We start from the raw sequence: 57,671 nt of genomic DNA on the forward strand, positions 1-57,671 counted from the left end.
GGACATTTGCGAGCAAATGACACCGAATGACGAAGTCATGAGGTGACCGATTTCGAGCGAACGCATGGTCATGATCTGGTTGCAAATGTCAACATGTATGTGGTTTTGAAGATACGATAATAAAGCCGGAGCGGATAAAATCTGTTCCGGCTTTTATGTTTTATAAACACAGGCATATAAAGGGTGAACACATGGAATTTTATCAGTTAAAAATCACAAGAAAAGGAACAAAACCTCCGGTATGGAGACGCTGCCTGATACCGGCAGACACTAACTTTGGAAAAATGGCAGAAATGCTGCAGGACATTCTGGAATATCAGAGTACAGATCTGCATGAAATTGAATTTTTCCAGAAAAAAGTCAGAATTTCCAACCTGACTGCACAGGGAGCAGACACCGCAAAAGGAAACTATGAATATCTGGAAGCCAAAGATACAAAGACTTCAGAGTTTCTTGATACAGAAGCATGGTTTACTTTCCGCGTAAAAGAAGCGGATCTTCCGGAATACCGTGCAGATATTGAGAAAAAGGTTGAAGATGCAGAAATCAAAACAGCTGATGGTGTAAAGAAAGTTTCCACCCCGGTTATTTTGAAAGAGACAAAATCTTCGGACGATGATTTCTGGTCAAAAGAGTCAGAGGAAATCAATACACTTCTTAATAAAAAGTATGGTGTACTCGGACTTGCAGATGTGATCGCAAAGAAAATTACAGAGATGGAGCTGGAATCCGGAGCAGAGCAGCCGGAAGTTTCCTTTACAAGAAATCCGAAAGTAAAAGATTATCTGAATTCCTATAATAAAGAAGATCTGGTTGAAAGTGCAAAAGAACTGGAGATCCCGTATGAAGGACTTTCCAAAGAAGAGCTTGCAGAGCAGATTGCTGCGAAAGTGCTTGATCCGGAAGTGATGAAATCTATTTTTCTGCAGGCGGATGAATGGGAAATAGATGCTTTTGACCATGCATCTACAAGAAAATGTTTCCTTGCAACACATAAAGACTGGAAAGAACTGGAATGGTTCAGCAATAAGGGTTACATTGTAGCATACAGTGATAATCATGCAGAAGTTCCGCAGGAAGTTATTGCTGTTTATAATCAGATCAATACCCCGGAATTACAGGAAAAATGCCGTCAGCTCAGCTGGATGCGTTCCTGCCAGAGTATGATGGGACTGATTTATGCAATCGCACCACTCAAGATCGTATACCGCATGTACCGCAAACGCGATGGCTTCAGAGTGAACTATGAAAAGTTCATGGAAATTCTGAATGAGCTGTCTGAAAAAGATGATATATGCATCATAAAAGGTGATAAGATGATCTGGAAAGCGGTTCTTCAGGACAACCTTTATGAGAAGATCGAAGAGTTCCAGGGAGACAGAGACTTCTATATTCCGACAGTGGAAGAAACTCTGGACTATGCAAAACACGGATATCCTTCACAGGATGTTTCCTACAGAAAACTGGCTTCTTTCCTGAGAGATGAACTTCATATTTCAGAAGAAAAGATTGAAGAACTTCTTTACATTGTGTACAAAGAATTTTCCATGGATGGAATGCTTTCTGACATTATGGAAGAGTTCAAAAAACGTGATATTGTGCTTGATTCTGACCGCCAGATGGAGAGATTTGCTCCGATCATGATGGAAGTAAATAATAACACAAGAATGCTTGATTTCCGTGGATATACACCAAATGAGGTCAGCCGTGCCGAACAGGCTGCTGCCCCGGCACCGGTTGTTCCGGCGATGCCGTCTTTTGTACCGATGGCAAATACTCCGGCAGTAAATATGCAGCCGAAAAAGAAAGTATATCCGAATGATCCATGCCCGTGTGGAAGTGGAAAGAAATACAAGAAATGCTGCGGAAGAAACTGATATTTAACGACAGAATAGGGTTTATACAGAAAGGTTGAAACAAAAATGAAATTATTGATCGTGCGTCATGGTGATCCTGATTATTCTATAGATTCACTGACTGAGAAAGGCTGGAGAGAAGCAGAGCTTTTATCCAAAAAACTTTCAAAACTTGACATCAAAGATTTTTATGTTTCGACTATGGGACGTGCGAAGGATACAGCTTCGTGTACATTGAAAAAAATGAACCGCACAGCAACAGAATGCGACTGGCTTCGTGAGTTTGATGTACTGATCCATCGACCGGATGTGCCTGACCGCAAAATCTGTGCATGGGACTGGCTGCCGCAGGACTGGACACAGGATGAGCGTTTTTATCAGTATGATCACTGGTTTGAAAATGAAGCCATGCAGGAAGCCAACATGAAATATTATTATGATCAGGTAACCGGTGAATTTGATAAAGTTCTTGCAGAGCATGGTTATGTCCGTGACGGACACTATTATAGAGTAGAAAAAGCTAATAATGATACGCTTGTCTTCTTCTGTCATTTCGGGCTGGGCTGTGTGCTTATAAGTCACCTGCTCAGTATGTCGCCGATGGTACTCTGGCACAATCTGTGCGCAGCTCCGAGTTCTGTTACTACTTTGACAAGTGAAGAACGACGCAAAGGAATCGCAGGTTTCCGCATGAATTCCTATGGGGACATTTCCCATTTATATGCACATGATGAACCACCTGCATTTGCAGCACGTTTCTGCGAATGTTATGACAACGATGAACGACATGATTAAATAACAAAGACTATCCTTTTGGATAGTTCCATCTGTAATCCTCTTTTGATACAATTATTTTATGATAATTCGATTACATAAGATAAATTGTACGAATCAAAGGAGGATTATTTTTTATGAAGAGAAGGACACTGGCTTTAATACTGGCAGCGGCTCTGACAGTAACTAGCGTGGAAGGAACGGCGGTTATGGCAAGCGCAGCCGAGTTCACATCGGAGGCTGTGGAAGAAACAGAGGCAGAATTGGAGACTGCGCCGGAAGATAGTGCAGATGTAGCAGTTTTGTCGGATCAGGGGGATTCATCTGAGTTGAATGAGATTGAAATTTCTGACAGTGAATCACAGGATAGCGATAGCGCAGAAGAGCAGATTGATGTATTCGAAGAGACGCAGGACGGTGCGGATGAAGAGGGAATAGAGATCACCGATGAAGAAGCGTTGACAGATGCAGACGCAGAGAATGAGGAAACGAATATTGAAGTTTTTTCTGACGGAGATGAAAGCACACCGACACTGACTGGTATGGAAGTAAAGGGAATAAGTGAGAATACCATGCGTGACGGTGTGGCAGGGATAGACTATTATGTTGCAGTTCAGATTACGTTAAAATTTGCTGATGATACGTCTTCAGAGTTCATTTTTCCATTAGGTGAAACATCATATCGCGATGCTGAAAAGACAAAAGGATATACGATAAGGGCATCGCTGAGAAGAGGACCTGCAGGCGATGATTTGATGGGACAGAAATTGCCGAAGGGCAATTACTATCTGTATTTTAAATGTGATGAAGATGAAACTATAACCGCAGATATTCATGCATATATACATAATCTTGAAGAAGATGGAGTGTGCCAGAGTGAAATTATGATAGGAGAAACCCCCGTGATTTCGTTCAGAAATGCATACAGATATTATAAATTTGTGCCGCAAAGAGCCGGTATTTACCAGGGCAGCACGAGTTCAGCCTATTGCATTCCATGGATTGAAGATAAATCTGCGGGTGAAAGCACATCTTATAAAATCTATAAAAAACTTGAGGGCAGCAGGTGGGAGCTGAAAGCAAATGAACCGGTTTATTTTCAGATATATGGCGGAAATAAGGATAACCCTTCAAATACAACGGCAACTATTACTTTAAGCGAAGTGCCACAGCTTGAAAGTATCAGCACCACACAGTCAGAAGTTACTTTGCTTGAGAATTACGAAACTTGGTATGGTGAAGCAATTTCGCGCCTTCTGCGCTTTAACTATACGAATCAGGAACCTAAGGATTTTGACGTAAAATTTGGTTATGCAACGTACAGAGATCCTGATGGAAATACAGTAATGTCAGATCTTGTTTATGCAGATGGTGAAAATAAGGGAAAGTCGTTTGACTGGAACAATGCATATGTGCCGAAAGGTTCTTATACGTACATTTTTACATTAGAAAAAGATGGTCAGGAACTTATGAAAGTGAAGGTTCCAATAAAAGTAGAATCTCTGGCAGACCGTTATGCTCAGCTGAATAGCATCAAAGAAGGAACACAGGAAATAGATATAACCAACAGACAGTTTTATAAATTTGAACCGGAAGTAACCGGAGACTATATGATCAGCGCAGAAACAGGGCTGTCGTATTTAGTAATAGAAGTGAAGGAAGACGGAACAACTGAGCGTCTGAATGAAATTAACGGAAGGGTTTTGTACAAACTTGAACAGGGTCATAAATATATCATTGATATTTATAATCATACGACAGATACCACCAGTACGAACCTGACTCTGAAACGACTGACGAAAACGGAGTCTGTGGAAATTATATCTTATATGCCGCAGGAAATTAAGTGTATAGAGGGGCAGAAACCGGAATTCAATTTTATAAAAGTACGTATTAATACAGAAAAAGGTTCTGAGGTTAGAAAACTGAATTACGGTGGTATTCCCGGAGTGGAAACAGATTCATATGGAAAGACTCTGAAATATTCCTTATACAAAAAAGAAAATGATCAGTATACGGAAGTATACGATCCGGAAGCAGGAGAATATGTATACAGAGTATTTTATGATGGCATAGAAGCGACGACTTCTATTCCGGTACATATTGCTTCTTTTGAAGAAGTGGCTCCGCAGGATAGCTTAGAAGAAGGCGAGAGCAAGACACTTTCAGCGAAAGACAATCAGATTTCTGCAAGGTATCTGGCTAATTTCACAGGCAGACACCGGTTTGAATTTAATAAGAAGGTAAATGTGTATTGTGTTGGGGATACAGGTACATCAAAGACCTATTCAAACGTTTCGGAATTTTGCGAAAAACTTGTAAGAGGAAACGCGTACTATCTGTACATTACATCAGACACAGGACTTGAAGATCTTCAGGTCAAAGTTACGGAATTGCAGAAACCGGTGAAGCTGGAAATACTTGCAGATAAGAACGAATACATTGCGGGCATAGATGATCTGTCGAATATCAATCTTCGAACCAGAGTTACATACAGTGATGGGTCTGGGCAGATAATAGGAATGAATGATCCGGTATACGGAGGTATGCTGTCATACAGAGCCAGTACAGAAGGTGGAAAAACAGCGGAATACTACAGTCTACTGACAGAAGGAGAATGGAACTGTGTACCGTATATTTACGGACAGGGGAATGAAATCTCACTGAGTGGAACTGAGATAATCGGTACAACAATTAAGGTAACGATGCCGAATGCAGAGAATCTTGAGAAGCTTGAAGAGGGGGCTTCAAAGACTGTCGAACCTGTAAAACGTAAATTTTATAAATTTATACCGAAAACAAGTGCCGGTTATGAAGTGAAGGTTTCTGACGGAGCGACTGTAAATGTGTATTCAGTTTATAATGGCAGATTATCAAATCATGGAAGTAAGCCGACGCTGACTGAGAATGTAACATATTTTGTCATGGTTTCCACACCGTATTCTGTAGATTTGCAGATCAAGAAAAGAGAGGATGCAGAAGATGATGGATATGTGATGGATGAAAAGTATGATCAGACATTTGACCTCAATGACATGCATAGGGAGGAACCGCTTTATTTTACATTTAAACCGACTGAAACAGGGTATTATAAGTTCTGGACAGAAGGTAATGTATATCCATATGTTGCACTTTATGAAGAAGATGAGAAGATTGGAGAGGTTTATCCTTATGCGGCAGATAATGTTGTCCTGACAGCAAAACTGGAAAAAGGAAAAACTTATGGATATTTAGTGATCTGGGATCCATATAAGGGGTCAAATCTTACTGTACATTTTGCAAAGACAGAACATCAGAGCATCAAGAGTCTGGGATTGGTTCTGAAAAAAGGTGTGACAGAGGATGCAATGACAGTTATGAACGGAGTGCTGGATGTATATGATCTTCAGATTAATTATGCAGATCATTCCACTCTGGTTGAAGCTGCATCGGAATTCAGATCCTGGGGTTCATATGACTGTGAAGGAAGCGATGAATATGGCAATAAGTGGAAGATATTTGTAGATAACAGCGAAGCAGTGCTGGATGCAAAAGACACAAAGTACGAGATAAAACTGACATATTATGATCCTGAAGAGGAAAACAAATATCAGAATACGGTTTGGGTTCCGGTCAAAGGAATCGAGGGCATGAAGGCTATTGAAAATGGCACTTCTGTAAAACCATTCCAGAATAGTGGTGTAGATGCATATTTTACCTTTACACCATCTGAGTCAGGCGAATACATTATGCAGTTTGAGACAGAAGATGGAGAAGCGATACCATATGCTTATGCCTACAGTTATAATGTGCGATATAGTGACTTTCAGTCTATAGAAGTAAAGAGTGTACCTGCAGAGACACTTAACGAAAAAAGTGTAACTGCAATGCTTACCGGTGGTGAGACATATCTTGTCAGAGTCGGCAGAAGGAACATGGAATGTAACGGAAGCACCTCCTTCAAAATCGAAAAGGCAAAAACAGTAAAAAGTGTAGAAATCAAGAATAAACCGGATCAGAAGACGGTGTATAACACGGATGGTAATATAGAGGCTTCTCTGGAAGGACTGATTCTGACAGTTTACTACAAAGACGGAACTAAGGAAGATGTTGCTTATGGCGAAAACGATGCAGCAGGATATGGTATAACCGTAGAAGATAGGTATTGGAAAGATGCAGGTACCTACACAGTCACTGTATCACTTCGAAAGTATTATCTTCAGGTAGATTATAAGAGAGTAGATATTCCGGGTGAGATACAGACAGTGAATACAGGTATCAGTACAAAGATTCCTGCATCTGATCAGGTGGTTGTTCCGGTAATGTTTACCCCGGAAAAAACAGGTTATTATTTTGTTGATGTGGAAAATGGTTCTGTAAGCAGTGTACAAAAACTGGAAACACAGGAGTCAGCGCAGGCTCGGATGCGTGGAACAGGAACTTCTTCGGATGCCGGAGATACGCAGTATTTTGAAGCAGGTACTAGTTATAGGATCTACATTTATACAAATAAAAAAGAATCTACGGTGACCATCCGGGAAGGTGCATGCAAATGGGAAACAATTGCAGGAACCATTGTTAAAGCATCCTGTACAACCGGTGCATCCTGCAAACAGGAATGCAAAGTTCATAACCATACACGTGTGGTTGAAGGTGATAAAGCAGCCGGTCACGGTTACAGTTCATGGAAAGTAACGAGGGAAGCTGACTGTACGAGAGCCGGTGAGAAACAGAGAAGATGTGTTTATTGTGGTCATGTAGAGAAGGTACAGACGGAACCGGCTAAAGGACATAAATATAGTGACTGGAAAACGACAAAAGGAGCTACTGTCCTTGATATGGGACAGCAGGAACGTATCTGCAGCGTATGCAATGAAAAAGAGACAAAATCCATTGCGAAGCTGAAAGCAACGATCAGCTTGAATGTATCAGGCACGATCCCGCTTAAGACGAAACAGACCTTTACACCAAAAGTCACGATGGGAAAAGGCGACAAAGTTGTCTCCTGGAAATCCAGCAACAAAAAAGTTGTTTCTGTTGGCAGGAACGGTAAAGTAAAAGGTCTGAAAGCAGGCAAAACCGCAACGATCACGGTACAGCTTCAGAGCGGACTGAAAAAGAGCTTCAAGGTAAAAGTTCAGAAGAAAAATGTTGCAACAAAATCTCTGAAGGTGGTGAATGTATCCACCGGAAAGAAAGTTTCTTCGAAAGTAAGCCTGAAATGCAAACAGACACTGAAGCTTGCGACGACGGTTTCACCGATCACAAGCAAAGAGAAAGTGAAATACTCTTCCTCCAATAAGAAGGTTGCAAGTGTATCTTCCAAAGGTGTGATCAAAGCAAAGAAGAAAGGTAAAGCAACGATTACCGTGAAATCAGGCAAAAAGACTTACAAGATCAAAGTAACAGTCAAATAAAATATAAAATATTTCAGCAGAGAAAGCTATGCCGGGGGAAAACAATCCTCCGACATGGCTTTTTTTACTTTCAAAACAGGTCATTTCGCGATACAATGTACTAGGATGATAAAAATGAGTTTTATAAAATGTTCACTGATTTAAAAGAAGAGGTGGAAGACAATTAGTTATAAATTTTCGGATTAAATATAAAGGAGAAAATATTTGATTTCAAAGACAATGCGCACGATCTTACACGCACTATCTTATGGGAATATTGAGGTGGAAGCATCCAGGCGGCTGGCAGATATCAAGAAGCTGGATGCGATGCGGATTTTTTTTAAGACATTAGATACAAAGGTTTATAATGGGAATCACGAGGTGCCGGTGCGGCTTTATTTTCCATCGGAGGAAGCCATGAGCGGCGATGTAGTAGAGGGAGAAAAATATCCGGTACTGCTGTTTTTTCATGGCGGCGGCTGGGTGACTGAAAGCATCGAAAATTATGACCGGGTATGCAGCCGGATGGCGCAGTCCACCGGACATATTGTGATGTCGGTGGAGTACCGCCTGGCACCGGAATACCGTTTTCCGATTCCGTTTGAAGACTGTTATGAGGCGGCAAAAGCACTCTATACAGGGCGGTTGATATTACCTGCTGATCCGGATCGAATCACGATCATCGGAGACAGTGCGGGCGGAAATCTGGCAGCGGCGGTTTGCCTGAAGGCCCGTGACACAGGAGATTTCACACCAAAGAAACAGATCCTGATCTATCCGGCAGTAAATAACTGTTATACAGCAAAATCACCCTACAGATCCGTGCAGGAAAACGGAGGAGACTATCTCCTCACGGCAGCCAAAATGGAAGATTATCTGACCCTGTATGAGAGCTGTGCAGAGGACCGAAATAATCCGTATTTCTCTCCGCTGATGGAAAAAGACTATACAAATTTACCTGACACACTGATTCTTACAGCGGAATTTGACCCTCTCCGTGATGAGGGCGAAGAATATGGAAAACGATTAAAAGAAGCCGGAAATCATGTAGAAATACACAGGATTTCGGATGCACTTCATGGTTATTTTGCACTTGGAATCAGATTTTTGCATGTGCAGGAAAGTTTTGATATTATGAATCGTTTTTTAAGTAAAGGAAGCGAATAAACGTGGAAAAAGGATACTCAAAATGGAGAAAATTAGATAATGCGGCACTGGCTTTTCCACTTGTAACAGACAAAAATGATACCAGAGTTTTTCGGTTTTACTGTCAGTTAAAAGAGACTGTAGACAGTGAAATTCTGCAGCGGGCACTGGACCAGACAATGGAGAAATATCCGTTGTTCCGTGCAGTTCTGCGAAAGGGACTGTTCTGGTTCTATCTGGAGCGAAGGGATATAGATGCATTTGTAAAAGAGGAAAAGAGACCACCGTGCAGTAGCCTGTATATACCGGATAAAAAAAGCCTTTTATTTCAGGTGAGTTATTACAAAAACCGCATTAATTTTGAGGTGTATCATGCGTTGACAGACGGTACCGGAGCAATGAATTTCTTAAGTGAACTGGTACAGAATTATCTGATTCTGATGCATCCGGAGGCAGATTTACCACGTGTGGAACATCCGGAGGAACCAACACCCGGAGCGCAGGAAGAAGACAGCTTTTCACAGTATTATTCCTCGGATATTCCGAAAAACAAAGAGAAAAAACAGTCAGCTGTGAAGCTGAAAGGCGAAAAATTACTGCATGCAGATATGCAGATCACAGAGGTAGTTGTCCCGGTAAAGGAGACGCTGGCGAAAGCTCGCTCTTATGGTGTTTCGATTACGGTTCTGCTTACTGCAATGTTACTTTGTTCGATACATGAGGAGATTCCGAAGAATCGGCAGAAGAAGCCAGTTGCATTGATGATTCCGGTCAATCTGCGCAATTATTTTCCGTCTCAGTCGATGGGGAATTTTTTCGGATGGATTGAAGTTGGATATACTTTTTCTGATGAGACAACCTTTCAGGATGTATTATATGACGTAAAAAAACAGTTCAAAGAGAAGCTTGTAAAAGATAAAATAGCGATGGATATGAACGGATATGTGCGTCTGGAAAAGAATCCGGTAATACGTGCAGTGCCGCTTGAAATCAAGAGATACTTTATGATGGCGGGGGCGACTCTTGGCAGCAGGAGTATTACAGCGGTATATTCGAATATCGGGATTCTGCGTTTTCCAGAAGCGTATAAAACCTACATTGAACGGTTTGGTATCTTTGCAAGTACCAATTCATTGCAGCTTTGTTCCTGTTCATATGAAGATCAGATGGTGCTTGGATTTACATCCAAAATTTCAGATGACAGCATTCAGAAGAACTTTATGCGGATGCTCCGTGAGGAAGAAATTCCATATAAAGAAGAGAAAAATGACTTTCCCGGAGGTGGGGAGCAGCAGAAAAAAGAAGAGAAAAAGGTTTTACAGACATTCAGTTTTCTGTGTCTTGCCGTAGCTGTGATCTGTGGGATGATCAACTATCTGATGCTGGAGACACTGAACTGGTTCTGGTTTGCTGCGGCCGGCTGTTTGTGTGCATGGCTTGTTGTCGGAGTGGCATATTTTAAACGCAGAAACATCCTCAAAAACCTGGCATGGCAGTTGCTGCTCATTACGATTTTGTGCGTATTATGGGATCATTTCATCGGATGGAAAGGCTGGTCCGTAGATTTTGTATTTCCGTTTGGGGCGCTTGCGGTGCTTGGAAGTGTTCCTGTAATCGCAAAGGTCAGCCATCTGGAGAGGGAAGAATATTTGTATTATCTGCTTCAGGCGGCGATGATCGGATGCCTTCCGGTAGTTCTTATCTGGATCGGAATCATAAAATATACGATGCCTTCCGTACTTTGTACAGGCATCAGTTTTCTGGTTCTGGCGGGGATGTTTATCTTCCGAAAGAAAGATACATTAAGAGAATTTCGAAAAAAACTGAGAATGTAAAATGTGATTTACGAGAAAGGAAAATACCGATGTTAGAATGTGATTATGAAGTGAAACAGATTGATGGAGATTATGCACATCTGCAGAGAATCGACAGACCGGAGGAAGAACTGAAGCTGGTGGCGAGGGCACTGCTTCCGATGGAAATCTATGAAGGATGTATTCTACATTATGAAATGATGCAGTATTCCATGAAATAGAGGAGCAGGAAGCGGAGTTGTCTGCAATGCTCTGAGAAAAACCTCGGGAGAAAGTTATGGAACAGTATTACTACAACCATATGAATAAACAGGAACAGGCTGCCTATCATGGAATCCTTCAGGGACTTTCCGGACTGGCGGATGAGTTTCAGATTCCGGCACTGGACGGAGAGACTTTGTATAATGTCTTTTTCCAGCTGCGTCTGGATCATCCGGAGATTTTCTGGGCAACGGGATATAAATACCGATATTACAAAGAATCACCGAATATTATTTTTGTTCCGGAATATCTGTTTGATAAAGGCAAAATAAAAGAGCATCAGAAAGCAATGAAATCCAGAGTTGAAAAGCTTGTGCGTCCGGCGAAAAACATATCCGAATGGGAAAAAGAGAAATATGTACATGATTTTATATGTCAGAATGTACACTATGACAAGCTCAAAAAGGCATATTCTCATGAGATCATCGGACCGCTCGGACAGGGCGTGGGTGTCTGCGAGGGCATTGCAAAGGCAGTAAAAGTCCTTCTGGATGCGCTGGGCGTCTGGTGCGTGATCGCAATATGTGGAAACAATCCGGAAAAAGGTATCAAATATCGTCATACCTGGAACATTGTCCGGATCGGAGGGACGTATTATCATCTGGATGCGACTTTTGATAATACACTCGGAAACAGTGATAAAGTCGAAGATATTCGTTATGATTATTTCAATCTTGATGACAAAAGTATCTTCCGGGATCATGAGCCACTGATCGCAGCAGCACCTCATTGTACAGATCACGATCACTTTTATTACCGGGAAAAGAAGCTGTCTTTTACAAAGACAGAAGATGTGTATAAACGTTCACTTCAGGCAGCAAAAAAAGGAAAAACGCTGACATTTCACTGGAGAGGCGGTTACCTGACAAGAGAAGTTCTGAATGAACTGCTTGGACTTATCCGTAAGGCCGGTGAAGAAAAAAACAAGACAGCAGCAGTCAATATCAACTGGCCGCAGGCTGTGCTGCGTCTGCATTATACAGAAGCACAGCTGCAGGAATGCATCACAATGGAAGATGCAAATGAAGGGGAAAAGGAATAACAGATACACGGCAGTACAATGGTAATAAAAGGGGAGACAGACATGCTTGAGACATTTAATGTTTTACGTATTGATGAGCCGGACTTCGGATGTGAGGGACGTCCGGACGGGATGGCAGTGAAGGACAATGTCCTTCTGAAAAGTAATTATACAGGTGAAGAAATGACAGTCAGAGAGAAGGATGCCCGGCTGTATGAGCTGGATATCAATGAAGGAGATCAGGTATTTCTGATCGATGGTGAGATGCGTAAGATTCGCTGAGATGATGTGCCCTGACTGAACGTGGCTTACGGAGTGTTGATAAAAATAGACTAGAAAGTGCAGGAAGATAGATGGAATTAAATATTCTTGACTGGTTCCAGACGTTACATACACCGATTCTGGATAAAATTATGACATCAATCACAAAGCTGGGGGATGCGGGGATTTTCTGGATTGTCCTGACACTGCTTTTTCTTATCATACCAAAGATGAGAAAAACAGGAATCATTATGGCAGCAGCACTGATCATGGATTTGCTGATCTGCAATGTAGCAGTAAAAAATCTGGCAGCAAGAACAAGACCATACGATGTAAACACCAGCGTGCAGCTGCTGGTGGCAAAGCTTCATGATTATTCATTCCCATCGGGACATACGGCCGCATCTTTTGCTTCGGTTACCGCGTTATATCTCGCAGGTGAAAAGAAGCTCTGGAAACCGGCACTGGTACTTGCCTGTCTGATCGCAGTATCGAGATTATATCTGTATGTCCATTATCCGACGGATGTTCTGGGTGGTATGGTTTTTGGAATCCTGGCAGGATATGTGGGCTACCGGCTGGTGAAATTTCTGGAAGCAAAGCTTTCCGGAAGGAAGAATGCAGGGAATCAGATACGGGGGTAACGACATGCACAGGATAAGACAATCCATTCAGTTTTATGGAAGAGTTCAGGGTGTGGGCTTCCGCTACAAACTTGGTTATCTGGCAGACAAATACAGTGTGACCGGATGGGCGAGAAATGAATATGACGGATCGGTTTCGACAGAACTGCAGGGGCTGGAAGAAGATATTGACAAGATCGTACAGGCACTTTACAATGACCGGTATATAGAGATTGACGATATCCGAAGACGTGAGATTTCTGTGGATGAGGAAGAACGAAGATTCGGAGTTCGGTATTAAAGGAGGACGCACGAGTGGACGAATTATATCAGGCAATTGAGGAGAAGATCAAAGCAGCAGGATATCCGCGAGAGATTTCCGGCCAGGCTGTTTATGAAGATATCTGTGATCAGATCGAGGGAAAAGAAAACGGCAGTTATGTGTTACTGTCCAAATTTGAGGATGATGTGATTTTTGAGTATCACATTACGATTATGGATCATGAATTTAATCTCGGGATTCTCACGATGAGACTTCCGGAAGGCATATATGCGGCAAACTTTGATGAAGACTGATAAATCGGAGCAGGTGAAAACCTGCTCTTTTTGCAAATGAATGACGCAAGGGGGGAATCAACATGTGGATTTTATTTGCGGTGGGGGTTGTACTTATCACACTGGGAACTGTACTGATGACGATGGTGTAAAGATTAGGAGTTAGAGATTATGGGATATTTCTATTTTGTAAGACACGGACAGACTGTATGGAATGTAGCGAACAAAATTTGTGGTGCAACAGATATCGAACTGACAGAAAAAGGCCATCAGCAGGCAATTGAGACAGGACAGGAAATTCTGCGACAGGGAATTCAGGCAGATGAGATTCTTTATTCTCCGCTGATGCGTGCGGCAGACACAGCAAAACATATTTCAGAGATTACAGGCATTCCGGCACGTGTTGAGCCGAGATTGATTGAGCAGAATTTCGGAAAATATGAGTCAACTCCACGTAACGGGGAAGAGTTCCGGAAGGCAAAACAGCAGTTTGTGACCAGATATGAAGGAGGAGAATCCATGCTTCATCTGGCACAGAGGATTTATAATCTTCTCGATGAGATCCGGAAGGAGTCTGATCATAAAACATATATTCTTGTAGCACATAATGGAATTTCCAGAGTCATCCAGTCCTATTTCTATGAGATGACAAACGAAGAGTACGCAGCTTTCGGGGTTAAAAACTGCGAAGTCAGACGGTTTGATTTTGAATAATCGACAAAATATTACAAATTATCTGCATTATGTTTAAAGGATTTACAGGTTGTACGGTTTACTGCAATATGCTATAATACACACTTGAATACTAGGTTAAAAGGAGCGCTTTATAGTGACTATTCATGATAAATATAGAGTACTACAGGAGAATCTCAAAGCACTGGGAAGTGTAGCAGTTGCGTTTTCAAGTGGAGTGGATTCTACATTTCTTCTGAAGGCGGCGCAGGAAGCTCTTGGTGACAAGGTGATCGCGGTTACGGCGAGTTCCTGTTCTTTCCCGAAGAGAGAATTAGAAGAAGCAAAAGCATTCTGTGAAAAAAACGGAATCCGTCAGATCATCGTTGAATCCGAAGAGCTGGATATCGACGGTTTTCGCCAGAATCCGAAGAACCGTTGTTATCTGTGCAAACACGAATTGTTTGAGAAAATCTGGGAGATTGCGAAGGAGAACGGCATGAACGCTGTAGCCGAAGGCTCCAATATGGATGACAACGGAGACTACCGTCCGGGTCTGATCGCAGTTAAGGAGCTTGGCGTCAGCAGCCCACTTCGCCAGGCAGAGCTCTCGAAGGCTGAGATCCGCGAACTGTCCAAAGAAATGGGACTTCCGACCTGGGATAAACAGTCCTTTGCATGTCTTTCTTCACGGTTTGTATACGGGGAGACAATCAATGAGAAAAAGCTTGGCATGGTTGATAAAGCAGAGCAGCTTCTCCTTGACATGGGATTCCATCAGGTACGCGTCCGTATCCACGGAAATATCGCAAGAATCGAAGTCCTTCCGGGAGAAATCGCAAGGATCGTTGAAGAAGAAAACAGAACGCAGATTGCATCAAAACTGAAAGAATATGGGTTTGATTATGTGACACTGGATCTTCTGGGCTACCGCACCGGAAGTATGAACGAAACACTCGAAGATAAGGAGATTAAGAAATAAATGTTGAATCAGTTTTCCAGAACACAGCTTTTATTTGGCAAAGAGGCGATGGAGAAGCTGGCCGGCTCCCGTGTTGCCGTATTTGGAATCGGCGGAGTTGGCGGTTATACTGTCGAGGCACTTGTACGAAGCGGAGTCGGAGCAATCGACCTGATCGATGATGACAAAGTATGTCTGACAAATCTCAACAGACAGATCATTGCAACCAGAAGTACAGTTGGTAAATACAAGGTAGATGTCATGAAAGAACGTATTCTGGACATCAATCCGAAGGTCGAAGTGAATGTTCATAAATGTTTCTACCTGCCGGAAACAAAGGATGAATTTGATTTTTCGCAGTATTCTTATGTGGTAGATGCGGTAGATACGGTGACTGCGAAAATCCAGCTTGTCATGGAGGCAAAAGAAGCCGGAGTTCCGATCATCAGCAGCATGGGTGCGGGAAACAAGCTGGATCCGACTGCTTTTGAAGTGGCTGACATTTATAAAACATCTGTCTGCCCGCTGGCGAAGGTCATGCGGCGTGAATTAAAGAAACGTGGAGTGAAAAAACTCAAAGTAGTCTATTCAAAAGAACAGCCGACCAGACCGATTAAAGATATGTCAATCAGCTGTCGTACTAACTGCATCTGTCCTCCGGGAGCTGCACATAAGTGTACGGAGCGTCGTGATATTCCGGGATCCACTGCATTTGTACCGTCTGTAGTCGGTCTTATCATTGCTGGAGAAGTACTCAAAGATCTTGCGGCAAAGTAAATTTGACGCATATCAAAACTAAATAAGAAATCCCTGTTTCGGGCTGTTATCATGCGGTATATCGAATGAAATCGCGGATAATGGCCCGTTTTGGACTTGCTTTATATAGTTAAAACGAATTAATGATAAGATAAAGATATCATTTTGACTCGTAACTGTGAGGGGACTGAACGGTTACCGTATTTCTATACAAAGGAGAAAGTTCGTATGAGAAGAAATAGAAAGAGTAGAATTCTTGCAATTTTGCTTGTTGTGTCGATGATCGGAAGTTCTGCGATTTATGTTCAGGCGGCAGAGGTAAGTATTACTCCGGCAGCAGAAGCCGAAGATCCGGATAAGGATGTCGAGATATGTGGTGAAGAACATAAGATGAAGGAAGTGCAGGTAGTGGAGCCTACATGCACAGAAGCAGGATATGTACTCTGGAAATGTCCGAGCTGTGGCTACGAGGAAAAACGTGACCTCAAAAAGGCACTTGGTCATGATCTTGAGGTGGTTTCTACAGAAGAGGCCACAGAAGATACTCCGGGAAAAGTTGTTTATAGATGTAAAAGAGAAAACTGTGATTATACAGAGACCATACCGATTCCTGGCAAAGAACCGGGTACAGAGGGAAAAGAAGACGACAAGGATAACGACAAAGACAATAACCCGGGAAACGGTGAAAAGTCAGATGTGCCAGCTGATCCGAACGAAAATGATAAGACTGATAACAATGGTGAGACAAAGCCGGATACCGGAAATGAATCCGGCAAAGATTCTGATAAGACAGAGGAACCGGTGATTGATGAAGAAGAACTCCCGGATGTTGATGTTGATGAGGAATATGCAACTTATGCTTCCTCCACTTCTACAGAAGTTGTAGCAGAATATGATCCGACAACGGCTTCTCACACGATCAAAGTAGCGAAAGATGCAAAGCATCCGGAGGAAGTCGAGGAGATCGAGGGAAAAACTGTCGCAGATAATACAGCCAGAATCAGCAGAGATGAGCAGGGGAACATTACAGATTTTGCGATATCTACAGAGATTGAAAAGATCAAAAACGGATTTTCACTGACCAGTGAAGCGAAAACACTGAAATCCATTTCCATTATAAATGCGAAAGACCCATCAAATGACTGGTTTACTTTAAATGCAGGCAAACCGGCAGGTGAACTTGGCATTCACGTAGAGTATACAAAAGATGAAATAGTTTTGACTCTGACGGAAAACAAGAAGACAGTGAATATTGTAAAAGTTACAGAGGATGAAACTACGATTACAATGAAAACTTCGACCGGCGGAAGTTTTGTGATCAGAAAAAATCTTCAGAAGTTTTCAACAGATCTTGACGGTGCAGTTAAGGGAACAAAGAACCGGATCGTACTGAAAGGTACAGAAGGTGCGAAACCATCTGCGGGATTGTCTTATGTGAAAGAAACTGAAAATAAAGAAAACGCTGAAGACTCTGCAAATGCAGATGAAAATGCAAATGAAGAACATTACTGGATCAGAGCTTACAACGATGAGGTGGAGGATCCAATTGTGATCACTGTTTATAAGAAATAAAAATTAACGGGGCATATCAAAGCGATATGCCCCGTTGATATTAGTATTCGCCTACAACTGTAGCTTTAAGCAGGTTGGTGTTTCCGGAACGTCCAAGCGGAACTCCGACAGTCAGAACAACGACATCGCCTTTTTTTACATAGCCGTTTTCTTCGGCAGCTTCTGTGGCGTGAAGGAGAAGGATCTCCATGCTGTATTCTTCTTTTGTCAGGATCGGAGCAACACCCCATATCATGTTTAACTGACGCCATGTACGTTCATCCGGAGTACATGCGATGATCTGGCATCCCGGACGATATTTGGAAACCATTCGTGCAGTGTTGCCGGAACGGGTAACTGCGATGATGGCTTTTGCATTCAGGTCGATGGCTGTCATGCAGGTAGCATGAGAAATTGCAGTCGTTACGTTGGTAGTGTCACCTTTTATACGAACACTGAACTGTTGGTTGTATTCAACATCAGCTTCTGTACGGCGGGCAATCTTGACCATCGTCTTGAGTGCTTCGATCGGATATTTACCGGCAGCAGTTTCACCGGAAAGCATGATCGCACTCGTTCCCTGATAGATGGCATTGGCAACGTCTGTAGTCTCTGCACGTGTCGGACGCGGATTCTTGATCATGGAATCCAGCATCTGAGTTGCTGTGATAACCTGTTTGCCGGCACTGTATACTTTGGAAATGATATCTTTCTGAATAACCGGAACGTCTTCAAGCGGGATCTCAACACCCATATCACCACGGGCGATCATGATACCGTCTGCGGCTTCGATGATACTGTCGATGTTGTCAACACCCTGCTGGTTCTCGATCTTTGCGATGATCTTGATGTCGTGGCCGCCATTTTTTTCGAGGATATCGCGGATCTCTTTGACATCGGCTGCTGTTCTGGTAAAGGAAGCAGCGATGAAATCATATCCTTCTTTGATGCCGAAAAGGATATCGTCATGGTCTTTCGGGCTGATAAATGGCATATTTACCTCTACGCCCGGAAGGTTTACACCTTTTTTGTTGCCGAGGACACCACCATTTATAACGGTACAGACAATGTCATGACCTTTGATCTTTTTGACTTCAAGTCCGATCAGACCATCATCGATCAGAATGCTGTTGCCAGGTTTGACATCTTTATATAAATCCTTGTAGGTAACAGAAACGATTTTTTCATTTCCTTCGATCTCATCTGCAGTCAGAGTAAATTCCTGACCTTCCTTCAGAGTGATCTTTCCATCTGCAAATTCGCAGATACGAATTTCAGGACCTTTTGTATCGAGAAGCGCTGCAACTGGTTTGTTAAGACGTGTGCGGATTTCTTTTAATTTATCAATACGGCCTTTCTGTTCATCGTGTAAACCATGAGAGAAGTTAAAACGTGCTACATTCATTCCTTCTTTAATTAATTCTTCCAGAACACCGTCTTTGTCAGTAGACGGACCAAGGGTACAGATAATTTTTGTTTTGCGCATTCAAATTCCTCCTACTTTTCCTAAAAAATACACCTTTATTCTAACATATAATTTTCATTGTACAAGTTAAGTTTTTGATAAAATACATGTTAAATTTATAACATAATATCAAAGATTATGAGAGCAGTTTAATACAAAACAATCTTTGAGATCTAAAATGAAAGAAGCCGCCATACCAGTTTAAAATCTGGTATGACGGTTGATATATTTTGCCTTATATTTAGAATATACGATCGTCTGATCTTTATACAGTCCGTAATAACCGGAAACAGCATAGCTGATGGAAACTGCGATCAGATAATAGGAAACACCACGGAATCCGAAGAGTTCAAATGCGATCAGGATCGAGGTGATCGGGCAGTTGGTAACACCGCAGAAAAGTGCTGCCATTCCGGCGGCCGCGCAGATAGACGGGGAAAGTCCTATCAGATGCCCCATGAGACATCCGAAAGTTGCGCCGATGCAGAACGACGGAACAATCTCACCACCGCGGAATCCGGCACGCATGGTCAGCGCGGTCAGAAGAATTTTCCAGAAGAAATCCAGTGGACGCGTCTGTCCCTCTTCAATGGCAAGCTCGATCAGATTGTTGCCTGCGCCCATGTAATCAGTAGTTCGTAAAAGCAAAGTGATCGCAATGATGATCGCACTGGCGGCAGCAATACGAATATAGGGGTTCTTGAAATATTTCGTGTAAAGTTTGCTGATTCCCTGTAATGTCATGCAAAAAATGATACTGATCGCGGCACACGCGACAGCGACGAGAACCATTTTCAGACCGGTTTCCACAGTAAGATCCGGAATATCTACAACGTGAAAAGATTCTGGATGGATTCCGAAGTTGGCAGCAAATTCCGAAGCAATAATAGAAGATATCACGCATGGAACCAGTGCTGCATAGTACATGATACCGACGCTGACCACTTCCATGGAAAAAACAGCCGCAGCCATCGGAGTACCGAAAACAGCGGAGAAAGCAGCGCTCATTCCACACATGACCATGACGTGACGGTCTTCTTCGTCGAGACGGAACCAGCTTCCGAGCTGATTACCGATGCTTCCGCCAAGCTGGATCGCTGCACCTTCACGTCCGGCAGAACCACCGGCAAAGTGTGTCAGGATCGTAGAAATGAAAATCAGCGGAGCAGAATGGAAGGGAACGTCATCCTGTGAGCGGATGGTGGAAAGTACCTGATTGGTGCCGCCATCGTCCTGTCCGAGTTTCTGATAGAGAAAGACGATGACAAGGCCGGCAGCGGGCAGCAGAAAGAACACCCAGAAGTGTTCTATGCGGTAAGTTGTAACAAATTTCAGTGCACGTGCAAAAAGACTGCTGATGAAACCGACCGTCAGCCCGGTCAGGACTGCGAGAAGCAGCCACTTGATCAGATTTGTCATGTCATACTGGATGTGCCCGGCATAATAGTGCAGATCGTGAGTTCTTTCCGGATTTTTATTATCCTGTGTGTTGTTCATAAGCTTCCCCAAAAGTTAAATAGTGTTTTGCATATTCCAGAAGTATTACTCCTGAGTAATTCCTGTAACCTCATATCCTGCTTCTTTGATCGTAGCGCGGATCTTGTCTTCGTCAACTCTTTCCGGTGCTGTGAAAACAGTTGTGTTGCTTTCATGGGAAGATACGACATCTTCTGCGCCGAAAGCTTTTTTGATTGCTTCATTTACATGTGCTTCGCAGTGTCCGCACATCATTCCTTCTACATTAACTGTAACTTTTACCATAGTTTTTTGCTCCTTTTCTTTTATATTATAATCATTTTTTACTTCAATGGAAGTAGCTTGTTTTATTTTTTTGTCTTTTCCTGCATCGTGAATTTTAAACAGGTTCAGACGAAGGGCATTTGTAACGACGCAGAAGCTGGAAAGGCTCATTGCTGCAGCGCCAAACATCGGGTTGAGTGTCCAGCCGAAAATCGGGACCCAGACACCGGCAGCGAGCGGAATACCGATGACATTGTAGAAAAATGCCCAGAAAAGATTTTCGTGGATATTTTTCAGGGTAGCACGGCTGAGACGGATCGCAGCAGGAACATCACTCAGGCGGCTCTTCATCAGGACAACATCGGCAGCGTCGATTGCAATATCTGTTCCGGCACCGATCGCGATTCCGATATCAGCCCGTGTAAGAGCCGGAGCATCGTTGATACCGTCACCGACCATGGCAACTTTGCCCTGCTCCTTCAGGGAGCGGATCACGCTTTCTTTGCCATCAGGGAGAACTCCGGCAATGACATCGTCCACGCCTGCCTGAGCACCGATTGCTCTTGCGGTACGTTCGTTGTCACCGGTCAGCATAACTACGCGGATGCCCATGTTTTGAAGTTCTCTGATTGCCTGTGGGCTGTCTTCTTTGATAACATCAGCGACTGCAATAATTCCGATCAGTTTGCCGTTTCGTGCAAAAAGGAGGGGAGTTTTTCCCTGTTCGGCAAGTTTCTCTGCTTTCCGGGAGAGAGCGGCAGGAACACTCACCCGGTTGCTGATGAATTTCATACTTCCACCAATCAGGGTTTCATTATTCAGCACAGCGGAAAGGCCATTTCCGGGAAGTGCATGGAAATCGGAAACTTCCGGTGCGGTAAGGTGCAGGTTTTCGGCATGTTCTAAAATTGCTTTTGCAAGCGGATGCTCACTCTTTTTTTCAAGGGCAAAAGCCATTGTGAGAAGCTCTGTTTCAGAAATTCCGTCTGCCGGGAGAAGGTCAGTCACCTCAGGCTGCCCGCTTGTGATGGTACCTGTTTTGTCGAGTGCGACGATCTGTACTTTGCCAGCTTCTTCGAGAGAGACTGCTGTTTTGAAAAGGATGCCGTTCTTTGCGCCCATGCCGTTGCCGACCATGATCGCAACCGGAGTGGCAAGGCCGAGTGCGCACGGGCAGCTGATGACAAGAACGGAAATTCCGCGGGCAAGTGCGTAGCCGAATTCATGTCCGGTCAGAAGCCAGATAATAGTTGTAATGACCGCAATTGTGATGACTGCCGGTACAAAAATACCGGAAACACGGTCTGCGATCTTTGCAATCGGTGCTTTGGTGGCTGCGGCATCACTGACCATTTTGATGATCTGGGAGAGTGTTGTGTCTTCGCCTACACGGGTTGCTTCGCATTTGATAAATCCGGACTGGTTGACGGTGGCAGCGGAAACAAGATCACCGGCAGCTTTGTCAACAGGGATGCTTTCACCGGTCAGGGCAGATTCGTTGATGGCGCTGGTACCTTCGATGATTACACCGTCGACCGGAATGTTCTCACCAGGGCGTACGACGAAAACATCACCTTTTTTGACCTGTTCGATCGGAACGGTGGTTTCCTGACCGTTACGGAGAATGACAGCTGTTTTTGGTGCAAGTTTCATCAGACTCTTTAATGCATCGGTTGTTTTGCCTTTAGAGCGTGCTTCGAGCATTTTTCCGACGGTGATCAGAGTCAGGATCATAGCAGCGGATTCAAAATAAAATTCCATCATGTAGTTCATGACTGCGGCGGAATTACCGTCAACCTGTGCTCTCGTCATGGCGAAGAGTGCATAAACACTCCACACAAAAGATGCCATGGAACCGAGTGCGACAAGGGTGTCCATGTTCGGAGAGCGGTGCCACAGACTCTTAAAGCCGCTGATAAAGAATTTCTGGTTGATGACCATGATGATTCCGGCAAGCAGAAGCTGTACAAGCCCCATGGCAACATGGTTGTCGTTGAACCATGCCGGGAGCGGCCAGCCCCACATCATGTGTCCCATGGAGAAATACATGAGGACAATGAGAAAGCCTGTCGAGGCGATCAGTCGGCGTTTGAGAGCCGGTGTCTCGTGGTCTTCAAGCGCTTCTTCAGCCTCGGACATGGAAACCTGTTCTTTGTTGGATCCTTTGAGTGAGGCGCCGTAGCCAGCCTGCTGTACGGCAGTGATGATATCGTGGGATGAGGCAGTTCCTTCCACTCCCATAGAATTTGTCAGAAGGCTGACGGAACAGGATGTGACTCCCGGAACTTTTGATACAGCCTTTTCTACACGGGCTGAGCAGGCAGCACAGCTCATGCCGGTGACGTTATATTGTTCCATTATGGTACCTCCTTAAGAAATGTAAATTCTTCATTTTTATGTTTATCCGGTTGCTGCAGTTACTTCATCAGTTTCTGCAGAGTTGCCACAAGCTCGTCAATTGTCTCGTCTTTGCCCGCGCGGATATCGCGTGCGACGCAGGTTCGGATATGATTCGCGAGAAGTTCTTTATTGAATGAGTTGACTGCGGCATTGACAGCGGCAGACTGAATCAGGATGTCGTTGCAGTAAGCATCGTTTTCCAACATTCCTATGATTCCCCGTATCTGTCCCTCAATACGTTTCAGGCGGTTGACAAGTTTCCTGCGGTCAGCCTCTGAACGGTCTGTGTGCTTCATACTGCAGCAGGAACAGACCGGTGATTTATCGGATGTGGTATCACATGGCATTGTGTTTGCGGAAATATCGGTATTTGTCTGGTCTTTATTACAATTACAATCGGACATAGGTAAGACTCCTTTCTGAATGTGAGTGGATTATTCGGATAAATACCCCATATGGGTATGATGACTTTGATGAAAATATATACCCCGTGAGGGTATTTGTCAAGAGGAAATATAGAAAAAGTGAGAGGTGGGTGACTTGTGGGAGAGAAAGACTTGAGGAAGTCATCAAAAAGTGAGTGGTGTAATGACTTGTGGGAGAGAAAGACTTGAGGAAGTCATCGAAAAGTGAGCGGTGTAATGACTTGCAGAGGAGAAAATCATGAGAAAGTCATCGGAATGAGAAAAATCGGGTACCCAGCGGGAGAGAAAGTCATGAGGGGGTCCACGAAATGTAGGTAAACTGGGTACCCTGTGGGAGAGAAAGTCATGAGAAAGTCAATGAAACAGTGAAAAATGGTGGACTCTGATAGGGGAATGTTCAAATGGAATCAACAAGAACATGAAAAAAGGTAGACTTCAGAAAGAGAAAGTCCCGACAGGGTAAATAAATTCGAATTAAGATTTGAATAAAGAATAAGATTCGAATGAAAAATGAGGTGTTTGAATGAAGATGAACAGGAGGAAGATTTGCGGAGAACAATGAAATATCCAGATGAAAATAAGATATGGTAGTCGCTAATAAAAAGATAAGATTTCCATCCAATAGAATGTCAACATACAGAAAAGCCTTCTACATATGAAAACCAGGGATACAGTGTGTAAATCAATATATTACATACCTGATATATCAAGAAATCTTATATAACCCAGGGGTGCGCGAGGGGACTGGTAAGTCCCCTCGGTTGGGTCCCTGAGGGAAACTCCCTCAACAGGGGGCTTCGGGGCTACGCCCCGATCCCGATAACCTTCCGACTGATCATAAATGACACCCCGGCGGTCAAAGCTTCTGCAATCCAGAATGCATTCCAGACTCCGACAGCCCCGAAGAAGTGACTTAAGATAAACGCGGCCGGCAGAATGATGATCAGATATCTGCAGAGAGAGACAACCAGCGAAGCACTGCCTCGTCCAAGCCCCTCCAGTGCGCCACAGGATGTAACAGATACAGAAGAAACAAGAAAACCTGCGCAGATGATCCGAAGGGCAGTTTTGCCGGCGGCAATTGTCTCAGGATTGGTGGTGAACATTCTGATAAGCTGTTCCGGAACAGTCAGGCAGATGATCGTTCCGACAAGCATGATCACACTGCTCATGCCAAGTGTGACAAAGTAAATCTTTTTGACCCGCTTATGTTCTCCGGCACCGAAATTATATCCGATGACCGGACGCATGCCCTGAACGATTCCGCTTGCCGGAAGGTACAGGAAGGTCTGGAGTTTGTAGTAGATTCCGAGAATTACCACATAGCTCTGTGAATATGCCGCCAGAAGTCCGTTTAGTGCAGAGACTAACACAGACGGAAGTGCCAGATTTAAAGCACCTGGAATGCCGACAGAATACAACCGTGCTGCAAGGGCTTTATCTGGATGGAGATACCGGCGACTGATTTGTATCGGGATCGGACGCATCTTATAAACAATCAGATAAAAGACAAGATTCAGTACCTGACCAAGTCCTGTTGCAAGGGCAGCACCTTCGATTCCCATAGCAGGAAACGGACCAAGGCCAAAGATCATCAACGGATCGAGCAGAATATTGGAAACACAGCCGACCATCAGCCCGATCATAGTAACTTTCATATTGCCGACACCCTGAAAGATTTTTTCGTATGCAAGATTTATGGTGGTTATAATGGCAAAAAGAAATACGATCGTGGAATAGCGGACGCCAAGGCTACTGACATTTTCATCTGAAGTAAAAACAGAAAGAAATTTTGGCATGATTGAAATACAGATGACTGTCAGCAGGATTCCATGTAAGGCGGACAGCACCAGACCATGTGTAGCGGCTTTGCCTGCTGTTTCTTTATTGCCGGCACCCAGACAGATTGCAATCTGCGAGCTGATACCGATACCGAACCCAATTGCGATTGCATTTGAAAAATTTTGTACAGGAAAAACAAGCGACAGCGCAGTCATGGCATCTTCGCTGATCTGGGCAACAAAGAAACTGTCCACGATATTGTACAGAGAATTGACCAGCATGGAAATGACCATTGGCATTGCCATAGATAAAATCAGCGGAAAGACCGGACGCTCTTTCATAAATGTATCATTCATAATGAACCTCCATAATAACATCAAATTAGTATCTGTAAAAAATATCCATAAAAAAACGCCGCACAACTACCGCAAAGGGTAATTGTGTGGCGAAAAATAGTCAGACTTTAAAAGCATTGAACCAGAAAAGTCCACACGATGTTTTGGATAAAAACGCAGATGCCTGCGAATCTGGATAGATTCTAGCATAGAACATGAAAAGCCGTCAATAGCAGATTGGAAGTAATCAGACAAAATACCGATTAAGCAATTTAAAAAATCGGTCAGACATAATAGCTGCCGGAATAATTTTTCAAATTTCGAGATCGTCAGCATTCGCCATGTGAGTCTGTGTATAAAGGATAACTGTATCTCCTTCAAGAAGTGTCAGATTTCCGCCTGGGATGATCAGCTTTTGGTGGCGTCTGACAAGTACAATGATCGAATGTCTGGAAATATCAAGATCCCGGCTTTCAAAACCGTATCACCTTTTGGGACGAGGATGCGGTGATCACGCTGGATTACTGCAACAATGATTCTCTGTGGGAAATCAAGTTCTGCAATGCGGTGTCCGATCCATTTGTCGTTTTTGTCAAGGCAGATGCGGATAAAATGTACATCCTCCTCCTGCCCATATTTACCGATTCGCTTCAGGCGCGAGTACTGATCGACAAATCCGGCGGAAATAATACCGGTGGGGATGGCAACCATACCGACACCAAGAAATGCGATAAATATTCCGAAAATCTTGCCCATGGTGGTGACAGGATAAATATCACCATAGCCAACTGTAAGCAAAGTGGAGGCAGCCCACCAGATTCCGGAAAAAGAAATCAGGTATTTCCAGACGGCCCGCGGCTCCGAAACATCGGGATAAAGATATTTGGCAGTAAATACACGAAGCAGGAAATCAATAGCAAAGAAAGCTACTGTCAGGCGCTCCAGCGTCAAAAGGAGCGGCCCGTACTTCATTTCCATATTATCAAAAGTATACATGATACTGACTGCCAGATTCAGCAGAATCGTAAATGTATTAAAAAAGTCATAGCCCCAGCACCATGTATCGTAGTTGGAGCCGATTTCAATCAGTTCAAAGAGGCCTGTTCTTAAGATAACTTTGTATACAACTGCGTACAAACGGACTTCTTGCGACTCCTTCTGTGATGTGCTACACTAAAGTGGCTGTTTATGTTATTTTCAAAAGACGGTGAACAACTATCACAGAAACACAATTCAAGAGAAAGGAAATAGTGTCTTCGATAAAAACGCAGACACTATATAGTAAATTTATGATAACTCTGCTTACACTGCAGCTCACGATCTTTCTTCTGGTAGCTGTAGGATTTTTAATGAAAAAAATACATATTATCGGACCACAGGGGCAGAAAAATATCAATGATCTTGTCATTTATCTGATCCTGCCATGTAACATTCTTCATGCATTCACGCAGAGCGCAGCAGATGGAAGCCTTATGAATTATCTGGCGATTCTTTTTATATCCATCGGTATTCAGGTGTTCTGTGTGATCTACGGAAAAGTGATGTTCCGGAGAGAAGCGGAGGGGCGTTATAAATGCCTGCAATATGGTACGATCTGTTCAAATGCAGGCTTTCTCGGCAATCCGATCGCAGAAGGAATTTATGGGGCAGAGGGGCTGGTGCTTGCCAGCGTCTACCTGATTCCACAGAGAATCATGATGTGGTCCTCCGGTCTGGCTGTTTTTTCAGGAACCAGTGACAAAAAGCAGACTCTGAAAAAGGTGGTAACACATCCCTGTATTCTGGCGTGTGTTCTTGGAATTATTCTGATGGTTACAGGTCTGCCGCTTCCGATCGGTATTGATGGTGCCGTGACAGCTGTCGGAAACTGCAACACGGCAATGTCCATGATGGTGATTGGTATGATTCTGGCAGATATTAACCTCAGAGATTTCTGGGACTGGACAGTCGTGAAATATACCGTTCACAGACTGGTGATCATTCCGGCGGTTGTTTATCTTGTATGCAGAATGCTTCCACTCAGCAAAACAGTTCTTGGTTTATGTGTACTTCTTGCGGCGATGCCGGCAGGTGCGACAACGAGTATTCTGGCAGAAAAATATCAGGTAGATTCTCCGTTTGCAACAAAAATGGTTATTTTTTCCACATTACTGTCACTTCCGACCATTTGCCTGTGGAGCATCTTCCTGCAGTGAAATACACTTTCAGACAACAATGTGTCCATTTTTCTTTGTCAAAATTATAACAACACATCCCCCCTACAGGCTTGTGGAGGGGATGCTTTTTTTATATAATGAAAAAATATGAGGGTGGAAATTCAGAGAAAATTTTGCTTTTGTGCAATAAAAATTATGAATCGCCCCAATAAACATGACAAGCGTGAAAAGAGAACAGACTTATGAATAATTTGAAAAATGAAATTCATGACTACTGGACAAACCGTGCCAGAGGTTATTCAGAATATAATCAGCAGGAAATGGCAGATGCCCGCAGAACGATGTGGCGGGACAAGCTTCTTTCCCTGCTTGGAAATCAGTTTCCGGAAAAAGAGCCGAAGGAGATCAAAATTCTCGATGTCGGAACAGGCCCCGGATTTTTTGCAATTTTGCTTGCCGAAGCCGGTTATCAGGTGACGGCTGTTGACTATACTGAAGAAATGCTGAAAGAAGCTCAGAGCAATGCCGGTGGACTGGCAGAGTGTATTGTGTGGAAAACTGGCGATGCGCAGGCTCTTGATGTGGAAAGTAACAGTTTTGATGCAGTCGTGACCAGAAATGTCACATGGAATCTGCCACGGCCGGATTTTGCATATAAGGAATGGCTTCGCGTCCTGAAACCAGAGGGTGTTCTTTATAATTTTGACGCTGACTGGTACGGTCATCTTTATAATGAAGAAAAACGCAGCAGCTATGAAAAAGACCGCCGGCAGACAGAGGAACAGAACGTGGAGGATTATTACAGCGGAACGGATATCGAGAAGATGGAAGAAATTGCCCGACAGGTTCCGTTAAGTCGTCTGGAACGTCCGAAGTGGGATATTGAAACCATGAAAAAGTCTGGATTTCTTGACGTTGCCTGTGACGAGGAGGTCTGGAAAGAAGTCTGGACAGAAGAAGAGATCATCAACAACAGTACCTCTCCGATATTTTTGCTGACAGGAAGAAAAAGAGATGCTTTTCATCTGAAAAATATAACGGTGCAGCCGGGAAAGAAGTGGAGCGGTGAACTGGAACTTGCAAATGGCGATATCCGGCTTCCGGCAACTGTCCTGCATGGACACGGCACAGGAAAAACAATGCTGATCACGGCAGGTGTTCATGCCGGGGAGTATGTGGGGATTCAGGCTGCAATCGAGCTGTCCCAGAAGCTCAAGATTGAAAAAGTAAATGGTACGATCATTATCGTAAAGGTCATGAACCGTCCGGCATTTGAAGCACGCAATGGCAGTATGGGGCTTGACGATGGGAAAAATCTGAACCGCGAATTTCCGGGAAATCCGGATGGAACTGAAATGGAGCGCCTTGCCTGGGCAATATCACAGGAATTGCAGCCAGCGGCAGATTATTACATTGACCTGCACAGCGGAGATGATTATGAAAAGCTGATTCCATATGTTTATTATGCGGGAGCGGCAGCCGGGGAAGTTGTCAGCCTTTCGAGACAGATGGCAGAACAGGTGGACGTACCTTATATGGTAAAATCAAACGTGGCATCCGGCGGTTCTTATAATTATGCGGCTTCACAGGGAATCCCGAGTATTCTGATCGAGCGTGGCGGTATGGGTGACTGGACTTATGAGGAAGTCAGATCTACCCGCAGGGATGTCCGTAATATTCTCTGTCATCTTGGAATTTATCAGGGACTGAAGGATTTCCGCACTTATTATCCACTGGATGTAGCTGATGTACGCTATCAGGATGCTGAAGAAAATGGTCTCTGGTATCCGTTCAAAAAAGTTGGAGATATGATTCAGGAGGGTGATATCCTCGGAGAGGTTCGTGACTATGAGGGTAATGTGAAGGAAGTCAGTGTTGCCGAGTTTGACGGTGTACTTCTTTATCAGTGTGGCACCTTACAGGTACTTGGAAATGGCCCTATGGTTACATACGGAAGAATTGTCAGCCGATACGACGAGCGTAAAGAGCGAATCGTAAATTACTGGGAAAAACGCAGCGACAGTTTCCTTGTTCAGAAACGGCAGGAACTTCACAGCGCCATGGCAGAACGCTGGATGAGAGAGATCCATGTACAGCTTCCGGAAGGCAAAAAATTGCGTATTCTTGATGTGGGATGCGGTGCGGGATTTTTCTCTATTCTGCTTGCAAAAGAAGGCCATCAGGTGACGGGTATCGACCTGACACCGGATATGATCAAAAATGCCCGGCTTCTTGCAGAAGAGGAAAAGGTGAGCTGTGAATTTCAGGTCATGGACGCAGAAAATCCGGAATTTCAGGAGGAGACCTTTGATGTGGTAATATCCCGAAATCTTACATGGACACTGCCACACGTACAGCATGCGTATCAGGAATGGATCCGTGTACTCAAAAAAGGCGGCATACTCCTGAATTTTGATGCAAACTATGGAATTACAGATTTTTCCAATGTTGCAGACCTTCCGGAAAATCATGCACATAATATTCTTGGGGATGATATGATGCGCGAGTGCGAAGAAATCAAGCGCCAGCTTCCGATCAGCTCCTACAGCCGTCCGGCATGGGATCTGGAAACTCTGGGAGCTCTGGAACTAAAGGAATTTAAATTGGATCTGGGAATCAGCAGCAGAATATATCTGGAAAAGGATGCTTTCTACAATCCCACTCCGCTGTTCATGTTGCGGACAACAAAAAAATAAAGTAAAATTTATACAGAACAGGTAGACAACAGTATAAATTTTAAAGATATGCGGAGAGATTTATGGATTTAAAACAATTGCAATATTTTGTTGCATGCGCGCAGACAGGATCATTCAGTGATGCGGCAAAGATTCTCTATTCCACACAGCCAAGTGTCAGTAAGGTGATCAAGGCGTTGGAGGATACTCTCGGAATGCAGCTTTTTGAACGGCTTCCAAGAGGAATACGTCTGACCGTGCAGGGACAGAAAGTTTACAGCTATGCGTGCCGGATTACCAGTGAAATCGATGTTCTGGAAAATATGGCATCACGCGGTATGACAAAGTGGATACGGATTTCTATGAATCCAAGTTCATGGCTTGCCAATCAATTTGTGGATTTTTATAATGAGACATATGAAAAAAACTATCATTTCCAACTGACCACAGCAGGTGTGCGCAGCGTCATGGAAAGAGTTCGTGATTATATGGATGATATCGGATTTGTCTATATTCTGAGCCAGCACAGGGAAAATTTTCTGCATGAGCTGGCAAAAAATAAAATAGAGTTTGTTCCAATGTATGAAACGGACGTAATCCTGTACCCCGGCCGGAAAACGGAGTTTTACGGTTCAGGAAAAGACCGGATAGAGCTTGATGAATTGGAGGGGGCCCGGTTTATACAGAATTATCAGGATGAATTTTTTGATATCGGAGCTGTGGAAACAAACGCCTTTCGTTGGAAAGATCTTGATATTTCAGTATTGACAAACAGTGATTATATTATGGAAAGAATGCTCAGAAACAGCAGAGTTTTCAATGTGAGTGGAAGCTATCTTTCTGAAAATAAAGCCGGAACAACACCGGGTATTCCTCTGGATATGGGAAATAATAAGGTTATTTTTGGATATATGTTTCATAAAGGAGAGAAAATTGAGGAAAGTGTACAGGAATTTCTTGATTTTCTGAAGGGCAGGCTTCCTAAAAGTTAACACGGACTTATTCCAAAATACAAGAATGGTATGCTGATTAAGAATGGCACATAACCCTCCCATGGGGTTGTGTGCTTTTTTGACACTGTGCTAAACTTTATCCGATAAATTATTGTGCGGATATTTTGTCTGACAATCAACAGACAAAAAGGAGAATTCATGATTAAATATATTTTTAAAAGACTTCTTCAATTGATCCCGATTCTTATCGGGATCACTTTTTTATCGTTTGCCATGATGCGTCTGGCAGGAGGAGACGCTGTCACCTATATGTATGAAAATGCAGGTTCCGCAGTTTCGCAGGAGGTTATCGACCAGACAAGAAAGGAATATGGTTTGGATCAGCCGTTTCTTGTCCAGTATGCAAAGTGGTTTGCGGGAATGGCAACGGGCGATATGGGAACCAGCTATGTATCAAAGCGGGATGTTTATGACACTTTTGTAGAAAAGCTCCCTGCAACGATCCTGCTGACGGTATCTTCTATTGTTCTGACCATGTTGCTTGCAATTCCGCTGGGAATCCTTTCAGCGGTGAAACATAACCGTTGGAGTGATTATCTGATTCGTTTTTTAAGCTTTATAGGTAACTCTATGCCGAACTTTTTTGCGGCGCTGGTACTGATGTATTTCTTTTCCATAAAACTGGGCTGGTTTCCGGTAATCACTACAGATAATGTGGCACTGAGCCTTGTTCTGCCGACGCTGACACTTGCAGTCTCTATGGCATCCAAGTACACCAGACAGGTGAGAGCGACAGTGCTTGAAGAACTGAATAAGGATTACGTGGCCGGAGCGAGAGCCCGGGGTGTAAGGGGCAGCGTGATCATCTGGAAAAATGTAATGAAATCCTCTATGCTTACGATTATTACCCTGCTTGCTCTGTCAATAGGAAGCCTTCTCGGAGGAACCACGATCGTAGAGACAATTTTTATGTGGGATGGTGTAGGAAAAATGGCGGTAGATGCCATCACAATGAGAGACTATCCGATCATTCAGGCGTATGTAGCCTGGATGGCGATTATTTATGTGGTTGTAAACCTTATCACGGATATCATTTATCATTATCTGGATCCCCGTGTGAGACTGGGAGGTGACAGAGCATGAATAGTACAAAGAAAAATGTGACTGTCCGTAAACAAAAAATACGTAAAAATCATATTCGGGGAAAGCTTCTTTTCTTTAGTGCACTGGTGGTTATTTTGCTGATCGCAGCAGCACTGGCAAGACATTTGTGCCCGTATGATCCATATGCACAGGATCTCCTTCAGGCGCAGAAACCACCCAGTGCAGAACATCTTATGGGAACAGACCGTTATGGACGAGATCTGTTTTCGCGAGTACTGGTCGGAAGTACGACCAGTGTTTATGCAACGCTTATTCTGGTAGCGATCATCACAGTTGCAGGAACCGTGATCGGAATTATCTGTGGCTGGTGCGGCGGTGTCATTGATACTGTCCTGATGCGTATTTCCGATCTGTTTCTGGCATTTCCGAGCCTTGTTTTTGCTCTTGCAGTAGCAGGCGTGCTTGGCGGCGGTATTCAGAATGCGATCATTGCCCTTGCCGTGATCGGATGGCCTAAGTTTGCGCGGCTTGCCAGAGGACTGACACTTGCACAGAAGGATTCTGCCTATCTGATGGCGGTAAGACTGTCGGGAAGCGGTATACTTAAGATCATGTTCAAGCATATTCTGCCGAATATTGCCGGGCCGATTCTGGTAACATCGGTACTTGACATCGGAACCATGATGATGGAGCTGGCCGGACTTTCCTTCCTCGGACTTGGCGTACAGCCACCGATGGCAGAGTGGGGAAGTATGATCAACGATGGAAGAAGTATGCTTCAGATTTCACCCTGGATGGTACTTGCACCGGGGCTTGCAATTTTTATAACAGTTATGCTTTTTAACCTTCTCGGAGATACGCTCAGAGATTTCATGGATCCGAAAGAGAGAGCTAAAAGATAACAAAACAAACGAACATCAAGAAAGAGAGGAAAATTTATGAAAAAGAAACTGATCGCAGCAATTCTTACAGGAGCTATGCTGGCAGCCGGACTGACAACAAGTGTATGGGCTGACGGAGAAAAGACATTCGTATATGGAACAACAGGATACAGTGAAGAAATGGGTGATGCGGGACTGAATCCACATGATAACTATTCCGGATGGAGTGCACTCCGTTATGGTGTAGGGGAAACTCTTTTCAAATACAATGATAACATGGAAGTAGAGCCATGGCTGGCAACAGATTATGAATTTGTAGATGATACAACCGTTAAGATCACACTTCGTGACGGTGTCAAATTCTCCAGTGGACGCGATATGGATGCAGAAGCGGTTAAGGAATGTCTGGAGGATCTGATCGCTGTTCATGACCGTGCACCATACGATCTGAAAATTGACCATATTGATGCAGACGGACTGACACTTACCATTTATACGACAGAGCCATGCCCTGCGATCATCAACTATCTCGGTGATCCATATGGCGCGATCATTGACATGGATTATGGTATTCAGGGTGAAGGCGGTTCTGCAAATGTAGCCGGAACAGGTCCTTATATTGCAGAAAGCGTAACACCAACCCAGATCGACCTTGTTAAAAATGAAAATTACTGGGGTGGAGAAGTTAACGTAGATAAAATTACGGTGAAATCCTTTGCAGATGGAAGTGCACTGACAGCAGCGCTGCAGACAGGAGATATCCAGGGAACCTATGGACTTCAGTATGACAACTATTCTCTGTTTGACGGGAATCCGGATTATACGATCAATTCCTGTGCGACAAGCCGCTGTTTCTTCGGACAGTTCAATATGGATTCTGAAATTATGCAGGATCAGAATGTACGTAAAGCCGTTGAGATGGGAATCGACAAGGAAGGGTTTTGTTCTGTGATCATGGAAGACCGTGGAGTACCGGCAAAGGGAGCATTCCCAAGCAGTTTCTCTTATGGAAATGATGCAGTGGAAACTGTTTCCTATGACCCGGACGGAGCAAAGAAGCTTCTTGAAGAGTCCGGATGGACAGATACAGACGGTGATGGATACGCAGACAAGGACGGACAGAAGCTGACTATCAACTGGCTGACTTACCCGACACGTCTGGAACAGCCGAAGCTTGCGGAGTATGCACAGGCTACATTGAAGGATATCGGTATTGATGTGCAGGTAAACAATACTTCCGATCACAGAACTTTTGCTGAGAACGGAGATTTTGATGTTTATGTAAGCTCTACTACAACTGCACCGACCGGCGATCCGGAGTACTTCTTTACAAGTACAGTGGTAGGTGCAAAGAACTATGGAAACTATCAGAATGAAGAAGTAACGAAACTGACTGATCAGCTTCATCAGACATTTGACAAAGATGAAAGAGGTAAACTGGCTGTAGAACTGCAGCAGAAAATTCTTGATGATGATGCATTTTTCTTTGTATCTCATCTGAACATGGGAATCGTGACAAAATCTAACGTTACAGGTATGGCAGCACATCCATGTGATTACTATGAAATTACAGCTGAGCTGGATGTAGAGTAAAATTTGAGAGGTATACAAAAGTATGAATTCATTGCTTCGTGTAGAGCATGTGACAATTTCTTATAATGGAAAGTCGGTCGTTCAGGACGTCAGCTTTGAACTGAAACAGGGCGAGATTCTTGGAATCGTCGGAGAATCCGGCAGTGGTAAAAGCACGGTCATCAAAGCGATTATGGGCTTACTGGGCGAGGAAGGTCTGGTTGCGGAAGGTGACATCTGGTACAAAGGCGAAAATCTTACCAGTATGAGCGAGAAAAAACTCCGGGGATATTTGGGCAAAGAGATTGGAATGGTGTTTCAGGACTGCAAAGCGGCTTTGTGTCCTGTCCGGACGATCGGGGCACAGATACACGAAGCAGTATCAGAGCATGAGAAGATAAGCAGACAGGAGACATGGAAACGTGCAGGAGAGATTATGAAGAAGATTGGTCTGGACGACAGTGAACGTGTGCTGAACAGTTATCCTTTTGAACTTTCCGGAGGAATGAACCAGCGAGTAGGAATCTGTACAGCCATGATCATGCATCCGAATCTGCTTCTTGCAGATGAGCCGACCAGTGCACTGGATGTAACAGTTCAGAAACAGGTGGTGGAAGAGCTTCTGCTCATGCGAAAAGAATATCATACGGCAATGATTCTTGTAACACATAATATTGGTGTTGTAAAGATGATGGCAGACAGAATTCTGGTACTTCAGAACGGAGTGGTCAGAGATTACGGAGAAACGGATGCTGTGCTGAACCATTCTGAGGATCCATATACTAAGAAACTGATGAGCTCTGTGCTTCATTTGAAACGGGACTGAACTCAGGAGGCATGAAGAAATGACAGATATTATTTTAAAAGCAGAACACCTTAAGAAGGTTTTTGTCTCAGGAAAGAAGTCCATGACAGCAGTAGATGATGTCAGTTTCGAACTGAATCGGGGCGAATGTCTTGGAATTGTAGGAGAATCCGGATCCGGAAAAAGTACGATCGCCAAAATGATCACACATCTGGAATCTGTGACGGAAGGTCAGGTATTCCTCAAAGGAAAAGATATCACCCATGTGAAGGGGAAAGCCTTACGTGAAATTTATCAGGATATTCAGATGGTTTTTCAGATGCCGATGGAATCCTTTGACCCAAGATGTACTCTTGGAGATGGAATCGGGGAAAGTCTGCGGAATATGGGGATAAGCCGTTCGGAAACAGGCAGTCGTGTGGAAAAACTTCTGGAACGCTGCGGACTTGACAGAGAATTCGCAGATCGTTATCCGCATCAGGTCAGTGGTGGTCAGTGTCAGAGAGCAGCAATTGCCAGAGCCCTTGCAGTAAATCCTGAAATACTTATCTGTGATGAGGCGACAAGTGCATTGGATGTAACAGTTCAGAAACAGATTCTGGAACTTCTGATAGAGCTGAAACAGAAGGAACAGCTTTCGTTTCTTCTGATTTGCCATGACCTCGCACTGGTACAGGCATTCTGCGATAAGGTACTGGTACTTTATCATGGAAAAACAGTAGAATACGGAACTCCTGACGAGATCATCAATCATCCGAAGGAGGATTATACAAAGAAATTAATAGATTCAGTTTTATAAAATTAACAGCATAATAATCAGCGACAATAACCGGAGGGCAGGAATTATGGTTGTAAATGTTTTTCTGTCTGATGATTTTGAAGTGATGGATGCGTTTGACCCGATACAGATTTAAGAGCATGAACTGAAAATGATATAAAAAAAGTACTTCCCGCGGAGTTGGAAGTACTTTTTTAATGGGTTGAATGTGCATCATAATATGTGGAGGTCTGTGCACTTTTATTTGGTAGATAACACAATTCATGTGTTGATTGTATTTTAACAAAATGCAGTGTAAAAACAAGCCTCCCAGGGGGATGCAGAGCTATGAAAAAAGCGCAGGATCTATGCGATATATGAATAGGTCAATATCCCCCGGGGATGGTTATATATGGTCAAAAGTGATGGTATACTGATAAAACATGTTATGTATAATAAATAAAAATAAATCCTAAAAGTGTTGACAGACACAGCATTATGCATAAATGAGAACAAAAGGAGGAAATGAGATAATGAAGAGAAAATTACTGGCGGTTATGATGGCAGTTTGTATGACAGCATCATTTGCAGGGGGAACTGCAACTGTATTTGCGGCACAGGAAGAAAGTACAGCGAAGGACGAAGTGATCGTAACTATGCCGACGACATCTGAACCGGAATCCGGCTTTGACCCGGCGTATGGATGGGGAGCAGGAGAGCATGTACATGAACCTCTGATCCAGAGTACACTTACTATTACAAATACAGATCTTTCTATTGGTATGGATCTGGCAACTGACTATTCGGTAAGTGATGATGGACTTACCTGGACCGTTAAGATCCGTGATGATGTTAAATTTACAGACGGAGAACCGCTGACAGCATCGGACGTGGCATTTACATACAATAACTGCCGCGATAACAGTTCGGTCAATGATTTTTCCATGCTGAAAGAAGCAGTGGCGGTGGATGACACAACTGTTGAATTCCATATGAATACACCATTTGCGGTCTGGCCATATACCATGGCAATTGTAGGAATCGTTCCGGAGCATGCTTATGATGAAAATTACGGACAGAATCCAATTGGTTCCGGACGCTATATTATGAAACAGTGGGACAAAGGACAGCAGGTTATTTTTGAGGCAAATCCGGATTATTATGGAGAAGCGCCAAAAATGAAAAAAGTAACAGTCCTTTTCATGGAAGAAGATGCAGCACTGGCAGCAGCTCAGTCTGGCACGGTAGACGTGGCACATACAGCGGCATCCTATTCAGATATAACGGTTAACGGATATGATCTGTTCAGCGTGCAGACAGTGGACAACCGTGGATTCAATCTTCCGGCAACTGCGGCAGAAGAAATTGACGGAGTAATTTATGGAAATGACTTTACCAGTGATGTAGAAGTAAGACGTGCGATCAATATTGGCATTGACCGCGAAGAAATGATCGAAAATGTTCTGAACGGTTACGGAACTCCGGCATACAGCGTGTGCGACAAGATGCCATGGTACAATGAAGAGGCAGAAGTAGAATACGATCCTGATAAAGCAAAAGAAATTCTTGAAGCAGCAGGCTGGGCAGAAGGTGATGATGGAATCCGTGAGAAAGACGGTGCGCGTGCAGGGTTTACCATGCTGTATCCGGCATCTGATTCTGTTCGTCAGGCACTGGCAGAGGACAGTAAGAATCAGCTTGCCGAACTTGGAATTGAAGTGACAACAGAGGGTGTTGACTGGGATACTGCCTACACAAGAGCAGAGTCTGATCCGCTTGTATGGGGTTGGGGTGCACATACACCAATGGAACTGTACAATATCTATCACACAATGAGCAAGACCGGTCTTGCAGAATATTCTCCATATGCAAACGAAACCGTAGACAAATACATGGATGAAGCTCTGAAATCCAGTGATCTGGAAACGTCTTATGATCTCTGGAAAAAAGCCCAGTGGGATGACGAGAGCGGAATTATACAGGAAGGTGATATCCCGTGGATCTGGCTCTGTAATATCGATCATCTGTACTTTGTCAAAGACGGACTTAAGGTAGCTGACCAGAAGATCCATCCGCATGGACATGGCTGGTCTATCGTAAATAACGTAGATCAGTGGTCATGGGAGTAACAGATCTTGAATAATTTAAAAGCAAAATTTATCTTAAAAAATTTCATCAAAGTGCTGCTTCTGCTGTTTGCAGTCAGTGTTGCTGCTTTTGCACTTATGACAGCTTCTCCGATCGATCCTCTGAAAGCGAATGTCGGACAGGCTGCACTTGGAAGCATGAGTCAGGAACAGATTGCAAAACTTGAAGAATACTGGGGCGTGGGACAACCGCCCCTGCAGCGCTACATTGCCTGGTTCAGGGATTTTGTAAGGGGAGATATGGGAATATCTCTCCTTTATCGCCAGAAAGTTACGACAGTGATCGCGGTAAAACTTGGAAATTCTTTGTTCCTGATGATCATTGCGTGGGTTTTGTCCGGACTGATCGGATTTTTGCTGGGTTCACTTGCGGGTATGAATCGTGGAAAGCCGATTGATAAGATCATCAAAGGATACTGTCTGGTGATTTCCAGCACTCCGGCATTCTGGATTGCCATGCTATTGCTGATCATCTTTGGGGTATGGCTCAAAATACTTCCCATAGGATTAAGCGTACCGATTGGAGTGGAGGCAAGCGGAGTGACTTTTCTTGACCGCGTGCGTCATGCGATCCTTCCGGCAGTGACACTTTCCATCACAGGAATATCCAATATTGCCATGCACACCAGAGAAAAAATGATCGACATCTGCGACAGTGATTACGTACTTTTTGCAAAAGCAAGAGGAGAGAGCAGCTGGCAGATTTTCAAAAATCATGGTTTACGCAATGTCCTTGGTCCGGCCGTGACACTTCAGTTTGCTTCGATCAGCGAGATCTTCGGCGGCTCAGTACTTGTGGAGCAGGTCTTTTCCTATCCGGGACTTGGACAGGCAGCGGTCAGTGCAGGTCTTGGAAGTGATATGCCGCTTCTGATGGCGATTACGATCATAAGCGCATTGTTTGTGTTTGGAGGAAACTTTATAGCGAATATTTTGTACGGAGTCATTGACCCACGAATCCGAAGAGGGGGTGTGGGAAGATGAATAACAGATGGAATCGCAGAAAAACGCTGGTGCTCTGGCTTGTTATCGCAGTGGTGTTTCTTGCAGCAGTCTGTATCGGCGGTTTGTTCTGCGAAGATGCAGCAAGGGCAACAGATTTTTCCAGAAAGAACATTGCACCCTGCCTGAAATATCCGTTTGGTACAGACTGGCTTGGAAGAGATATGTTTGCGCGGACAGTCAGAGGACTTTCTATCAGTATCATCATAGGAGTATGTGCAGCTACGTTCAGTGCGGTCATGGCATTTATTCTGGGGGTTGTATCTGCAACAATGGGAAAAACAGCAGATACCATTGTGACATGGATCATAGATCTGGTTATGGGAATCCCACATATGCTTCTTCTGATCCTTGTCTGTGTTGCATGCGGAAGAGGAATTAAGGGAGTCATTCTTGGAGTTGCGCTGACGCACTGGACATCTCTGGCGAGACTGATCAGAGGTGAAGTGCTGCAGCTCAAAGAACAGATCTATATAAAAACAGCCAGAAAACTTGGAAAAAGCAACCTGTATATTGCGATGAAACATATGGCTCCACATCTGCTTCCGCAGTTTATAGTCGGACTTGTTCTTCTTTTTCCACATGCGATCCTTCATGAATCCGGTATTACTTTTCTTGGGTTCGGACTGTCAAACGAGCAGCCTGCAATTGGAATTATTTTGTCAGAAGCAATGAAATATCTGATCACAGGCAAATGGTGGCTTGCACTGTTTCCGGGAATCATGCTGGTGATTACCGTTGTATGTTTCTATACAACAGGAGAAAACCTTCGCAGACTGCTGGATCCGGCAAGTGCACACGAATAGGAGATTAAAATGGATAAGGAAAAAATTCTGGAAATCAACAATTTGAAAATATCCTTTACCCAGTACCAGAAAGGAATGCAACAGACAGAACTGCCTGTGATCAAAGACTTAAGTGTCACAATCCACGCAGGAGAAATGGTGGCAGTAGTCGGCTCTTCCGGCTCAGGCAAAAGTCTGCTGGCACATGGAATCCTGAGGATTCTGCCATATAATGCAGAAATGGGTGGAGAAATACGATACTGCGGAAAGCCTCTGACAGAAAAAAATATCCGAAAACTGCGGGGAAAAGAGATTGTTCTGGTTCCACAGAGTACAGCTTATCTGGATCCTCTGATGAAGGTAGGAAGGCAGATCTGCAAAGGACTGAAAGATAAAGAAAAGAAGCATCGTCTGGATACAATTTTTGAGGAATATTCGCTGGACAAAAAGGTTCAGGAGCAGTATCCGTTTGAGCTTTCCGGAGGAATGACCAGAAGAATTATGATCTCTACGGCGTTGGTCGAAAAGCCTAAGCTGGTTATTGCAGATGAGCCGACACCGGGACTGGATCCGAAACTTGCCAAACGTGCAATGGAACATTTCCGGCAGCTTGCAGATATGGGAGCTGCCGTTCTTGTCATTACACATGATCTGGAACTTGCATTGGAAACGGTGGACAGAGTACAGGTATTTTATGCCGGACATACGATAGAAGATGCGTCGGTGGATGATTTTGAGAGGGAAGAAACTCTGCGCCATCCATATACCAGAGCGCTTTGGCGTGCAATGCCGAAGCATGGTTTTCATTATATTGGTGGTGTACAGCCCTATGTAAAAGATAATCTGCAGGGATGTCCGTTTGCACCGCGATGTGACATGGCATCGCGGGAATGTCAGGGTGAAATTCCATGGAAAGTTTCCGGAAGTGGATACGTGAGGTGCATATTATGAAACTTGAGGTCAGAGATCTGTCCTTTTGGTATGAGGAAAAAGGCAGACAGATATTGAGTCAGTTCAGCCTGAGTGCAGACAGCAGTGAACGTGTGGGAATCATAGCTCCCAGCGGCTTTGGAAAAACAACTCTGTGTAAGATTCTGTCCGGATACGAAACACCGCAAAGCGGCGAGGTACTTCTTGACGGCAAACCGCTTAAAGAATATGGTACATACTGCCCGGTACAGATGATCTGGCAGCACCCGGAGCAGGCAGTAAATCCGAGACTTCGCATGAAAAATGTAATCGAAGAGGGAGACAGGACAGATCCGGAACTGATTGAAAAGCTGGGAATAGAACCCGACTGGATGAACAGATTTCCGACAGAGCTTTCGGGAGGAGAACTTCAGCGATTCTGCATTGCAAGGGCATTGGGACAGAGAACACGTTTTCTTCTCGCGGATGAGATTACAACTATGCTGGATCTTATTACCCAGAGCCAGATCTGGCATTTTCTCATAGAGGAGACAGAACGGCGGAATATAGGGATGCTGGTAGTCAGCCACAACCCGGAACTGATCGGGAAAGTATGTACAAGAATTGTTGAACTGAATAAATAATTGAGCACCGGTTTATCAGGCTGTAGTATGGAAAGTCAGGCTTGATAGACTGGTGCTTTTCTTTTTCTCTGTATGAAAAACCACCAAAATCTGTTGATTGAAATTGTGCATAAGAACTAAAAATACAATAATTTATTTAAGTATATTGATACAAGTAACAAATAATGTATAATGACATCATAAATTGGTTCAACCAATCAACCACAGTACCACAGAACCAAAGAAATGTGCAAAGAAAGGAAAGAAAGAAATGACAGACAATCAGGATTTACTGGCAATGACACATGTGGGTGAAGATCCGCACAAATACATGAAATCAGTTACACCACCGGTTTTCATGAACTCACTTCATGTATTCGACACAGTGAAAGACTATTTTGATGTAGATATTTTTAATGATGAATTTTACTATGGAAGAGCATCTAACCCGACTGTTGCAATTCTTGAGAAAAAGATCGCAGCACTGGAGCACGGTTCAAGAGCAGTTGTATTTTCCGCAGGAATGGCAGCATGCGCAGCGGCAATCTTAAGAGTCTGCACAGCAGGAAGCAATGTAATCTGCATTAAAGAAAGCTATGGTCCGGTACAGCATCTTCTTGATGAGTTCCTTGGACCGAAATACAATGTTTCTGTTACATATGTAGACGGAAGAACAGTCAAAGAATTTGAAGATGCGATCCGTCCGGAAACAAAGATGATCATTCTTGAGAGCCCTACCACACTTTTATTCAATGTTGTAGATCTGGAAGGTGTTGCAAAACTTGCAAAAGAACACGGCATTAAAACTTACATTGACAACACATATTCCACACCACTTTTCCAGAAGCCACTGGATATGGGAATCGACATTGTTATGCACACAATGACAAAATACATCGGTGGACACAGCGACCTGGTAGGTGGAGTACTTGTTTCCAAAGATGAACAGCTGATGCGTGACCTTATGGTTCAGAGAGACTGGTTCGGCGGTGTTATGGGACCTATGGAAGCATGGCTTGCAATCCGTGGACTCCGTACACTTGATGTACGTATGCAGAGACATTATGAGACAGCAATGGAAGTTGCAAAATTCCTTGAAAAACAGCCAAAAGTAAAACGTGTATTCTTTACAGGACTTCCGTCTCACCCACAGTATGAACTTGCGAGAAAACAGCAGAAGGGTGAATGTGGTCTGATGAGCCTTGAGATCGACGGAACACTTGAAGAGACAGAGACCTTTGTAAACAGTCTGAAACTCTTTGAAAAAGGATGCTCATGGGGCGGATTCGAGAGCCTTGCAATCGCTTATACATATAACTGGACAGACGAGCAGTGTGCATTCCTGAATGTATCACGTAATATTGTCAGAATCCACTGTGGACTTGAAGGAACAGAAAACCTGATTGCAGACCTGAAACAGGCACTGGACAAAATATCATAAAAGAGAACTTTCATGGAAGCAAAAAAGAAAGAAATTAAGAAACCAACGCTTTTTACGGCAGTACTGCCATTGATTTTTATGTTTGTTGTCCTCTTTACAGGACTGGTAATTTACAGCATTGATATCAAGATCCTTCAGATCATCAGCCCGAAATATATTATCATCACTTCCTTCCTTGTTACTGTAATCCTTTCTGTAAGTACAGGTACTTCCTGAGGTGCAGCAGGTACAGTAGGAGCCGCTCTTATCAGTGTGGCAGCAGGTATGGGAGCACCGCTTCCGGCAGTTGCAGGTGCGATCGTAGCAGGTGCATACTTCGGAGACAAAATATCACCACTTTCTGACAGTACAAATATGTTTGCCATTGCAACAGAGACAAACCTGTATCAGCATATCGGACATATGTTTTATACAACCGTTCCTGGATTTATCGTAAGCTGTATCGTTTATCTGGTCGCAGGAGCACATTTTGCAAGTGATTCACAGGTTGGACAGGTAGATGAGATCATCAATACTCTTGGTAAACTTTTCAATCTGAGTCCTTTTATTTGGTGCTAAAGTATGCGGGAAAAACTGCCGGTGGCAGGTTCTCTGTATCGTGGCTTCTGCATAAAGCAGAAAATTATAGAAATTGAGGAAACTTTATGAATAATGAAACAAATACTTCTTCGGATCAGGGAAACAGAATCTCGATGAAGCCGATCGAGAAAAAATCTCTGTATCTGAAGATCTCGGATTCAATTTATCGTTATATTCAGATGAATAATCTGCAGCCGGGAGATAAACTTCCATCCGAGCGTGATATGTCCGCCATGCTTCAGACAAGCAGAAATTCAGTACGTGAAGCTCTGCGTATACTGGAAGACCGCGGACTGATCTATGTAAAGACCGGAAGTGGTGTGTTTATTAATAATCCATATGGAGAAAATAATTCTCTGACGATTCAGCTTACGAACTGTACGCTGACAGAGATGGAGGAGCTTCAGAATGCACTTGATCACGAAGCAGTAAAAAATGCGATGGAGAGAGGAACGATTCAGGAAAAAGACCAGCTGGTAGCGACAGCAACAGAGATGGTCCGTCTGGCTTCTGATAATCTCTACAGCCATGTGCTGGACCGCAGTTTTCATGACAGTCTGTACAAGATCGGACGAAATAATGCGATTGAGCAGATGATCAACAAGATTCGTTCTTATCGTTTTATTCAGCAGGAAGATTCCCAGAATGGAAATGATTCCATCTGGCTTGCTACGATTCCGCAGCATCTGGCACTGGCACAGGCTCTTAAAGACTGTAAACTGGCAGCCGCGATTCAGGCGATCGATGAGATCAATGAGTATGGATTCAAAATTGCAAGAAAATAAATATAATCAGTGATATAAAAACTGCCACCTGAGAGGGACGTATCAAATGTTAGTTTCTCTCCCAGGTGGCAGCTTCTTTTAGATTCGTATCGTCCGGTTCAGAAAGTGCGAGATGAATTTAAAGGACCGGTCTCTCGAATATCATCCGGAGAGTTCCTGACGGGATTTTATAAAAAGACAGGCTGATTCCTGTTGTAACACTGGTCATATATTTGAGTGCATACCTCTGAACAGTAACTAATTCAATGGAATTACAGATTTTTACATGGGACTCCCAGATTGGGAAAGGTCTGAACAGCTCGTATATGCAGGATGTACTTGGAGCAGCGAGAAATCATGGAAGAACTGGATACGGAAATAAGGGTTGGAGAATTGATCGATACCATAGAATATGATTATCCAACATTTCACCTTTCCATGGATTGCTTCTGGTGTGAAGTAGTCGCAGGGCATCTGGAACTGAAAGAAGCGGAAGCTGCAAAATGGCTTACGAAGGATCAATTGGATAGTGTTGTCTGGCTGCCGGCGGATATTACATTGATTGACAAGATTCGTGAACAAATGTGAGCTGGAAAAGTTTATGACTGAATGCGAGTGTAGCAGAAGGTGTCAAAAAAAGACGATAATTTGTACAATAATCACAATATTCATGTGCAAAAGTAAAAAAAACATAAAAAAATCGCCGATTATTAGAAATACAGTCGGCGATTTTTTGTGTATAATGGATATATCATGAATGAGGGAAGAAAAGGAGGAACTATGGAAAAGGTATTACTGAACATGAAGGCCATAAGCAAAACTTTTGGAAGTGTGCAGGCATTAAAAGAAGTTTCTCTGGACCTTTATGCGGGTGAAGTACTTGCTCTGATGGGAGAAAACGGAGCAGGAAAATCTACACTGATGAATATTCTCAGTGGTTCTCTTCAGCCTACAAAGGGTGAAATTTATCTGAAAGGTGAAAAAGTAACTGTACCGGGACCGATCGCAGCAAAAAAGCTTGGAATTTCTAAAATCCATCAGGAACTTCAGATTGTTCCGGAAATGAGCGTGGCAGAAAATATTTTTCTTGGCAGATGGATGAAAAAAAAGGGCGGATCGGTTGATTTTGAGACGATGGCTGCAGAGGCTCGTAAATATCTGGAGATGCTGGATGTACACGTTGATCCGGCAACAAAATTAAAAGATTTAAGAATCGGAGAGCAGCAGCTGGTTGAGATCGCAAAGGCGATATCATTGAATTCTGAAATTATTATCATGGATGAACCGACTTCCGCCATCAGTGAAAAAGAAGCCGAAAAGCTGTTTACAATTATTCGAAAGCTTCGTTCAGAGGGAAAGGGAATTATATACATCACACATCGAATGGAAGAAATTTTCCAGATCGCAGACAGACTTACTGTAATGCGTGATGGAACGTATATAGGTACCGTAAAGGCCTCTGAGACCTCAAAAGATGAGATCATAAAGATGATGGTCGGACGTGATATGAGCGAGCAGTATCCTAAAGATCCTACTGAAAAAGGCGAGATTGCTCTTAAAGTAGAAAACCTCACATACACTCCACCAGAAGGAAGTTTCCGAAGATCACTCAAGAATATTTCCCTGTATGTAAGACATGGTGAAGTTCTTGGAATCGCAGGACTTGCAGGTGCAGGAAGGTCTGAACTTTTCGAATGTCTGGCAGGTGTGCATTACAAAGATACCACAGCAAAGATTTTTATCGATGGTAAAGAAGTAACTATAAAAAATCCTGCAGATGCGATCAAAGCGGGCATTTCTTTTGCAACTGAAGACAGAAAGGGAACGGGTCTTGTTTTGCAGAGATCTATTGGAGAGAATATGTCTCTTCCTCTTCTGAAAAAATTCAGTCCGACATTTTTTATGAAATCCGGGGAAGAGAAAAAAGAATGGAACAAACAGATGGAAACTCTCAGAATAAAAGCTCCTGGAACGAAGACTCTCGCCAGTGCGCTTTCCGGAGGAAATCAGCAGAAGGTTGTACTTGGAAGATGGTTGATGACGGAACCGAAAATTCTTCTTCTGGATGAACCCACTCGAGGAATTGACGTAGGTGCAAAAGCAGAAATATACCAGTTGATCAACAATCTTGCGAAACAGGGGATGGCGATTATTGTAGTATCCTCAGAGCTTCCGGAAGTAATCGGTATTTCAGACAGAATCGTTACTTTCTGTGAGGGAGAACTGACGGGTGAATATCTCCAGGAAGAAGCTACACAGGAAAAACTTCTTCAGAGTGCAACAAAATAAGGAGGGTGGACAGATGGATAACAAAAAGAAAATGAAAGCTATGATCAAGCAGATGCAGAGTGTAATTGCACTGGTTATTATCTTTGTGGTCGCATCTACAATCTGCATTAAGGATGGCAGAAATAACTTTCTGGACATAAGAAACCTGATGAACGTGCTGAGAGCCGTATCAGAAAATGGAATCATTGCAATTGGTATGACGATTATTCTGATCCTTGGCGATATTGATCTTTCTGTAGGTTCTGTTGTAGGTCTTATCTCAACAGGATGTGCATATCTGATGGTAAAGAGTGGTCTGGGATTTGTACCGGCTATTCTTGTAAGTCTTGGAATCGGAGCACTGTTTGGACTGTTTAATGGATTATGTATCACAAAGCTGAGACTTCAGGCTTTTATCGTTACCCTTGCATCTATGAATATCGCGAGAGGACTTGCAAGATTCTGGGCAAACGGAATCGGGATCCCGCTTGCATATGGTAAAGGTGAAGGAATGGCTCCACCGGCATTTGAAGTACTTCAGATGCGTCTCTGGGGAATCGTACCTGTACCGGCAATCATCTTTATTGTTCTTCTGATTGTTTTTCAGATCATTCTGAGTAAAACAAGATTCGGAAGACAGGTATATGCGATTGGTGGAAATAAGAATGCTGCATATCTTTCAGGTATCAAAGTAGACAGAATTAAGATCTATGCATTTATGATCTGCGCAATGCTTTCATCTGTTGCTGCTATGATTCACGCAGCTCAGATCAGCCAGGGTGGACCGAACGAAGGTCAGGGCTATGAACTTAACGCAGTTGCAGCCTGTGCCATTGGAGGAACAAGTCTTGCAGGCGGCAAAGGAACTGTTTTTGGTACACTGATTGGAGCACTTATCCTTGGTATGCTGGATAATGTCCTTGGTCTTAAAGGCGTCAATTCAAATCTTCAGCTGATGGTTAAAGGATTTCTCATCATTATTGCAGTATTTATGCAGGCAGATAAAGTGAGTGATTGATAATAAAAGAAAATAATTCTCAGGTTCTGTCCGGCAGCAGGACCGGGGAATAAAATAATAAATAAAAGCGATGCCGGAGAAAGAAGGTAAGTATGAATAAAAAAGCGATCAGTATCCTCTTAACAGCAGCTATGGGTGTTTCTGTTCTGGCAGCAGGCACAGTTACAGTCAGTGCAGCAGAGAAAAAGGACAAATATGTGATCGGAATGTCACAGTGTAATCTTGGTGAACCATGGCGTGTAGCTATGAATGATCAGATTGCAATGGCAGCAGAAAAACATCCGGAATTTGAGGTTATTTTTGCAGATGCTGCTCAGGATAACTCCAAACAGATTGCAGATATTGAAAACTTTGTACAGATGGGTGTAGACCTCATCATTACATCTCCTAACGAAGCTACACCACTTACTAATGCAGTCAGTGCAGCTTATGATGCAGGAATCCCGGTTATTCTTCTTGATAGAAAGATTGACGGAGACAAGTATACTCAGTTTATCGGTGCAGACAACGTAGATATGGGACGTATCGCAGGAGAATATGTTGCAGATACACTTCTTCCTGACGGTGGTAAAGTTTGTGAGATCAAAGGTCTTGAAGGAACTTCTGGTGGAATCGACAGAGATAACGGTTTCCGTGAAGGAATCAAGAAAAATGACAAGATTGAAATCGTAGCTGTAAACAATGCAGACTGGCTTCGTGAAAAAGCAATCACAGTTGCAGAAGAAATGCTTCAGACAAATGATGAGATTGATCTTTTCCTGGCGTTAAATGACCCGATGGCAGAAGGTGCATATATTGCTGCTAAGAATGCAGGAAAAGAAGGAGACATCCTTTTCGTTGGATTTGATGGACTTCCTACACCTGATGGTGGAATCCGAAGCGTTATGGACGGAAGACTCAGCATGACTCAGGTTTATCCTACAGGTGGTACAGAAGCAATCGAAAGTGCTTATCAGCTGCTTGTTGAAGGTAAAGAGCTTGATAAAACTCTGACTCTTACTTCTGAAATCGTTGTCCCGGATAATGCAGAAGAACTCCTTGCAAAATACGGCGGATCTGCAGAATAATCAGATTTGAAAAATTATAAAAATGAAATATAGTACGATGCGAAGAAACGGGAATGGCTTAGGCTGTTCCTGTTTTTTCTTTCTGTTTGACATGAAGAGATACTTACTATATCATGGGAGAATAGACAGATAAAAGGAGGATAATATGTTCAGTAAACTGAAAAGAATTCTGCATCCGGAAAATATGCTGTTCAAAATGATCATACTGAACTGTGGCCTGCTTTTGTTAGTTACATTGGTCCTTACAGCTGCTGGAAACTATATATATGAGGAATCTATTGCAGAAAGATCCTATGCAAACACAATGGAGATCCAGAATCAGGTGTTGAAATCGCTTGATCTGATTTTTAAATCTGTAGAGGATAATGTTGAGGCTTTGGGAAATTATCCGGAAGTACAAGAGTATTTAAAAGTAGATGCTGAAAAGCAGCAGGCAAGCCGTGTAGAATTGGAAAGACAGGTGCGAGATCTTCTTCTGGATTATTCCAGAATCTACAGTGAATATTTGAATATTGTTGTTGTCAGTGAGAAAGGCCAGTATCTTTCTAATGATTCATACCGAGTCAAAAAGCTTCCGCTTACGGAAGAAAAATGGTATCAGGATGCGGTTCTGGCAAATGGAGAACTGGTTTTAAATCCTACCAGTCTGGGACGAAATTTGAAAGCCTGGAAAAACTACAGTACGGACAGTTATGTCAGCACAGCTAAATTAATCTGTGACAGACAGACGTCTGCGGGGATTGGTGTGATCCTTATAGATTTGGATTTGAAGAGCATTCAGAATCTTGTCGAAGATATTACAATGGGACAGACTGGATTTGGTTATATACAGGATAGTCAGGGACATGTACTTTATGCACCAAAAAATGAAGTTGTATATCGAATGAATCCGAACTGGGTCATGGACGGAGAGAGCGGACGTGTCAGATGTCGGATAAAGGGAAAAGATTATAATGTTATATATAGTCATTCAAAATATACAGACCTGACTGCAGTTGGAGTGTTTGACTGGGGTAAAACCATCGAAGGCATTTCCAGAGCAAGGACAGTTTCGAAATGGATTGCAGTTATAATAATGATCTTTGCGGCAGGAGCAACGGTTATTTTTTCGGCATCCATTACAAGACCTATTTCGACGCTTTCAAAACTTATGAAAAAAGCGCAGACCGGAGATATGACGGTCCGTTTTGAAAATCATTATAAAGGTGAAATAGGGCAGCTGGGAGATTCTTTTAATGCAATGGTAGAAAAAATAAATGAACTTCTTGGTGTTGTATACAAAGAACAGAAAAATAAAAGAGAAGCAGAGCTTAAGATTCTTCATGAGCAGATTAAGCCGCACTTTCTTTATAATACACTTGATACGATACAGTGGATGGCAAAGCAGTACCATGCGCAGGATATTGTTGATCTGGTGCTTGCTTTGTCAGGATTTTTCCGTATCAGTCTGAGTCATGGAAAAGAATTTATTACATTGGAACAGGAAGTTTTAATGGTGAAGAATTATCTGGATATCCAGAAAGTAAGATATGAGGATCTGTTTGAATATAAAACAGAGATTGAAGAAGGCCTGGGAAATTATATGGTATTAAAAATCTGTCTTCAGCCTCTTGTGGAAAATGCTCTTTACCATGGAATAAAGGAATCTGATCAGGACAGAGGAACTATATGGATCCGTGCTTTTTCAGAATCAGATGATTCAATCATACTTAAGGTAGAAGATGACGGTGCTGGCATGAGTCAGGAAAGAATGAATCAATTGAATTCCTGGCTGAAACTGAAAGAACGCGGAGAAGAAATAAAAGCCTATGGAATGTTGAATGTAAATGACCGCATAAAGATTGCTTACGGTGACGAATACGGACTTCATTATGAAAAGAGAACGGGAGGAGGTACCGTGGCTGTTGTAAGGCTCAGACGGCTGCAGAAAGAAGTATGTGGAAAGTTTTGATTGCTGATGACGAACCGAAAATTCGTCAGGGATTAAAAAGTGTATTAGAGGAAATGCAACTACCAATTACCGTTTGTGCAGAGGCACGGAATGGAATGGAAGCACTGGAAAAAGCGGAACAGTCTCAGCCGGATTTTATTCTGATGGATATCTGTATGCCTAAGCTGAGTGGTATAGAGTTTTTGGAAGAACTGAGAAAGCTGGATCAAAACTGTCCGGTGATCGTAATCTCTGGGTTTAATGAGTTTTCCTATGCGAAACAGGCAATTAAGCTGGGAGTTTCGGAATATCTTCTGAAACCGATTGCGGAGGAAGAACTCAAGGCTGCAGTAGTAAAAGTGATTGAAGAGATAAAACAGAAGCGAAAATCTGAAAAATTCATGGAACTTGTAAAACAACAGATGGTTCAGAATCAGGATTATCTGAGAGATGTGTTTTTCAATGAATGGATGGAAAGTAAATTATCCAGATCCGAATGGGAAGAACAGGCAAGATTTCTTGACATGGATTTTCCGGATAATATGATTCTCATACTTGTGTCCGTTCAGTCCAGTTATGACAAAAAAATTGATAAAGGTACGGTAACTGAGGAAATATATAAGATTACCCATGAAAAAATTATCAGAGAACTTATGAATCCATATAATATAATAAGTGTATTTTCCAGTAAGTATGAGGATGTTGCGATCATTATGGAAAAACTGCCAGAGAATCTTCAGAAGTTCTGTACAGATATTCAGTTACAGACAGAAGAAAAAGTGGGTGGAAAGTGTTTTATTACAGTAAGAGAATGTACCTTTGAAACACTTCCTGAAACTAGCCGTGAGATGCGCCGTGAAGTGCAGAAAATGCAGGAATGCAGACCAATCGTCCAGGATGCAAGAAAATATATTTATGCCAATTACCAGGATAGAAATCTGGATCTCAGGCAAGTGTCGCATGCAATTGGCTGTAATTCTTCTTATATTAGCAGAATTATGAAACAGGAACTGGGAATATCTTTTAAAGATTTTCTGACCAGGCTTCGCATCAGTCAGGCGGTTCGGCTTATGGAAGACAGGGAATTGTCTATTAATCAGATTGCAGAAAAAGTAGGTTACAGTAATCAGCATTATTTTTCTGCTGCATTTAAAAACTGTCAGGGTATGTCACCTTCTGAATTTCGTAAAAATATGCTGCAGATTGACAGAAACGGATTATAACTATGAAGAGAATATGGAAAGCAGGGATAGTGGTACTGCTTGTGGCGGCAACGGTCTTACTTACGATCAGTACGCAGTATAGCAAAAAAGAAGAGGTATCTACAGATAGTTATCAGTATCTGATTGGTGTTAGTCTTCCGAATGTAATAGAACCGTGGCTAAACAATTTTGTTGATGTTTTTGCAGAAAAAGTATCCCAGGATAAAAAAATAAATGTAATATTTCGAGATGCAGCCGGAAATCCGGAAAAACAGAGTCAGGATATTGAGACGCTGATGGAGTATGGGATAGACATTCTGATAGTTTCCCCGGATGGAAGTGACAGCCTTGACGCTGTTCTTTCAGAAGCTTATCAGCAGATACCGGTCATACTGACTGGTGTTGGTTCAGGAACGGAGGATTATACGTGTCTTATCCAGTCGGATGAGCAGAAAATTGGAAGGCTTGCAGGAGAGTATGTTCTAAATAATCTTTATAAAAAAAATAAAAAGATTGTGGTCTTTCAGGGGGTGGAAGAATCCCCGGTATCCAAGCAGAGACTGAAGGGTTTTCATGATTCTGTTCAGGGTACAATACCGGAAGAAGATATCACTTATTACTGTGGGGACTGGCTTCGGGATCGAGCAGAGCTCAGGATGAAAGATTATCTGATCTCGCATGATTCTGCGGATATAGTCTTTGCTTTTAATGATGATATGGCATACGGTTCATATCAGGCCTGTCAGCAGTACAGGATTGAGGGCAAGGTGCATCTGATTGGAGTGGATGGATTTGAAGGAGAAAGTGCCGGGCTGAGTCTGCTAGACAAAGGTGTGCTGGATGCAACGATACAGACACCGGATTTTGGCGGACTTTCTTATGAAATTGCAAGAAAACTTCTTGAGGGGAAGAAGGTTGATAAAAATATTATTATTCAGCCAGAATTGATTCTTCAGGGAGGAGCGGAAAGGAAAGAGTAATTGTAGTTATGAAAAAGAGTCTGAGGATGACAGAGGGAAGTATCTCTAAAAAGATCATTTTTTTGCTTTATAGGATTAGGGTGTCAAAAGCCCATTTTAATATTTGATTTTATGCTGCTTTCTCCAGTCATGCATACAGATTGTACAAATCCTGAAGATACTGGAAATTGCCCGAAAGGAATACGAGGACATTCCAGCTAACCCCTGAACAGTAACATGGGAAGCCCCCAGAAACCTGCATGAAATGTTTGACATCACAAGTGAAGAAGTACTGAGATACATACCGGATTACAAAATCAATCTGATTGCGCCCGCAGAGATGACAGATGAAGAAATCAATCAGTTTCAGACAGATTTTCGAGAGGTGATGCTATTTGTCAAATACTCAAAGGATAAAAAATATCTGAAAAAACTTGTTTCAGAAGACACTCATTTCAGCAGTATGAATGTGAAAACAGCACGGGTGATCAGTGCAGTTACAGGTATAGAAATTGAAGCGGAAGATTATATCTGTCTGTATACGAAAAGATAGTTTAAGTATCCGCGCGGGAGTTGGTGCTTGCGTATCCGAGAGGTAATTGTGGCGATGTAAAATTCGACAAAATAAAAGAGAAATTTTCTTGTAATTCCTAAGCCAACTCTTTATACTGAAAATATATTTTCAAAAATTGTGAGGGGAAAGGAAAGTTATAATGGAAGAGAAAAATACTTATCAGTTCCCATGGAAAAAATTGAAATAAAGCTTTCCGGAAAAGGCGAATTATGTCGACATGTGAAGAAAGTAAACGTCAACTTTATGAAGGAATCATTGAGGGCAGACCGATACCCGAGCTGGAGACGATTTTGTGGGATGCAGTTGTGGCATACCAGAATCAGCCGTTGCGAACACTCTCTGGTCTTGAATTTTCTTACACTGTAAAGCATAAGAAAAACGGGGAATACAGTGGGGAACTTCTCGTTTCCCGCAAGGAAACCAGCAAAACACTGACAAGAAGCTCTGTGATGCTGGCATTTCATAAGGTACTGGAACAGATAGAAGTCACAGAGAAAGACGGGACAGTATTATTTACACCACCGTCATATAAAGGGCCGAAGGCCATTGGACCGATTTTTGGAATTTCCTATATTTTCAGTTTGTTTCTGGCGCTTGGATTGATTAAGACCGCAGACAGAAATATCAGGAAAGATAACCAAATATAAAAATTAAAGACATGGAGGATGCACATGAAAAGAAAAAATCTGATGATGAAAAAGCTGAGTGCAGTGCTCATCTCAGCGACAATGATGCTCAACGGGGGGTGCCAATTCAGGCAGCTTCTGCAGAGCTGACAGATCCATATGCGAATGAGGCGCTTTCTGATGGAGTCGGAGACGAAGCAGAGAATCTGGAGATAGGAACAGATGAAGAAACGGTAAATGAATCCACAGACGAAGAAGAAAATATTGAAATCGAAGCAGAAGATGAGTTTGACAGTGCAGATGATGGCGAAGAAGAGGCTCTTGATATCGAAAGTGAAACAGAAGATGCGATGATGGAATCCGGCGATTCCGGAGAAAGTGCATTTTATTCTGAGCAGCGTGTTGAATATCACAACAAATTTAAAGATGAAGAAGAATATTGGCTTTCTGCTGGGCAGGGAAGCTCTTTCTCATTTGAGACTGAAAAAGTAGTATATAAAGAGGATGGTAATATTGATTACAGTGCGACTGAGAAGGTGAGATATGAGATCATCAGTGTAGTGAACAGTAATCCTGATGCTGTAAGCGTTACATATTCTGAAGGTGGCAGTAGTGTTGCTTATCAGTGCAAAGAGATCGGCGATGCTGATCTTACGGTGACGTATAAATTGCCTGATGATGAAACAGAAACAACATATACATGGTTATGCCATATGCATGTGACAGATGTCCAATATACTGTAAAGCTGGCAAAGACAAATGCGTTTCAGAACCCTATCTATAGCGGTGGGCGTGACAACACAATGGTTACAGGCACCAAGGCAGTGATTACAGCCGGTATTGATTCATACAACGAGTACGAACGGAGAAATAGTACGGTTGTTGACAAAAATACATTGTATGAGGGCTCCGATTATACCTTTGAATGGAGCATTAGTGATGATCCAAATGTTACACTTACGTCTAATGCTAATCAATGTGAGCTTCAGGTGGGTAATCAGAGTCAGGGAGGAAGGTTTAAGTTATCTCTGAAGACTACTGTTGTAAAGGCAACTGCATCAAAAGACGGATCAGTCACCAAAGCATGCAGCGGCTGTGATATTAAGGAGACGACAGTGATTCCTTATGTAAAGACCATTGCACTCTCCAAAACATCTTATGTTTATAATGGCAAGGTTCAGAAACCGTCAGTGACCGTGAAGGATGCAAAGAACGGCAGTCTGAAGCTCAACACGGATTATACAGTAACTTATTCAGGCGGACAGAAAAATGCAGGTACTTATAAGGTGGTGGTCAAGGGTAAAGGCAATTATGATTTTACGAAGACACTGACTTATAAGATCACAGTGTCAAAAACCGGTAAGGTGACAGTGAAGAAGGGGCTGAAAAAAGGAACCTATAAGGTAAAAATCAAAGTTTCCGCAGCCGCTGTGACAAACTATAATGCAGCATCGGCGACTAAGACGATCAAAGTAGTTGTAAAATAAAATATAACGATACTATAACGATCCCGGACTCAATTATTTCAAAAGTAATTGAGCCCGGGGTTTTTTTAGGGACACGTTTAGGGCAGATATTTTTTACAGAAAATATCTTGACATTCTCTTTTTTTAGATATATACTTTGATAATCAAAATATTCTAAAACCAAAACAAATAAGAATATGAGGAAACAACAATTATGAATAAAGAACAGACCATAACCGGTGTCATCCGGGGAACGGGAGCCTGTGTACCAAAGCGTATTCTGGATAATAAAGAAATTGCAGGCTTTGTAGACACCAGCGATGAGTGGATCCGGGAAAGGACGGGCGTGAGAAGGCGGCGCATCGCAGAAAAAGAAACGACAGTTTCGATGGCATGCGAGGCGGGACGCCAGGCAGTCGAAGAAGCCGGAATTTCACCGGATGAGATCGACATGATCCTCGTTGCAACAGGTTCGCCGGATCAGATTTTTCCGTGCACTGCCTGTCGGGTGCAGGAAGCACTTGGAGCGGATGGAGCAGTCGGATTTGATCTTAATGCCGCTTGCAGCGGATTTCTTTTTGCTTACAATACTGCACAGGCATACATTGCATCTGGTATTTACCGAACCGTGCTGGTAATCGGAAGTGAGAGCATTTCGAGGCTGGTTGACTGGACAGATCGCGGTACCTGCATTTTGTTTGGAGACGGAGCCGGAGCGGTTCTGCTTCAGGCAGCAGAGGGAAAAACTTACCGTCCGGCGGCACACTCGGATGGAAGTGGCGGTGCAGCACTTACCGGTCCGGGTGTCAGAAACAGGATCCGCAGTATTGATAAAGATGGCCGAGAATCAAAAACAGAATACATTACCATGAATGGCAAGGATGTCTTTCAGTTTGCAGTTCGCAAAGTTCCGCAGGTGATACAGGAAGTTTTAAAAGAAAATGAACTTTCTGTGGAGGATATTGACTGGTTTGTTCTTCATCAGGCGAATGCAAGGATCGTGGATGCAGTTGCAAGACGGCTGCGTATAGGAATGGAGAAATTCCCGATGAATCTTCAGGATTATGGAAATACCTCATCTGCCAGCATTCCGATTCTTTTGCATGAACTGAACCGAAATGGTGTCCTGAAAAAGGGACAGAAACTTGTTCTGGCAGGTTTTGGAGCAGGCCTTTCGTGGGGCGCCAGTATTCTGGAGTGGGATATCAAGGGCTGAAAATTCCAAATATAAAAGCAGATATCCCCAATATAAGAGCAGATATTCTAAAACATAAAAAATAAATTGTAAAAAAGGAGAAAACAAAAATGTTAGAAAGAATTATTGAACTTACAGCAGAAACTTTAGGAGCAAACGCAGCAGAGATTACAGCAGAGACTTCCTTTATGGATGATCTTCATGCAGACTCTCTTGATCTCTTTGAACTGGCAATGGCACTTGAGGAAGAATTTTCCGTAGAGATTCCGAGCGAAGATCTCGAAAAGATCACCACTGTAGCAGATGCAATGAATTACCTGACAGAGCATCAGGCATAAGAGTTACAGGTTAAGAGGATTTTATTATGAAGACAGAAATCACAGAATTATTGGGAATTGAATATCCGGTGATTCAGGGCGGTATGGCATGGGTGGCAGAAT

General features: G+C 43.1%; 51 protein-coding genes and 1 pseudogene (1 of these 52 running past the window's edge). 45 read left to right on the forward strand and 7 right to left on the reverse strand.

Annotation, left to right across the window (positions count from 1 at the left end; all coding sequences use genetic code 11):
* Positions 1-191 precede the first annotated feature (191 nt).
* The 15 genes from H8Z79_RS13220 to H8Z79_RS13290 all read left to right on the forward strand — a co-directional run bounded on the left by H8Z79_RS13220 (position 192) and on the right by H8Z79_RS13290 (position 17,647).
* Positions 192-1,877: an IS1096 element passenger TnpR family protein gene (locus tag H8Z79_RS13220; protein ID WP_225877000.1), complete on the forward strand. Its 1,686-nt coding sequence runs from the start codon at positions 192-194 to the stop codon at positions 1,875-1,877.
* A 45-nt stretch (positions 1,878-1,922) separates the two neighbouring features.
* Entirely contained in the window at positions 1,923-2,651 is a 729-nt protein-coding gene (locus H8Z79_RS13225) for a histidine phosphatase family protein (RefSeq protein ID WP_187002871.1), read from the forward strand.
* Between the two features lie 116 nt (positions 2,652-2,767).
* Positions 2,768-8,026 carry an Ig-like domain-containing protein gene (locus H8Z79_RS13230; protein ID WP_187002872.1) on the forward strand — a complete coding sequence of 1,753 codons (5,259 nt, stop codon included), beginning with the start codon at positions 2,768-2,770 and terminating at the stop codon, positions 8,024-8,026.
* Positions 8,027-8,245: 219 nt separating this feature from the next.
* A complete protein-coding gene (locus tag H8Z79_RS13235; protein ID WP_187002898.1) occupies positions 8,246-9,172 on the forward strand; it encodes an alpha/beta hydrolase in 927 nt (308 codons plus the stop codon).
* Positions 9,173-9,174: 2 nt separating this feature from the next.
* Positions 9,175-10,986: a DUF6320 domain-containing protein gene (locus H8Z79_RS13240; RefSeq protein ID WP_187002873.1), complete on the forward strand. Its 1,812-nt coding sequence runs from the start codon at positions 9,175-9,177 to the stop codon at positions 10,984-10,986.
* Positions 10,987-11,015: 29 nt separating this feature from the next.
* The gene (locus tag H8Z79_RS13245) at positions 11,016-11,186 is read left to right on the forward strand and encodes a hypothetical protein (RefSeq protein ID WP_015540605.1); all 171 of its coding nucleotides are present in this window, start codon (positions 11,016-11,018) and stop codon (positions 11,184-11,186) included.
* A 56-nt stretch (positions 11,187-11,242) separates the two neighbouring features.
* Positions 11,243-12,268: a transglutaminase domain-containing protein gene (locus H8Z79_RS13250; RefSeq protein WP_187002874.1), complete on the forward strand. Its 1,026-nt coding sequence runs from the start codon at positions 11,243-11,245 to the stop codon at positions 12,266-12,268.
* A gap of 42 nt (positions 12,269-12,310) precedes the next feature.
* On the forward strand, positions 12,311-12,529 hold the full coding sequence (locus tag H8Z79_RS13255; protein WP_015540607.1) for a hypothetical protein: 219 nt from the start codon (positions 12,311-12,313) through the stop codon (positions 12,527-12,529).
* 71 nt (positions 12,530-12,600) lie between these two features.
* Positions 12,601-13,152 carry a phosphatase PAP2 family protein gene (locus tag H8Z79_RS13260; RefSeq protein WP_187002875.1) on the forward strand — a complete coding sequence of 184 codons (552 nt, stop codon included), beginning with the start codon at positions 12,601-12,603 and terminating at the stop codon, positions 13,150-13,152.
* A gap of 4 nt (positions 13,153-13,156) precedes the next feature.
* Positions 13,157-13,432, forward strand: a complete 276-nt coding sequence (locus H8Z79_RS13265; protein WP_117942713.1) for an acylphosphatase — start codon at positions 13,157-13,159, stop codon at positions 13,430-13,432.
* 14 nt (positions 13,433-13,446) lie between these two features.
* On the forward strand, positions 13,447-13,707 hold the full coding sequence (locus tag H8Z79_RS13270) for a hypothetical protein (protein WP_118049082.1): 261 nt from the start codon (positions 13,447-13,449) through the stop codon (positions 13,705-13,707).
* Positions 13,708-13,857: 150 nt separating this feature from the next.
* Complete coding sequence (locus H8Z79_RS13275) at positions 13,858-14,400, forward strand: histidine phosphatase family protein (RefSeq protein WP_187002876.1); 543 nt, start codon at positions 13,858-13,860, stop codon at positions 14,398-14,400.
* A 115-nt stretch (positions 14,401-14,515) separates the two neighbouring features.
* Positions 14,516-15,340 carry an ATP-dependent sacrificial sulfur transferase LarE gene (gene larE / locus H8Z79_RS13280; RefSeq protein ID WP_330607582.1) on the forward strand — a complete coding sequence of 275 codons (825 nt, stop codon included), beginning with the start codon at positions 14,516-14,518 and terminating at the stop codon, positions 15,338-15,340.
* Positions 15,341-16,096, forward strand: coding sequence for a tRNA threonylcarbamoyladenosine dehydratase (locus H8Z79_RS13285; protein ID WP_187002877.1), 756 nt, complete (start codon positions 15,341-15,343; stop codon positions 16,094-16,096).
* Between the two features lie 207 nt (positions 16,097-16,303).
* Complete coding sequence (locus H8Z79_RS13290) at positions 16,304-17,647, forward strand: hypothetical protein (protein ID WP_187002878.1); 1,344 nt, start codon at positions 16,304-16,306, stop codon at positions 17,645-17,647.
* A 40-nt stretch (positions 17,648-17,687) separates the two neighbouring features.
* On the opposite strand, the gene pyk is transcribed toward H8Z79_RS13290, so the two are convergent.
* The 7 genes from pyk to H8Z79_RS13325 all read right to left on the reverse strand — a co-directional run bounded on the left by pyk (position 17,688) and on the right by H8Z79_RS13325 (position 26,910).
* Entirely contained in the window at positions 17,688-19,112 is a 1,425-nt protein-coding gene (gene pyk, locus H8Z79_RS13295; RefSeq protein ID WP_015540614.1) for a pyruvate kinase, read from the reverse strand.
* Between the two features lie 180 nt (positions 19,113-19,292).
* Positions 19,293-20,588: a chloride channel protein gene (locus H8Z79_RS13300; RefSeq protein ID WP_187002879.1), complete on the reverse strand. Its 1,296-nt coding sequence runs from the start codon at positions 20,586-20,588 to the stop codon at positions 19,293-19,295.
* 45 nt (positions 20,589-20,633) lie between these two features.
* Positions 20,634-23,189: a heavy metal translocating P-type ATPase gene (locus H8Z79_RS13305; protein ID WP_187002880.1), complete on the reverse strand. Its 2,556-nt coding sequence runs from the start codon at positions 23,187-23,189 to the stop codon at positions 20,634-20,636.
* A 59-nt stretch (positions 23,190-23,248) separates the two neighbouring features.
* Positions 23,249-23,527 (reverse strand): metal-sensing transcriptional repressor, encoded by a 279-nt coding sequence (locus H8Z79_RS13310; protein ID WP_117942848.1) that lies wholly within the window; start codon positions 23,525-23,527, stop codon positions 23,249-23,251.
* A 932-nt stretch (positions 23,528-24,459) separates the two neighbouring features.
* The gene (locus tag H8Z79_RS13315; RefSeq protein ID WP_187002881.1) at positions 24,460-25,794 is read right to left on the reverse strand and encodes an MATE family efflux transporter; all 1,335 of its coding nucleotides are present in this window, start codon (positions 25,792-25,794) and stop codon (positions 24,460-24,462) included.
* A gap of 292 nt (positions 25,795-26,086) precedes the next feature.
* Positions 26,087-26,230 (reverse strand): TrkA C-terminal domain-containing protein, encoded by a 144-nt coding sequence (locus H8Z79_RS17635; RefSeq protein WP_187002899.1) that lies wholly within the window; start codon positions 26,228-26,230, stop codon positions 26,087-26,089.
* A complete protein-coding gene (locus H8Z79_RS13325; RefSeq protein ID WP_187002882.1) occupies positions 26,182-26,910 on the reverse strand; it encodes an ion transporter in 729 nt (242 codons plus the stop codon). The genes H8Z79_RS17635 and H8Z79_RS13325 overlap by 49 nt, the downstream gene beginning before the upstream one ends.
* A gap of 113 nt (positions 26,911-27,023) precedes the next feature.
* Between H8Z79_RS13325 and H8Z79_RS13330 the strand changes: the two genes are divergently transcribed.
* The 30 genes and pseudogenes from H8Z79_RS13330 to fabK all read left to right on the forward strand — a co-directional run.
* Positions 27,024-27,968 (forward strand): AEC family transporter, encoded by a 945-nt coding sequence (locus H8Z79_RS13330; protein WP_243008116.1) that lies wholly within the window; start codon positions 27,024-27,026, stop codon positions 27,966-27,968.
* A 203-nt stretch (positions 27,969-28,171) separates the two neighbouring features.
* Positions 28,172-30,625, forward strand: coding sequence for a methyltransferase domain-containing protein (locus H8Z79_RS13335; protein WP_187002883.1), 2,454 nt, complete (start codon positions 28,172-28,174; stop codon positions 30,623-30,625).
* A gap of 62 nt (positions 30,626-30,687) precedes the next feature.
* Entirely contained in the window at positions 30,688-31,596 is a 909-nt protein-coding gene (locus tag H8Z79_RS13340; RefSeq protein ID WP_015540620.1) for a LysR family transcriptional regulator, read from the forward strand.
* Between the two features lie 159 nt (positions 31,597-31,755).
* A complete protein-coding gene (gene nikB / locus H8Z79_RS13345; protein ID WP_015540621.1) occupies positions 31,756-32,700 on the forward strand; it encodes a nickel ABC transporter permease in 945 nt (314 codons plus the stop codon).
* Complete coding sequence (gene nikC / locus H8Z79_RS13350) at positions 32,697-33,563, forward strand: nickel transporter permease (RefSeq protein WP_118050018.1); 867 nt, start codon at positions 32,697-32,699, stop codon at positions 33,561-33,563. Before nikB ends, nikC begins: the two co-directional genes overlap by 4 nt.
* 36 nt (positions 33,564-33,599) lie before the next feature.
* On the forward strand, positions 33,600-35,135 hold the full coding sequence (locus H8Z79_RS13355; RefSeq protein WP_187002884.1) for an ABC transporter substrate-binding protein: 1,536 nt from the start codon (positions 33,600-33,602) through the stop codon (positions 35,133-35,135).
* Positions 35,136-35,157: 22 nt separating this feature from the next.
* Complete coding sequence (locus tag H8Z79_RS13360; RefSeq protein WP_118050020.1) at positions 35,158-35,940, forward strand: ABC transporter ATP-binding protein; 783 nt, start codon at positions 35,158-35,160, stop codon at positions 35,938-35,940.
* A gap of 19 nt (positions 35,941-35,959) precedes the next feature.
* Positions 35,960-36,718: an ABC transporter ATP-binding protein gene (locus H8Z79_RS13365; protein ID WP_187002885.1), complete on the forward strand. Its 759-nt coding sequence runs from the start codon at positions 35,960-35,962 to the stop codon at positions 36,716-36,718.
* Positions 36,719-37,248: 530 nt separating this feature from the next.
* Positions 37,249-38,805: an ABC transporter substrate-binding protein gene (locus tag H8Z79_RS13370; protein WP_408609898.1), complete on the forward strand. Its 1,557-nt coding sequence runs from the start codon at positions 37,249-37,251 to the stop codon at positions 38,803-38,805.
* 6 nt (positions 38,806-38,811) lie between these two features.
* Positions 38,812-39,807, forward strand: coding sequence for an ABC transporter permease (locus H8Z79_RS13375; RefSeq protein ID WP_225877001.1), 996 nt, complete (start codon positions 38,812-38,814; stop codon positions 39,805-39,807).
* Positions 39,804-40,631: an ABC transporter permease gene (locus H8Z79_RS13380; RefSeq protein ID WP_187002887.1), complete on the forward strand. Its 828-nt coding sequence runs from the start codon at positions 39,804-39,806 to the stop codon at positions 40,629-40,631. Before H8Z79_RS13375 ends, H8Z79_RS13380 begins: the two co-directional genes overlap by 4 nt.
* 9 nt (positions 40,632-40,640) lie before the next feature.
* The gene (locus H8Z79_RS13385) at positions 40,641-41,561 is read left to right on the forward strand and encodes an ABC transporter ATP-binding protein (protein ID WP_187002888.1); all 921 of its coding nucleotides are present in this window, start codon (positions 40,641-40,643) and stop codon (positions 41,559-41,561) included.
* Positions 41,558-42,163, forward strand: a complete 606-nt coding sequence (locus H8Z79_RS13390; protein ID WP_187002889.1) for an ABC transporter ATP-binding protein — start codon at positions 41,558-41,560, stop codon at positions 42,161-42,163. Before H8Z79_RS13385 ends, H8Z79_RS13390 begins: the two co-directional genes overlap by 4 nt.
* 250 nt (positions 42,164-42,413) lie before the next feature.
* Entirely contained in the window at positions 42,414-43,583 is a 1,170-nt protein-coding gene (locus H8Z79_RS13395; protein WP_015540634.1) for a trans-sulfuration enzyme family protein, read from the forward strand.
* A gap of 12 nt (positions 43,584-43,595) precedes the next feature.
* The gene (locus H8Z79_RS16975; protein WP_225877002.1) at positions 43,596-43,799 is read left to right on the forward strand and encodes a hypothetical protein; all 204 of its coding nucleotides are present in this window, start codon (positions 43,596-43,598) and stop codon (positions 43,797-43,799) included.
* A 36-nt stretch (positions 43,800-43,835) separates the two neighbouring features.
* Positions 43,836-44,141, forward strand: coding sequence for a Na+/H+ antiporter NhaC family protein (locus H8Z79_RS16980; RefSeq protein ID WP_243037291.1), 306 nt, complete (start codon positions 43,836-43,838; stop codon positions 44,139-44,141).
* Positions 44,142-44,227: 86 nt separating this feature from the next.
* On the forward strand, positions 44,228-44,947 hold the full coding sequence (locus H8Z79_RS13405; protein WP_015540636.1) for a FadR/GntR family transcriptional regulator: 720 nt from the start codon (positions 44,228-44,230) through the stop codon (positions 44,945-44,947).
* Between the two features lie 324 nt (positions 44,948-45,271).
* Positions 45,272-45,514: pseudogene (locus tag H8Z79_RS13410) on the forward strand (8-oxo-dGTP diphosphatase MutT); the annotation flags it as partial.
* Between the two features lie 192 nt (positions 45,515-45,706).
* Positions 45,707-47,215 (forward strand): sugar ABC transporter ATP-binding protein, encoded by a 1,509-nt coding sequence (locus tag H8Z79_RS13415; RefSeq protein ID WP_118050026.1) that lies wholly within the window; start codon positions 45,707-45,709, stop codon positions 47,213-47,215.
* A gap of 13 nt (positions 47,216-47,228) precedes the next feature.
* A complete protein-coding gene (locus H8Z79_RS13420) occupies positions 47,229-48,212 on the forward strand; it encodes an ABC transporter permease (protein ID WP_072522400.1) in 984 nt (327 codons plus the stop codon).
* Between the two features lie 92 nt (positions 48,213-48,304).
* Positions 48,305-49,279 (forward strand): substrate-binding domain-containing protein, encoded by a 975-nt coding sequence (locus H8Z79_RS13425; RefSeq protein ID WP_072522399.1) that lies wholly within the window; start codon positions 48,305-48,307, stop codon positions 49,277-49,279.
* Between the two features lie 145 nt (positions 49,280-49,424).
* Entirely contained in the window at positions 49,425-51,230 is a 1,806-nt protein-coding gene (locus H8Z79_RS13430) for a cache domain-containing sensor histidine kinase (RefSeq protein WP_015540641.1), read from the forward strand.
* Positions 51,215-52,432, forward strand: coding sequence for a response regulator transcription factor (locus tag H8Z79_RS13435; RefSeq protein ID WP_015540642.1), 1,218 nt, complete (start codon positions 51,215-51,217; stop codon positions 52,430-52,432). Before H8Z79_RS13430 ends, H8Z79_RS13435 begins: the two co-directional genes overlap by 16 nt.
* 2 nt (positions 52,433-52,434) lie before the next feature.
* Complete coding sequence (locus H8Z79_RS13440; RefSeq protein WP_187002890.1) at positions 52,435-53,391, forward strand: substrate-binding domain-containing protein; 957 nt, start codon at positions 52,435-52,437, stop codon at positions 53,389-53,391.
* Between the two features lie 244 nt (positions 53,392-53,635).
* Entirely contained in the window at positions 53,636-53,923 is a 288-nt protein-coding gene (locus tag H8Z79_RS13445; RefSeq protein WP_118040191.1) for a hypothetical protein, read from the forward strand.
* A gap of 230 nt (positions 53,924-54,153) precedes the next feature.
* A complete protein-coding gene (locus tag H8Z79_RS13450) occupies positions 54,154-54,591 on the forward strand; it encodes a hypothetical protein (protein ID WP_015540644.1) in 438 nt (145 codons plus the stop codon).
* 11 nt (positions 54,592-54,602) lie between these two features.
* A complete protein-coding gene (locus tag H8Z79_RS13455) occupies positions 54,603-56,057 on the forward strand; it encodes a hypothetical protein (RefSeq protein ID WP_187002891.1) in 1,455 nt (484 codons plus the stop codon).
* A gap of 193 nt (positions 56,058-56,250) precedes the next feature.
* On the forward strand, positions 56,251-57,252 hold the full coding sequence (locus H8Z79_RS13460; protein ID WP_015540646.1) for a beta-ketoacyl-ACP synthase III: 1,002 nt from the start codon (positions 56,251-56,253) through the stop codon (positions 57,250-57,252).
* Between the two features lie 89 nt (positions 57,253-57,341).
* Entirely contained in the window at positions 57,342-57,569 is a 228-nt protein-coding gene (acpP, locus tag H8Z79_RS13465) for an acyl carrier protein (RefSeq protein ID WP_015540647.1), read from the forward strand.
* A gap of 26 nt (positions 57,570-57,595) precedes the next feature.
* Positions 57,596-57,671 carry the start of an enoyl-[acyl-carrier-protein] reductase FabK gene (fabK, locus tag H8Z79_RS13470; RefSeq protein ID WP_015540648.1) on the forward strand. The gene runs 863 nt beyond the window's last position, so only the first 76 of its 939 coding nucleotides appear in the window; its start codon is at positions 57,596-57,598; the stop codon falls past the right edge of the window.

Origin of the sequence: Blautia intestinalis (genome assembly GCF_014297355.1) — a bacterium.
Taxonomy (GTDB): domain Bacteria; phylum Bacillota; class Clostridia; order Lachnospirales; family Lachnospiraceae; genus Blautia_A; species Blautia_A intestinalis.

What these genes read in the sequence shown, in the direction of transcription:
- H8Z79_RS13220 (WP_225877000.1), top strand. Translation starts at nt 192, where the DNA reads ATGGAATTTTATCAGTTAAAAATCACAAGAAAAGGAACAAAACCTCCG.
- H8Z79_RS13225 (WP_187002871.1), top strand. Translation starts at nt 1,923, where the DNA reads ATGAAATTATTGATCGTGCGTCATGGTGATCCTGATTATTCTATAGAT.
- H8Z79_RS13230 (WP_187002872.1), top strand. Translation starts at nt 2,768, where the DNA reads ATGAAGAGAAGGACACTGGCTTTAATACTGGCAGCGGCTCTGACAGTA.
- H8Z79_RS13235 (WP_187002898.1), top strand. Translation starts at nt 8,246, where the DNA reads ATGCGCACGATCTTACACGCACTATCTTATGGGAATATTGAGGTGGAA.
- H8Z79_RS13245 (WP_015540605.1), top strand. Translation starts at nt 11,016, where the DNA reads ATGTTAGAATGTGATTATGAAGTGAAACAGATTGATGGAGATTATGCA.
- H8Z79_RS13250 (WP_187002874.1), top strand. Translation starts at nt 11,243, where the DNA reads ATGGAACAGTATTACTACAACCATATGAATAAACAGGAACAGGCTGCC.
- H8Z79_RS13255 (WP_015540607.1), top strand. Translation starts at nt 12,311, where the DNA reads ATGCTTGAGACATTTAATGTTTTACGTATTGATGAGCCGGACTTCGGA.
- H8Z79_RS13260 (WP_187002875.1), top strand. Translation starts at nt 12,601, where the DNA reads ATGGAATTAAATATTCTTGACTGGTTCCAGACGTTACATACACCGATT.
- H8Z79_RS13265 (WP_117942713.1), top strand. Translation starts at nt 13,157, where the DNA reads ATGCACAGGATAAGACAATCCATTCAGTTTTATGGAAGAGTTCAGGGT.
- H8Z79_RS13275 (WP_187002876.1), top strand. Translation starts at nt 13,858, where the DNA reads ATGGGATATTTCTATTTTGTAAGACACGGACAGACTGTATGGAATGTA.
- H8Z79_RS13285 (WP_187002877.1), top strand. Translation starts at nt 15,341, where the DNA reads ATGTTGAATCAGTTTTCCAGAACACAGCTTTTATTTGGCAAAGAGGCG.
- H8Z79_RS13290 (WP_187002878.1), top strand. Translation starts at nt 16,304, where the DNA reads ATGAGAAGAAATAGAAAGAGTAGAATTCTTGCAATTTTGCTTGTTGTG.
- pyk (WP_015540614.1), bottom strand. Translation starts at nt 19,112, where the DNA reads ATGCGCAAAACAAAAATTATCTGTACCCTTGGTCCGTCTACTGACAAA.
- H8Z79_RS13300 (WP_187002879.1), bottom strand. Translation starts at nt 20,588, where the DNA reads ATGAACAACACACAGGATAATAAAAATCCGGAAAGAACTCACGATCTG.
- H8Z79_RS13305 (WP_187002880.1), bottom strand. Translation starts at nt 23,189, where the DNA reads ATGGAACAATATAACGTCACCGGCATGAGCTGTGCTGCCTGCTCAGCC.
- H8Z79_RS13310 (WP_117942848.1), bottom strand. Translation starts at nt 23,527, where the DNA reads ATGAAGCACACAGACCGTTCAGAGGCTGACCGCAGGAAACTTGTCAAC.
- H8Z79_RS13315 (WP_187002881.1), bottom strand. Translation starts at nt 25,794, where the DNA reads ATGAATGATACATTTATGAAAGAGCGTCCGGTCTTTCCGCTGATTTTA.
- H8Z79_RS13335 (WP_187002883.1), top strand. Translation starts at nt 28,172, where the DNA reads ATGAATAATTTGAAAAATGAAATTCATGACTACTGGACAAACCGTGCC.
- H8Z79_RS13340 (WP_015540620.1), top strand. Translation starts at nt 30,688, where the DNA reads ATGGATTTAAAACAATTGCAATATTTTGTTGCATGCGCGCAGACAGGA.
- nikB (WP_015540621.1), top strand. Translation starts at nt 31,756, where the DNA reads ATGATTAAATATATTTTTAAAAGACTTCTTCAATTGATCCCGATTCTT.
- nikC (WP_118050018.1), top strand. Translation starts at nt 32,697, where the DNA reads ATGAATAGTACAAAGAAAAATGTGACTGTCCGTAAACAAAAAATACGT.
- H8Z79_RS13355 (WP_187002884.1), top strand. Translation starts at nt 33,600, where the DNA reads ATGAAAAAGAAACTGATCGCAGCAATTCTTACAGGAGCTATGCTGGCA.
- H8Z79_RS13360 (WP_118050020.1), top strand. Translation starts at nt 35,158, where the DNA reads ATGAATTCATTGCTTCGTGTAGAGCATGTGACAATTTCTTATAATGGA.
- H8Z79_RS13365 (WP_187002885.1), top strand. Translation starts at nt 35,960, where the DNA reads ATGACAGATATTATTTTAAAAGCAGAACACCTTAAGAAGGTTTTTGTC.
- H8Z79_RS13370 (WP_408609898.1), top strand. Translation starts at nt 37,249, where the DNA reads ATGACAGCATCATTTGCAGGGGGAACTGCAACTGTATTTGCGGCACAG.
- H8Z79_RS13380 (WP_187002887.1), top strand. Translation starts at nt 39,804, where the DNA reads ATGAATAACAGATGGAATCGCAGAAAAACGCTGGTGCTCTGGCTTGTT.
- H8Z79_RS13385 (WP_187002888.1), top strand. Translation starts at nt 40,641, where the DNA reads ATGGATAAGGAAAAAATTCTGGAAATCAACAATTTGAAAATATCCTTT.
- H8Z79_RS13390 (WP_187002889.1), top strand. Translation starts at nt 41,558, where the DNA reads ATGAAACTTGAGGTCAGAGATCTGTCCTTTTGGTATGAGGAAAAAGGC.
- H8Z79_RS13395 (WP_015540634.1), top strand. Translation starts at nt 42,414, where the DNA reads ATGACAGACAATCAGGATTTACTGGCAATGACACATGTGGGTGAAGAT.
- H8Z79_RS16975 (WP_225877002.1), top strand. Translation starts at nt 43,596, where the DNA reads ATGGAAGCAAAAAAGAAAGAAATTAAGAAACCAACGCTTTTTACGGCA.
- H8Z79_RS13405 (WP_015540636.1), top strand. Translation starts at nt 44,228, where the DNA reads ATGAATAATGAAACAAATACTTCTTCGGATCAGGGAAACAGAATCTCG.
- H8Z79_RS13415 (WP_118050026.1), top strand. Translation starts at nt 45,707, where the DNA reads ATGGAAAAGGTATTACTGAACATGAAGGCCATAAGCAAAACTTTTGGA.
- H8Z79_RS13420 (WP_072522400.1), top strand. Translation starts at nt 47,229, where the DNA reads ATGGATAACAAAAAGAAAATGAAAGCTATGATCAAGCAGATGCAGAGT.
- H8Z79_RS13425 (WP_072522399.1), top strand. Translation starts at nt 48,305, where the DNA reads ATGAATAAAAAAGCGATCAGTATCCTCTTAACAGCAGCTATGGGTGTT.
- H8Z79_RS13430 (WP_015540641.1), top strand. Translation starts at nt 49,425, where the DNA reads ATGTTCAGTAAACTGAAAAGAATTCTGCATCCGGAAAATATGCTGTTC.
- H8Z79_RS13435 (WP_015540642.1), top strand. Translation starts at nt 51,215, where the DNA reads ATGTGGAAAGTTTTGATTGCTGATGACGAACCGAAAATTCGTCAGGGA.
- H8Z79_RS13440 (WP_187002890.1), top strand. Translation starts at nt 52,435, where the DNA reads ATGAAGAGAATATGGAAAGCAGGGATAGTGGTACTGCTTGTGGCGGCA.
- H8Z79_RS13445 (WP_118040191.1), top strand. Translation starts at nt 53,636, where the DNA reads ATGTTTGACATCACAAGTGAAGAAGTACTGAGATACATACCGGATTAC.
- H8Z79_RS13450 (WP_015540644.1), top strand. Translation starts at nt 54,154, where the DNA reads ATGTCGACATGTGAAGAAAGTAAACGTCAACTTTATGAAGGAATCATT.
- H8Z79_RS13455 (WP_187002891.1), top strand. Translation starts at nt 54,603, where the DNA reads ATGGAGGATGCACATGAAAAGAAAAAATCTGATGATGAAAAAGCTGAG.
- H8Z79_RS13460 (WP_015540646.1), top strand. Translation starts at nt 56,251, where the DNA reads ATGAATAAAGAACAGACCATAACCGGTGTCATCCGGGGAACGGGAGCC.
- acpP (WP_015540647.1), top strand. Translation starts at nt 57,342, where the DNA reads ATGTTAGAAAGAATTATTGAACTTACAGCAGAAACTTTAGGAGCAAAC.